This window comes from Bacteroidota bacterium (assembly GCA_016722375.1).
Lineage (GTDB): Bacteria > Bacteroidota > Bacteroidia > Chitinophagales > LD1 > Bog-950.
On record JADKJG010000001.1, the window covers coordinates 1 to 57,671 of the forward strand.

The window sequence follows — 57,671 nt, forward strand, 5'->3', positions numbered from 1 at the left end:
TACTGGTATCAGAAGCGACAATCGAGGAGTTTTGAAAACGAGGGTTATTATTCAAGCCTGGTTTAAGCAATTTATCTAAAGTCGCATCTCCGGCATGCAGGTTGTCATAAAGCTTTCCTCCGGGTTCTTTTTCACCGAGGTACGATTTCCAATCATACATAACCGCACCAGAGGCAGTAGAAAGCGCACTGACATAGTTGCTGACGCGGCTCCAATAAGCATCTACCGTTATGGACAACTTTTTAAAGAGCAAACCTTTATAACCCAACTCTAGTGTGGAAGTGTAGGAGTTATTGATTTTCCGCAGGTCTTGAAAGTTGGCGACATTAAGTTTACTGCCTTCAAAGTCGCGAGTGGTAGCAAAGTTGGCATAGTCTATAGCAACCATCGTTGCGCTGTCAATCGTCCCACCTTTATTAGAAATCCCTCCAAAGGCAGAGTTCATGACTGCCACAGTGAGCGCAGAATCCATTGAACTTTTACCCGCAGTAAATCCCATTTTAAGCAAATCGAACATCTTGTTAAAGTTCTCGGAGTTCTTCGAGCGGTCGCCATAAGTAATCCACTCACCAGCCGCCGACTGGTATGGTGCTGTAATAAATTGGATATTCTTATTCTCATCATATTGATAATTCCATCCGTAAGGATTACCAATGCCACGTATGTTGATACCATTCGGAATACGACCGTTGGCTAAATCAAGAAACTGGTTGAGGGTATTGGGCGAATCAAATGCCCGGTTATAGGTCAGGCGGATGTTATGATTCTCTTTCACCTTGAACACAACCGCCGCACGGGGACTGGCCGCCACGTTTTTGATAATGCTGTTATAGTCCACTCGCAACGCACCCACCAGTTTGAACCAAGTCAATATTTGGTAGTCGGCCTGAACATATCCTCCTATTTGATTCAATTTGGCTATGGGTTCAAAGCGACCGTCAATTGTTCCCTCGGTATTGGGACGAGTCATCAAGGCATCTATTCCATAAATCAAATTCAGTTTGTTAAAGAAATAGTTTGAATACTGCGCCTGCACCACGTGCAGCTTCGATTTGTCAACCAAATATTGTACCGGATAAGGAGTAGGCGGCGAAGTAGAATTATAGGTGTTGCGGGTAGCATCTGATAGTTGTGGAATAAGATAGGTCTTTCCTGCATTGCTGCTATTGATAAAATACTGGATAAACAGATTCTTCCACTTGAACCGAGCCTGGAAATACCAATACGTCCAACCTCCTTTATCTCCGCCTGCTTGCCCTGCACCCAAACCGGTCAACTCTACATTATGTGAGTTGGCTACTCCACCGCTTAGAATGATGGTAATATCTTTAATCGGGCGAATGTCCACACGGGCATCGGCTGTCCATTTACGGATAAAGAAATCCTTGTGAAACCGGCGAATATCAAACTTCGCAGAATCAAGAATGGCAACGCCCGCCGAATCGTGTGTAAACTTCTGAAGCGTATCCCATTGAAACAACTGTCCGTCGCGAACACTTCCGAAAACCAGACTGTCTCCTTCATTCGGTTCGCGCGGGTCATAGTTTGGATAATCCTGCCCCTGGAAATAGGTGCCCGATATTTTATATCCCAAACGGTCTTTGAAGAACTTAGCGGAGTGTCGCCCCTCAAAGTTGATGACGTTGCCCGATATCTTTCTGTTATTGTTATACTGCCGATACGATTTATCTAATACGGTCAGGCCGGTGGTCATCGCCACAGTAGTCATGTAATTTTTCTCCTGATCGAGCGGCGACTTGGTGATGATATGGATTACTCCGCTGGTGGCGTTGGGTCCATAAAGCGCTGAGGCCGGCCCGCGCACCACCTCAATCTTCTCTATATCCAACGAACTGGTAGGGATCAACTGGTAAGCGTTTACACGAATGGAAGGTACCGAACCGATGCGGTTATCTACCACATTCAGCAAAGCGCCCGAAAAGATATTATTGAATCCGCGCACCACCACATTGCTCGAAACCAAACCGGTGCGCATCACATCCACCCCCGGAGTAGTTTTTAGCTGGTCAATAGGTGTAGTAACGATGTTCCGTTCTAGTTGCGATTGCCCCACGACGGAAATCGAAGCCGGAGCATCCAGCAATTTCTCGCTTCGTTTCGATACCGACACCACCACTTGGTTCAACGAAATGCTCGAAGAAGTCATCTGAACATCATAAACCGTTCGTCCTGCTTCTATCCTTATTTCCCGCTCATCATATCCTATATAACTGATTAAAATAGCCTCCGCATCTGATGGAACTTCCAGCGAGTATTTCCCGTCCTCATCGGTGACCGTGCCAATAGTAGTGCCCTTTACCAACACCGTAGCGCCAATCAAGGCCTGACGGTTTTCGTCACGGACTTTGCCTGTGATGTTTTTGGTTTGTTGGGCGAAAAGAAAAGAAGAAATGGTTACAAAAACCGAAAGGAGGAGTAGTTTAGTTTTCATAGGTTATGTGTTTTAGTGAGCGAAAAATAAGAGTTTTTTGGTTCTATCGTTAATTGAGGGATAAGAGGTTTAATTTGGCAGGATGCTAGATGCCAAAAAGATCTTTGAGCAGATGCTCAAATTACCTGAACCATGGAAGGTATCGGGGGTGACCCTTGACGAAGCAAATAAGCGAGTGGAAGTTTCTGTAGAATATGAAGCTAAAGAAGCCCCATGTCCCCAGACTGGGGAGATTTGTAAAATCCATGACCGGATAAAAAGATGTTGGCGCCATCTGGACACGATGGACTATGAAACCTGGATTTGCAGTCGGCTTCCCCGGGTGAAGAACAGCTTGGGTGAACTCCATTTAATAGCTGTTGATTGGTCTGAGACTGGTCTTAGCCATACCCGCCTGTTCGAGAATAGGTGCATCGTTACCTTGCAAAAAACACACTGCCAAAAATCCGCCTCTGACCTAGTACGGACGAAAAATGTGGGCAGAGCCCGAGGATTAAAGCGACGCAATGTCAACGACATAAAAGCGATCAGCATAGATGAAAAAAGCTATCGCAAAGGGCAACAGTATGTCAGCGTTTTGACGAGTGCTAAACAAGGGGAAGTCTTAGATATTTACCCGGGCGCAATGAAGTGGCGGCTACGGCTCTGCTTCAAAAGGTGTTTAACCCGGAACAACTCGGCGCTATTGAATTAATGTGCTGCGACCTAGCTGAACCCTATATCCAGTCGCTAAAAAAAATTGCCCGAAGGCTGTGCTGGTTCATGACAAGTTCCATATCGTCAAGCTGCTTACCAATGCCATTGATGAAACACGAGTTGAGTAACCCAGCCTATATTAAAGCGAAGCGCTGAAAAACAAGGTCAGGTTCGGAGGATTAATGGGACGCTCCCGCAAAGCATGGAAGATGAGAAACTTTTGAACCGAATCCAAACCGAGCAGGAAGCCATCATCTTCTTCGAGCGCGTATCAAAACGTCACCACTCCAACACAGAAAAGAGCCAAGAATCAAGCGCTATTTATCCAACACATTACAATCAACCTCCAACGCCAGAGCAGAGCACAATAGCCAGCAGTCGCCCCCAACTAAAATCTAAGAGCAGCAACTTTTTTTAATGGGAAATTAAACCTCTTATCACTCAATTAACGATAGAACCAGTTTTTTTAACATTATTATATGATTTGACTACCCACAAAGGATAATTAATCAACCGTTACCGCTTCTTTTTATAGATATAAGGAGTGAAGTGCATTGAAACTTCAAACCCGGAATGCTGAATTGTTAATGCTGAGTATCGTTTCACGCAAAGAGCGCGAAGGCCATCGCAAAGGGCGCAAAGATGTTAGCCATATTTCTTTTGAGCCCTCTGCGTGCTATTTTCTTTGCTTCCTGTGCGTGAAGCTGTATTCCATTCAACATTCAACACTCAACATTCCAAACTCAGCACTACCCCAAAATCCACACATTATCCACCATCAATTTCGGGGCCTTGTTTTTTTGAATGGCAAACGGTAGCTTTCAATTTTTATCCACAAAAACAAACAAAACATGAAACACAAAAAAAACTGAGGAAGACTCAATTACACACGCTGCACATGCTGGCGATGGATTACACCTACTCCGACATCATCGGCGAAACGGGCATCACCCGAAAGGCCGTGGACGGAAGAATCGCTAGGCTGAAAAAATATTTTGGTGTCGAAACTTGTTGGGGATTAGTGGCCGAAGCAGAGCGGCGAGGCTTCATTGATTTAAGGACGCTGAAAAAGATGACCAGGGAAGCAAAGTAACAGGGCGGAAAATACAAGGTGCTTTATTCAACATTCAGCAATCAAACTTCAGCACTACCCCACCAAACGTAGTGCATACCCCACAAAACTGCGATGATATATTCCTGATTTTTGCTTTTATGAATTTGGAACAAGCTACCACATCCGAAAACTCAAGCAAGGCACCGTACAGGCTGAGAGGTGCCTTCCCAACGTTGGTAACCCATGAAAAAATGTTGGGACATAGCTTCCTGCCGTTGGGAAGCCTTATAAAAACTCTGGCAGCTACCTTCCTACCGTTGGGAAAGGGGTTTTTAGTGTTCGGAACCACCTTCCCACCGTTGGGAAACGCATGGAAAATGTTGCGCTACTTATTCCCACCGTTGGGAAACAGGCCCCCAGCCTTCGGAACCATATTCCCAACGGTAGGAAAGACTAAAAAAGTATTCGGAACTATGTTCCCAACGTTGGGAATGGACCACCAAGAGTTGGGATATACCTTCCCAACGCTGGGAGGCAGGTTTGCAGGATTTGAAACGATAGTCCCGACTTTGATAATGGCCCCTATGCCTTTTTTTTATCACCTCCCGCGTTCAGCAGGTCGCTTCACATGTTTATCATTATTAACCAAATAAAATCAAACCCTTATGATTCAACCAGATCATCTTTTCGGAAATTTCTTTGATGACAAAAACATCACCGACCGGCGCGCCCGCCGCTTTGCAATCGATGCCCTCGCGCACTTGACCGCTGCTAACGGATCGAACCAATACGACAGCATTATTGCAGATCTCACTGCCAAAATCGGTGCCATAGATGGTTCGCTCGACCAAATGCTCATTGACATTGCGCAGCAAAAAGGAGCTACATATAGTGTAGATCAAATTATGGAGGCCTTTTTGGAAGAAGTTAGTTATAAAAGGGCATAGTGCGCGACGTGTATCGCACCAACGAAGGGGCCTATCTTGAATTTTATCCGCAGGAACTAAAGGATTATAATGCCGCCAACAAAACCACTGTCAAGGGCCTGATGGTGCGCTATGCAGCCGCAGCCACCGCCCATGCGGCAGATTTCGACCCTTCGTTTGTCACCTTGTTTCAGAATTTTCCAACCGCTTTTGTCGGTGCACAAGACAATCAGAGTACCGAGATGGAAGATGTAGGCACCGGTCGGGCCATCATTAGTTCACAGCGACAAGCACTGAATATTTCTCTCTACCAAGCCGTGCATTTTGTGGCTTATTATGTGTTGGGCAATATTGAAGCTATGCTCGGGCTGTTCCGTTTCAACTTGCTCTTTGCTTACGGCCACAGTGCGCCTCACGAAAGATATCACGGCGACCTGTTGCCCAACACAACCGTTGTGGTGATTCATGATACCTTCCCGGAAGGCACCAAAATCAAGGTGCGCAATTTCGGTACTACCGATTTAATGATAGGTACGAAAACTGATGACGACCCAACCGGTCTGGTTTGGAAAACATTGAAACCAGGCAAAACAAAAACCTATACGAAAGATACCTTGTTCTCACATCCCGACGACACCTACCTCATGGTGCATAACCCCGACCTGAACGACCATCTGCCTTATCAAATTGAAAGATGGGTGGAGGATTGAGGCGAGTTGGCGGTTGACGGCTCGCAGATGACAGTAAATTCAATAGGCCTCGCGGAAGCGGGGCTTTTTTGTTAGTGCTGAGTTTGGAGTGTTGAGTGCTGAATAGAATACAAACCTTCCAAGTCTTTAAGACTTGGAAGGTTTGTAAAGAAAAGCCTGGCGGAAGCAGGGCTTTTTCTCGATAAGGACTACTGAATGTTATCGAATAAACAACATCTCGCGATACTTAGGCAAAGGCCAGATGTTATCGTCCACCTTGGTTTCGAGTGCATCAGCGTGTTTGCGTATTTCATCGAGATATGGCTTCACGGTATCGCAGAATGCTTTGGAGGACTCGGCTGCCGAACCGGCATGATGCGCTTTGTCAGAAGCATCATTCATTTTCTCCACCGCCGATTTAATCACATTTACATGTGCCGCAATTTCTTCCAGCATTTCCTTCTGTGCTTTGATAGATGATGCCGGCACGCCCACTTCCTTCAATCCACGAATATTGGTAACCAGATGGTTCATATATTCCATCGCAGATGGAATGATTTGATTCATAGCGATATCGGCCAGTATAGAGGCTTCGGTTTGAATCTTCAGCACATAGTTATGATGCAGCACCGACACGCGGGCATCCAACTCGCGGGCAGAGAAGATACCGGTATCTACCAGTACTGATTTGGCACTTTTAGTGAGATAGAAATCAAGTGCATAAGGGGTGGTTTTGACGTTGGATAGTCCGCGCTTCTTGGCTTCCTTTTCCCATGCTTCGCTGTAACCATCGCCTTCAAACTGAATGCGTTTAGAGTCGGTAATATATTTGCGAATCACACGCATAATGGCTCCTTCTTTGGTTTCGCCCTCTTTGATCAGCTTATCTACTTCTGATTTAAAATCAAGCAGTTGCTTCCCTACAATAGCGTTCATGATGGTCATAGGCAGGGCGCAGTTGGCGGAAGAACCCACGGCACGGAACTCAAACTTATTTCCAGTGAAGGCAAAAGGGGATGTGCGGTTCCGGTCGGTGTTGTCGAGCATCACATCCGGTATCTTGTTGTGAATATCTAATTTGAGATTAGCGTTGACCAGTTCATCATATTTTCCTTTGGCCACGCGCTTCTCTACTTCTTCCAACACATCATTCATATAAGAACCGGTAAATACGGAGATGATAGCCGGAGGTGCTTCGTTGGCGCCGAGGCGATGGTCGTTGTTGGCCGAGGCGATAGAGGCGCGAAGCAAGTCGCTGTATTCATTCACGGCCTTCATCACATTCACAAAGAAGGTGAGAAACAACAAATTGCTTTTAGGAGTAGAGCCGGGAGAAAGGAGGTTCTTTCCGGTGTCGGTACTCATGCTCCAGTTGTTGTGTTTGCCGCTACCGTTCACGCCGGCAAAAGGCTTTTCATGATTCAACACCCGCAGTTTATGACGGCGAGCTACACGGTCCATGATGTCCATAAGCAGTGAGTTGTGATCCACAGCTACATTTACTTCTTCAAACATCGGGGCACATTCAAACTGTCCTGGTGCCACTTCGTTGTGGCGGGTGCGAACCGGTATGCCGAGTTTATGACACTCGGTTTCAAAGTCGAGCATGTAAGCGTAAGTTCTTTCAGGAATAGAACCAAAGTAGTGGTCTTCAAACTGCTGTCCTTTCTGCGGCGGCGCGCCGACTAAGGTCCTTCCGGAAAACATCAGGTCAGGGCGCTGATAATAGAAGGCTTCATCAATCAGGAAGTATTCTTGTTCCCAACCCAAGGTCACCATAACCTTGGTTACTTCTTTATCAAAAAGATTGATCACCGGCATAGCCGCCTGTTCTAAGAAATGAGAAGCCTTGAGCAGCGGTGCTTTATAGTCCAGTGATTCGCCGGTGTAGGAAATAAATATAGTTGGAATACAAAGTGTTTTGCCCTGGCCGATTTCCATGATGAAAGCCGGAGAACCCGGGTCCCAGGCGGTGTAGCCGCGCGCTTCAAAAGTGGCGCGAATACCTCCGCTTGGAAATGAAGAAGCATCCGGTTCCTGTTGAACCAAAGCGTCGCCGCTGAAAACCTCCACGGCTTGGTCACCCTTGAGCGTAAAGAACATGTCGTGCTTCTCGGCCGTTAGACCGGTGAGCGGTTGAAACCAGTGTGTGTAGGACGTAGCGCCGCGCTTCATCGCCCAGTTTTTCATTCCTGCAGCTACACCGTCAGCCATCTCGCGACTGATTTTGGAGCCGGCCTTAATGGCATTCTTAACGGCCATATATGCTTCGTCTGAAAGATACTCGCGCATGGCAGCATCGTTAAACACACGAGAGGCAAAATATTCAGAGACTTTGTTTCCGGCAATTCCTGGAGAAACAACTTCTCGGTTAATAACGGTTTGGATGGCTTCCTGGCGGGCTTTATTCATATACGTTGGTTGGTTTAAATTAAGCCGCAAAGGTAATTTCAGCTTGCACAACAAGAAATAAAAACAAAGAATTTATGCACTTATTTATCTAAACATGTGGAGAAACATTCGGTTAGTGCAGATATTTTAAGTGAATTGAGCAGTTATTTGAAGTAACATGACTAGTTTCAACTATAACAGTACATATTTACATTTCAATCATTTATTTGAAAAAATGGAGAATATCTTCTCCCACTTCAACTTCTCTTCATCCATAAGGAGCATGATAAACAACAACATAAAGACCAAAGAAACCACCCGATAATGTACAATAGCCCCCATGATAGGAACGGTAGCACCAATAATCGCGTAATTTATCAGGGAAAAGGAAAGGCAGAAAAGGGCTAACCATCGTCTGTCTCCTACTGGAAGACGGATAAAGCGCAATAGATACAAAGCAATCAAAACCAATATTCCTGTTTCTAAAGCAAATCCTTTTTGAATCAGGTTTCCTTCCCAAACAAAAGGGCGAAAGATGGCACCAAAGGTTGCCTTAGGCAAAAGCGCAAAGAGGGAAGTGCAATCTATAGGCTGCATCTCTAAATCAATGGCACTTCCGGCGCTTTCATCAATAGCCAGTGTCACAAACTCATTCCGCTTTTCAATTACTTTATTGCATAGTTCTGTCCCATAGAAACAAACAGAAAACAGGCCGATGAGCACAAACACCACCATCCTTCTTTCTGTTTCAAAACGGCTCTTGATACTTGATAGATTTATGGGAAGCAGAAAACTACACCAAAGCAAAGTGGCCGCTAAGTAGATTTTTGTTAAGGCTATCACCACGAAGGCAAGCACAGACATGATGATATAAACATCGTTCCGGGTGCTATTCCATTTAAGCAAAGAACGAAGATAGATGCCGATAGCAAAAAACAAGATGGTTTCTTTCAGCAATCCCGAACTCCAGAAAACCACCGACGGAACTAAAAATAAGGGAAGATAGAGCAACGCAGGTAGCGATGAAAAATATGGTCGGAAAGATTTGAAGAGCAGAACACAGCCCGTGAAACTAAAGAAGCTGAAGAACAGCGTATTGATGTAGATATTATAGGCCGAGAAAAAGTTCAAGAGAGAAATCAATCGAATAATCAGAAAATTGCTGGTGACTATGTCGTGAACGGGGTGAGTGAAATGCTCTGTATGCACTAGATATTGGAACACCTTCGGTTCATACATTCCGTAACCAGTCATCACCTTGAGCCAAGCAAGAGGATTGATGAAAAGGATGTTTGAAATGATCACGCTGTCATCAAAGTAGCGATAGATGTCCTGTTTAAAACGGTCGGTGTAATAATGGGTATAAACCAGCACCAAAAGAATCCCGGCAACAACCTTGAACAGAAAGAAAAAGGATAGGTGCTTTCTTGAAATACCTTCTATCAAAAAGAACCTGCCGCGCAGAATAAATACGAAAAGCAGGGCCGCATAGATTAGGAAGAGTGCGATATGTAAAAAACCTAAAGGGCTCATCTGTTCAATGCCAATATTATCCAAAACTATTTGAAACCTTCTTTATTTGCTCACAAATCCTTCCGATTCTTGGAGCGCCCTATCCTACATACTGTCATCACGCGAATTGCTTCAACGGTATTTAATTTCTTGATTGCCCTACTCATTGCCCGACACGCGGGGCCTTCGGTTAAGGGAGAGGTTACTTTGCTAATCACCACGATCTGGTTTTTTATTTTTTTCAGCAATATCCTGGGAGGTCAGGTCTTGGTTTATCTCATTCCGAGAAACAAAATGCAGCTACTCATTATCCCTGCTTACATCTGGTCCGTTCTGGTGGCTGGTGCCGGATATGTTTTTCTACAATTCACTCCTTTGGTTCCCGCAGGCTACGTTTCCATGGTAGTAGTGCTGAGTTTTCTTTCGTCCTTGCTCAGCATTCACTACACGGTTCTACTTGCTCGCAAACAGATCAGCCAGGCTAATTTGCTGCAAATCATTCCTCTGATTATACAACTTATTGGTGTGCTGGCCTGCTTTTATTTCTTGAATATTCATGATGCTGGCGCATACGTTTATGCCTCATTGGCAGGTTATTCACTTACCTTACTGTTGAGTTTCTTTATGATTAAAAAGCATATTCAGATTGCAAACATCTTTCGGGACTTGTCTTTTGCCGAGTTGAAAACCTTTTCTTATGGATTCCCATATCAGTTGACCGAGATTCTTCAACTTCTTCAGTTCCGGTATTATTTCTATCAACTGGGACTACAGCAGGGCAGCCAGTATCTCGGAGTGTTTTCCATTGGGATCTCCATATTAGAAACGGTTTGGATTATCCCACGAAGTGTTTCTACCATTCACTACGTATCCACTTCTAATTCTACCGAAATTAAGAACGAAGTAGCAAGAACCATTCAACTCATTAAGATATGTGTTGCTTTGTGTTTTGTCATTCTTCTATTAATAGCGGCTATTCCTTCTTCCGCTTACAGCTTTGTTTTTGGTCCCGGATTTATGGATGTAAAACATGCGATGCGCTTTCTTTATCCGGGAATCCTGATTTACTGTATCCCGATTGTTATTAGTAGTTTCTATTTGGGAATAGGACAATATAAAAGACTTATTGTTGCTCACCTTTGCGGTCTGGTCACGATGATTGCCTTCAGCTATCAGCTCATTCCTCCGTATGTGATGAGCGGTGCCGGATTAGCAGCCACTATTTCTTTCAGCGTTTCTTCTCTGTTGCTTTTCATCTATTTCGTTATGGATAATGATTTAGGTGTGTCGCAATTCATCATTACTCGCGCAGATATTGATACCGCTAAAAATATGGTTTTGTATCTTAAAGGGAAATTTAAACTTTAAGAGGCAGGTCAACTTGAAAATCTCTTCTAACCAGAAACTTTCTGCAATCCGCTCTTAGTAATTTTGGTGTTCTCCTGATAGGTCTCGTAATCCGTGTTTATTTCCCAAAGGTCATGTTTGGTTCCTTTAGTAATATTCTCGGCTGCGAGTAAGCCCATCAAGATAGAGTGGTCTTGGTTGTTATATTTGAATGACCCGTAGCGGCCAATCAATGTAAGGTTCTCTATCGTTTTCAAATAACCTTCTACCTCGGACAGAACTTCTGCGTATCCGCGGTTATAAACCGGATAACATTTGGGAACACGATACACATGACCTGCTGTGATGGGACTCTTCAGTAAACCAGTTTTCTGCATTTCTTCTTTTGCAAGGTCAATCAACTTGGAGTCTTCCCATTTCCAGAACTCGTCTTCATCATAGCACCAATATTCAGCGGCGATAACAGTACCTTGTTTATCTCCATAAAGTTGTGGCACCCAATTTCTAAAGTTGGTGATGCGTCCAGTAAGCAAATCAGGGCTATGAACATACAACCAATTGTCAGGAAATAAATCCTTCCCATCTACTAAAAGATAAACAATGATGGTGTTGCGAAAACGCAATTGTTTACTCAGATCTAATATACGTGGAGGCACTTCAGGAAGGCGCTGTATCAAAAGAGTCATAGGCATAGAGGAAATGATATGGTCATATTCATGAACCGTTCCATCAGTCAATTCAATAGCATAGGCGCGATTGTTTTTTGTCAGCACCCTTTGCACAGGAGTTTTTAAATGAACTTTACTACCATTTTGTTCAATCGTCTTCGCCATTCTTTGATATACCATGCCCGTACCTTCCGAAGGATAAGCGAACTGGTCCACTAAGGTTTTATGAGTATTGCCAGAACCTCCGAAAAGTGCATTTTTCACCGCTTCCCATAAGGAGAGTTTCTTTATTCTTTGCGCAGCAAAGTCAGCATCTAGTTCCTTGCAGGATATACCCCACAACTTTTCGGTATAGGTCTTAAAGAAGATCAAAAACAATCGTTTCCCAAAACGGCCCGTTACCCAGTTTTCAAAAGAACCATCCAGTTGGGTCGGTGACACCTTCTCCTTTAAATAGCTCAACATGCACAAGGTGGCTTGATAAATCCCCAACGTAAAGAGGGCATTCAATGCCTTGAGCGGATAGTAGAAGAACTTCTTTTTATAGTAGATGCGCGTGAGCCTATCCACCATTTCATAGTCAGGTCCCGTCACTTCCAGCCAGGCCTCATTCACCCGGCGGTCGCTGCTAAAAAAACGGTGCGGACCAATATCCACGGTATAATCCCACAGTTGAATACTCTTCGCCATTCCGCCCACGCTATCTGAAGCCTCATATAGGTCAACATTCTTGAGTGTTTTGGAAATCTCATAAGCGGCAGTAATCCCAGCAGGACCAGCACCAATGACAGCAATGCGTTGAGTTTCAGACATTAAAGCGGTTTACAATTAAAGGGTTATGCTTACAACAAAAGAGGGCGCAATGTTATTGAAATTCAATAAACCACGTGAAAGTAAATACTGCCATCCAGTAATTGGCTGCATGGTTCGAGTATTTTTGGTCTAGATTGGATATATCTAAAAATAACTGCATTGTCATTTTAATGTCATTTTTTTGGGTAGTCTGTCATTTTTAACTTCATTTGCAGCCCCCGAAAAGGGGAAGTATTATTTTTACAACGAAAATTATTTAAAACCAAAACAATCAAACAAAACGAAAGCTATGAAAAAGGTATTTACATTGCTATGGCTGTCCTCTCTGATGCTAAGCGGGTTTGCGCAGTTCACAGGAACCAAGCATATTATTGACCCCGATTATGTTAAGCCCTATTTGAAATCCTCTTCGGTTTCAAATAACTTTATCAAGAATTTTAAAAGTGCGGCAAGTCGCGCTAAAACAGTGGCTTTTACCATGGATTATGGTGAAGCAGATATCGTTTACGCTGCGCAGAAATCAACTACCGAGCGACTGATTACTTTTAATATGAATAGCCGCTATAAGAACGAAGACAACCTTTCGTTGCGCTATTTGGCGGTGATTTACGACAGCTTGATTGATGCAGATTATAATGCTCAAGTAAATAATTTCTATCCTCGTAAGTTGACAACGCTTACGCTTGATTCATTGGATTTCGTATTCATCCACTCGCATACGACTTCTAATAATGATACAATCCATGTTATTGTTTTCGACAGAGATTCTCTTTCTATTACAGGCACAGGAATTAATGCGGCACTTAATAACAATAATATTTGGGATACCTTGATTGTAACCAATTCTGAGATTCCAAAGAACATTAACGTACAGGGTACTCCGACCTACTCTCTACTTACTTTGTATCCTAATATCACCTTCCCAAAAGGAAAAACTTTTGGTGTAAGAATTGAGTTTGCTGGTGATACCCAAAACAAATTCCAGCCTCTTAGCTTCTTCAGAGATGATTGCGGTGGAGCATGTATCGCGGCTCCAAGCACCGCAGGATTCAATAGCTTGTACTATCTCAATTTCATACATGCTACTCAAGGAAACATTTCCGGTATCAATAACCTGTCTGCTGATTGTAACCAAAATGGAAGACTGGATCCTGAAAATTGTGAAGAGTTCTATATTCAAAACTGGTGGGTGGTACCTGCTGTGACTGCCGTAGTTGATTATGGTTCAATCATAAGCAGCGATTCATTGCGCGGATGTCCTGGACAACCTATTAATTTAGAAGCGAGTGTCTTCGGCTCAGATCCTCCTTATACTTACAACTGGAGTACGTCAAGCGGAACACTGACTGGAAATTCAAGTGAGAACACAACGCTTATTTTAGGAAATACCGCTGGGCAGGTAACTGTATCAGTAGATATTAATGGAGTGGATGGCGCTAATACTTCAACTTATGTGGTGAGCAACAATGCCATCAGCATTTTGATTTCCAATCCTAATCCGATTGTCAGAACTTGTAACGAGTCAAGCAACACAGTAGTAACTGTCACAGGTATGAACCAGACGGGCAAAACGTATCTGTGGAATAACGGAGCTACTACTCCTACCCTTTCAGTCAATGAGCAGGGCAACTATATTGTTACCGTGACCAATAGCTCTGGCTGTAATGCTACGGCAAGCATTGGAGTAAACTATGTCGGCAATATCACCAACAATGTAAGCTTCATTTCTCCTGCAAAGATTTGTCAGAATCAACCAGTTACTTTTACCAATACCTCATCCGGTATGGGAGGTTCATGGATTCCAGCTTGGGATATGTATAATAACGGCAGCAGCCTTATATTTAATTCAGATGCTGTGTTTACCTATACAAACCCGGGCAATTACACGGTGAAGTTGACTATGGATACTTTGAACGGCTGCAAATTCTCGGCTAGCAAACTGATTCAGGTACTTCCTTCGGCTAATCCCCAATGTACTAACATTGGCATTTCTGATATTACCTTTGAAAATGCCATCACCATGATGCCCAATCCAACAAACGGCAATGTAAACATCACAGTGAACGGAGTAGAAAAAAACCTTTCTATCCATGTTTACAACATCATTGGCTCTGAAGTGAAGTCGTTTAACAGCAATGATCTTCCTTCTGTTTTCACCAAGAGTTTTGATTATAGTAACCTAACAAACGGTACTTACTTAGTTAGAGTTCAAAGCGGCGACAGAACTGCCATCAAGAAATTAGTGATTAACCACTAGAATTCTTTCAGACCTTTTTCAAAAGGCCTTCCTGTTAAATCGGGAAGGTCTTTTTTTATTTTATATCCACAACGTTTCAACACTAAAACGGGCTTATCAACAGACGTATAAACAATCTCGCTGTTTAAAGGTGGAGAAATAGCAAAGCAGTATGTTCCACAGTTGTTCTACTTTTGAACCGTGAAAAACAGAGCGAAAAGAGAATGAAAATTACCTATTACGGACATTCATGTTTTGCAGTCAATACAGGAGGGAAAAACCTGCTGTTCGACCCGTTTATTCGTCCGAACGAGTTGGCAAAGCACATAGACATTAAAGATATCCCGGCAGACTATATCCTTCTTTCACACGGTCATGAAGACCATGTGGCAGATGCCTTAGCAATAGGGCAAAGAACAGGTGCCGTTTTGGTTTCTAACTACGAGATTGCTATCTGGTTCCACAAGCAGGGGATCAAAAAATACCACCCCATGAATCACGGTGGAAAGTGGAATTTTGATTTCGGAACCGTCCGATATACCCAAGCTGTTCACTCCAGTTCATTGCCCGATGGAAGCAATGGAGGAAACCCCGGTGGTTTCATTATCGAAACCAAAGAAGATTCTTTCTATTACTCCGGCGATACCGCCCTGTTTTCAGACATGAAGTTGATTCCTTTGACCGGAATAAATTTAAACACTGCCTTCCTTCCCATAGGAGATAACTTCACGATGGGAGTGGATGATGCGGTGATGGCCAGTGATTTTATCCAATGCAACCGTATCATTGGTCTGCATTATGATACCTTTGGCTTTATAAAAATTAATCACGAAGAAGCTATTGATAAGTTCAAGCAAAAAGGCAAAGAATTAATTCTGATGAAAATCGGAGAAACCATAAATCTATAATTCAAAATCGAAAATATGACCACCAAGAAAAAACAAGACAAACCGCACAAAGGCAAAATCATTACGCTGGCCAACCAGAAAGGCGGAGTGGGAAAGACTACTTCGGCCATTAATATTGCCGCCAGCTTGGCTATTTTGGAGTATAAAACGCTTTTGGTAGATGCCGACCCGCAGGCCAATGCTACTTCCGGCACCGGCTTCGATCCGAAGAGTATTAAGACCAGTTTGTATGAATGTTTGGTAGGAGAAGTGAAAGCTCGTGATATTATTCTGGAGACCGAAACACCCAACTTGTTTCTGCTTCCCTCCCATCTCGATCTGGTAGGCGCAGAAATTGAACTGATCAATCTCCCCAACCGCGAAAGGATTTTTAAAAAGATTTTGGACGATATTAAAAAGGATTACGACTACATCATCATTGACTGTTCTCCTTCTCTGGGCTTGATTACCGTGAACTCACTCACTGCCGCTGACTCGGTTATGATTCCCGTTCAATGCGAATATTTCGCGCTGGAAGGGTTAGGCAAGTTTCTGAACACCATCAAGATTGTTCAAAGTCGGCTGAATCCTGATTTAGAAATAGAAGGCATCATTCTGACGATGTATGACCCGCGTTTGCGCTTGGCCAATCAGGTGATGGAAGAAATCAAAAGACATTTTGAAAACATCGTTTTCGATACCATCATTCATCGCAACACCCGATTGGGCGAAGCTCCTAGCTTCGGCAAACCCGCTATCATGTATGATGCCGAAAGCAAAGGAAGCGTGAACTATATGAACTTGGTGCGCGAAATGCTGCAAAGAAATGATGCCACCTATATCCCGAACTCCCAGAAAGAATTTAATTTGGTCGTTGAAGATCCTTCACCGGGCCTTTAATGGTTGGAACACCTCCTTAATAACTACACATGAGTGAAAAAAAGAAATCCGTCTTAGGACGAGGATTGAGTGCATTGCTCGACTCCAATGATACCAGTGAGCGCGTGCGCGAAAAACAAGTCTCCGGTGATTCGGTGAGCCGTGGAGCAACGATTATTAATCTTCCGCTGGAACAAATCGAAGTAAATCCCTTTCAACCGCGAAGCACCTTTGAAGAAGAAAGCCTGAATGAACTGGCCGATTCTATCAAAGTTCACGGCGTGATTCAACCGATTACAGTGCGCAAAGCAGACAACGGGAAATATCAACTCATTGCCGGGGAAAGAAGATTGCGCGCTTCCAAAATCGCCGGGAAGAAAGATATTCCTGCCTTTGTTCGCCTCGCTACTGATCAAGAAAGCATTGAAATTGCTTTGATTGAAAATATTCAGCGCGAAGACCTGAACCCGCTTGAAATCGCCATCAATTACAAACGCCTTCAGGATGAATGTGAATTGACTCAGGAACAACTGGCCGAGCGCCTCGGAAAAAACAGAAGCACTGTTACCAATTTCATGCGTCTGCTCAAACTTCCTCCCGAAATGCAGGCCGGTCTGCGCGACGAAAAAATAACCATGGGCCATGCCAAAGCACTTTTGGCCATTGATAATGCTACCAAACTAATCACCGCCTATTACGAAACGGTCAGTAAAGGACTCAGCGTGCGGCAGGTAGAGCAACTGGTGCGCAACCTCGACACGAAATCTAGAAAGGCTATCTCTGGAGGAGGAGACGCATCGGATATCCCTTTCGCTATCCGCAAAATGCAAGATCAGCTAACCTCCTCGCTCAGCACCAAAGTCAATATCATCCGAACCAAACAGGGCAAAGGAGAAATCGCCATTAAGTTTTATAACGACGATGATCTGGCCCGGCTGGTCGAAGTCCTGACGGATAAATAAATCATGAACTTGGCGCTATCGCCTTTCCATAGCGGGTCATGGCCCCTTCGCAAAAGCAGTCTCTTTTTTCTGCTCCTGCTGTGGGGCTTTCTTCTTCGCGCCCAATCAGCTACCGATTCGACCGTTACCGGTCCCTTTCAGCAAGCGCTGATGAACCAACCGGCAAATGATTCTTTAATGAAAGATTCAACCATTATTATTTCCTTATCCGATACCGGAAAACAAACGAGCTCCTCTCCCACTACATTCCATGTAGATTCAATTCACAGGGATTCAATAAGAATAGAGGCAAATAAAAAACGGCACAGCCCGCTGAAAGCCGCTCTCTTTTCGCTCGCGGTGCCGGGGCTGGGACAGGCTTACAACAAGAAGTATTGGAAAATCCCCATCGTATATGCTGGTCTCGGCGGATTGAGTTTTGCAGTTTATCATACGGTGACCAACTTTCATGGCTATCGTCGCGCCTATCGGGCGCAGGTGGCCGACGTGCCGGACTTAACCGCCTCTTATAAAGGTGTGAACGACCGGAACACCCTCAAGTCTTATCGCGACTATTACAAACGATACGTTGACATCTCGGCCATCTGTTTGGGTGTTTGGCACCTATTGAGCGTCATAGATGCCACCGTAGATGCCCACCTCTTTGGATGGAATATGCGCGACGACCTCAGTGTTTCTTGGCAGCCCGCCCTCATTGCTCCACCCACCAACGTCTCCTCTGCCGCTACGGGTGTGAGGGTGCAGTTGCGGTTTTAGTAGAGACGCAATATTTTGCGTCTCTACGTATTATCTCTCTCCAAAGATTCTCCCTTTGCGAGGCTCTGTTGCGCTTCCACAACAGGGCTTGGGATGTTTTTGGAATAAATTTAGCCTGCTGCCATTAATCTGATTGGTGCATTGATGGGTCCGGCGCCGGTGCTGTTGACGGCATACATGCCCACCCAATAGTTGATGCCGGGTTGCAGGTTGGTAAAAATTTTGTGACGGTCTTTGCTTGAATCAATCGCCAGACGAGTAGTGCCTTCTTGAAAAGAAACGACATTTCCATTCACTACGGGTGGCACCCAATTGCCGGACATGATGATGGCTACATAATCATTGACCAATTCGGTTCTCTTCGACTTACAGTTTACTTCAATACTGGCATCGAAGGGTCCGTGTTTCACAGTCATTCCTTCAATAGCCGAAGGTAGTGCTGGAGTGGTGCGCTCACTATCTGTCGTTTGAAAACCTGCATCTGTAATAACGACTGCATTTCCATTAGCCAAAGAACCGACGGACAGCGCTTGTTGGCGCATCAGGTTGTCCAGATCTTGTTCCGCAGCGAGGTAAATGTTTTTGTTGTTATCATTTGGATTGTTTTTCCAGGCAGTATAGGTGTCGCGCGCACGGTCGCAAGCCAGTATGATGTCGGCATAAGTAATCTTGGGTGGGTTATAAAGAGGGATGGCCGCCATTTCGACCGTAGTCTCGCGCGAAAATTCTACTTTGTCATAAATGCCGAGTAGTAAAAATTTGAGGCTGATGTGTTCCATAATAAAGCTTTGGTTTTAGTGATAAATAATCTTGGTTGATTAAAAATTGAAAAGGCAAAGGTGAGAAACTCGTAGCGAAGAAAGGGGACATTAGCTACCACAAAACGGACATTTTATAATCGCCGTCTTTCCTTCCTTGTTCTGTCCGGTTCCATCTAATTGGTGTTTGTATTCCTCCAGCATTTCTTCTGGACTGAGTAGGTGATGTTTCAAAAATTCCTTTTCAAAATACCGATGGCTTTTATAGCCCACCAACAGGTGGAGATCGTCCAGACTTTCATAACTACCAGCCTTAATAAGCTGTTTGGCGAGGTGCATTCGTGCATGAATGATAAATGATTTCATACTTTCTCCTAAGTAGAGCTTAGCTTTTCGGCGCAGATTTCTTCTGGTGGTAAAAAATACTTCATCGGCCAAAAAACTGACCGAAAATTCAGGCTGGTGAAGATGGGCTGAAAAAGCTTCCAACAACTTACTTTTGAATTTTTCTTTCGCATCCATGGGGTGAACAATTTTTATTTAAACCAAATCTACTGATCTTTTTTTTTAAATATCAAAAAGTCAAAAGCAGGCTTATCTCCCCATAGAATAAGCTTAATTTATTCCATAGGGAGCTTCATTCTTTTAGAAATAAAGTTGGTGAAAACCGGATGTGTCACATTCCGGGTAGAATGTGACACATCCACAGTGGACTAAGCTATGTTATGGTCAATTGTGCTACATCCGGGGTCGAATGTGTTACATTTTAGGTCAAATGTGTTACATCGGGTGCCAAACGTGGCACATCTGAGGTCAAACGCGCTACATCCGGGGTCAAACGTGTCACATTCATGGTGAGATGTGTCACATTTGGGGTGAAACGTGGCATATCCTGAGGAAACCAAGCTTATCCGGGTTTATTTGTGCTATATTCCTTCCCGACTTACTTAACTAAATCGGCAGCATAGTTTTAGAACCGCACCACCGTTTTTGTTGACCTATAAATTGAAAAACTTCTTCACCTCGGCCACCATTTGGTTTTCGGTCAGATGGCCGGCAGATTGAATGTTGATGGTTTTGGCTGTGAAGGATTTACTTTCTTTCAAATGATTGTACAGTTGATCTTTTGCTGTGGTGGGGCCGAAGAGAAAAATATCGTCGTAGGCCATCAGGCGGTTAGCCAACATTTTGAAATAGTCGTTCATGATGTCGCGGTCGCGGTTGTGTTTCCGAATCTCATTGTTGGTGGCGCGGTGGTTGCCCAGACGGGCGCCGTCGCTGCCCTCTCCCTCGATGCGCACTTGCGATTCTTTGTCTGAAAATACGGTCTCCATCACCGGAGTTCCGTTGCTGACATCAATAAAATGGGCTTTGGTATGGTCAAGCCATAATCCAATTTGTTGTTCTGTTTTGGTTTCTTTCATGTTTAGAAGATTTTAATGTTGGAGATAATCAAATATAAGGAAGATAGTGAAATTTAAAAAACATTTGCTGTGGAAATGGGCGGCACCATCCTCTAATTTCCGTTTTCTACTTTCGCCAAAAATCATCCACATGAAATCTCGGCAAACTAACAAGAGAAATAATTTTAAAAGAATCAGCGGACTTCTTCTATTCAGTTCACTCCTATCCGTTCAATGGCTATCTGCGCAAAGCGGCTGCACGGATCCACAGGCCAGCAATTATGATGTGGCTGCCACGGTGAACGACGGCTCCTGCACTTATCCGGTCACGAATCAGGCATTGATTTTGAAATCGGTACTCCCTTCGCTCCTATCCGAATCTTCCGGCTTGGTTTTCACCGACGGACAGTTGTGGTCGAATAATGACAGTGGAAATCCCGCAGCGATTTATAGGGTAGATACTTCAAACGGAAGCATTTTGCAGACGGTGTTTATTGATAATTATCCCAATACCGATTGGGAAGATTTAACGGCAGACAGCGCCTTTATCTACATAGGAGATTTTGGAAACAATAACGCCACACGGAGAGATTTGAAAGTTTTGAAAATTGCTAAGGCATCTATTTCAACCGATAGTATCGTGCATTTGGATGCAGAGGCAATCGCCTTTTCTTATGCCGACCAAAGCAGCTTTTCGTCAAGTAACGCTGAAAACTTTGATTGCGAAGCGCTTACCTCAGTCAAAGATTCTCTTTATCTTTTTACCAAGGATTGGGGCGACTTGAAAACCAAAGTTTATAAACTGCCTAAAACACCGGGGTTATATTCCGTAGCACCTTATTCCTCCTTTTCTGTAGATGGATTGATAACGGGTGCCGATTATAATCCGTCATCCAACGAAGTTGTTCTGATAGGCTATACAGGGAATTACAGCGAATCATTTCTCTGGTTCTTGAATGATTTTACCGAAGATCTTTTCTTTTCAGGCAACAAGCGGAGAATCGTGATGAGCAATTATCATTTCTGGCAAACAGAAGGGGTTGCCTTCGCAACCAGCAATCGCTTTTTTGTTTCCTGCGAAACGATAGGCAATGTTGATGCTACCTTATATAGCTGTCGCGAAGATTGGGAGCCTGTACTTACTTCTTCTTTGCCCATTTCTTCCGAGTCAAATTTTGTCCTCGCTCCTAATCCTACAACCGGAATGGTTCATCTGCTAAACATAGAAGCTACCTCTTCTTTTGAGTTGTTTGATTATTCAGGCAGAAGATTGATGAATGGATTACTGGATAAGGGTAGCGATGGAATTGATTTGCAGAAATTAATCCCCGGTCAATACCATATCGAACTGACAGACTCTAAAGGAAGCAGAGGCGAGGCCTCGATCGTGAAGCAATAAAAAAAGGCGGCCCGGAAATCCAGACCGCCTTGAGACATAAGTTTCGTGTTCTCTATTTTGTGATGAACACCTTCCTTGTGGTTGTATTTTCGCCGTTGAATACTTTAACGATTACATAAGCTGCAGCCATGTTGTACACTTCTTTAGTGTAAACAGCCGAGCGATAGAATTCGTCGCTGCTGATGATCTGCCCCATGACATTGTACATATCAATCTGGGCATGAACCACTGTTTCCTTGGTGAAGTCCACATAGACGATGTTCTCATTGCTCCAAATGTCAATCTGGTTGGCAACGATACTATTCAATCCGGTTGCTGCTCTGGAGTTGATGGTGACCGTTTGGCTAATGCTTGAAGAGCATCCGCCTTCGTTCACCACAAGCAATTCAACCTTGTAGATTCCCTCGCTGAAATAGCTATGTGTAGCACTTGCGCCGCTGCCGGTTGCACCGTCACCGAAATCCCACTGATAAGTAGCCGCATCTTTGGTCGTGCTGTTAAAGTTGATATTCTCATTCGGAACAGCCACATTCAAATCGCTGGCAAAGGCGGCGATAACTGTCTGGGTGCCGGTTACTTGAATATTCTTCATCACTACATACCCGTTGTTATCACTCAAAGTGAGCATATAAACTCCGGCGTTCGCATTCAGGGTGATGGAACTTCCGGCATTGAGTATTCCAGTAGAAATCACGACGCTGTTTTGGTCGGCCAGAGAGTAGTTCCAGTTGGCGCTGCCCGGTTGTTCAATCTGAATCATACCGCTTCCGCTGCAAGACGCATCAGTAGTCATGACTTTAGCCGGTGGCGTAAAGTGCAATACAAAACGGTCTTGGTTATCGGCCTTAGTAGCAGTGAAAGAGTAATCTCCATTGCGCAGATTATGCCAAACACCGGTCTTCTTGTCTTCAAGGAAGATATAGGTAGTAGGATCAAAAGACTGGATTCCACTGGCACTGATAGTCATGTTGCCGTTCATTTCTGGTCTCAATCCAACCGGAACAGTGGTGGTAGTTTCCAGTGATGGCAGGCTGTTGATGCCATACCACAGGTTAGCATTCATGTGTGTATAAAGTGTAGGCAATCCCGGTCCACTACCTGGTTTATTTGCATCGTAGATATCGTCGAAGGCGACACTGGCATTTGGATTGAACTCTACTCTGGTTTCGTCCTTACCACCGTTGCCAAAAGACAACTCAAGTTTGAGTGAATTATCAGCCTGTGTGCGATAGAACTGTTTCTTGTTATCGCGGACACGTTCGTTTTGGTAGAACTTAAAGCTATGATTACCCAAAGAACCCGGGATGACCCGAACCATGAAGGCTTGGAACGGTGGAATCACCACCGTGCCCGGAACACCGGTAATCATAATCTGCTGCCAAGTACCGGCGAAAGGACCGGTGGTCTGCCATATCTGAACCTGGTTTTGGAAACCATCAGCCGTTCTATCTTTAGTTAAATCAATAGCAGAAGGATAAGGATTACCCACCAGGTTCCATCCAGATTCAATCGGCTGCGCCTGTAGGGTATTCACCGTAGCATAACCGGAGTTATTTAATCCTCCGATGCTGATGTCGCCAGTGTTGGCGGCTCCAATAAGGGTACGGACAGAGTCGCCGGTCTGATAAGAGGAGTATCCTCTACCTACCTCCATGTTGCCCTGACTCTTAATCATCCAGTTGCCGAGCATACAATTACCGTTGCCCATGTGTCCGTCGTTATAAACAAAGGTGGTTCCGTAAGGCGAATGGAAATCGCTGTGCGTTTCATCGCAGTTCGGCATAGGGCGGACGTAAACATTATCCGGCCCGCTGGCACCAATCTGACTAAGTGGAGCATTCGCTACAGGAGAACTGAGGAAGTGCTGATTGAATCCACGAGTAGGCATATAACGCTCGGCATGAATATCGCCGGTGATAGTACCGTTGAATCCGAAAGAGAAATCGTCAATATAGGTATGGTGGTTGCTTGCCAGTGATCGCAGGGTAAGCGTTCCGGCAGAGACATTAAAGTTCCCGTGTTCTAAGTGCAGTCCTCCGCGAATAGGGATGATAGCATTTGCCACAAGGGATACGCCGTCGTAATTCCTAATCTGAAGAGTATCAAACACGGTGTATCCACTAATCTTCTGTGCTCCAAAAGGACGCACCATAAACACCGTTCCATTACCAACCACTGTGGCATTGTTACTATTTCCTCCCATCCAATCACCGCATACAAACATGTTCTTACCATTGAGGGTAATAGTAGCACCTCCGGCTATGGTCAGGTCACGGACGTTAATGTCCGACTGCCCGATACCTGGAGAGAATGGAGTTCCAGATGGGATAATGACATTTACATAGCAGTTATTAGGTACAGCAGCCGGATCCCAGTTGGTTTGCGTGTGCCAACTAGTATCGGAGACACCTATCCAAGTACTGGTGCAATAAGCAACAGTAGCCGCACCAATCATGTTCACCGGACAGTTGTTTGCTACTTGGGTTGCCACTATGGTGTAGATACCTGAGTCCACTTGATTACCGTAAGTAAGCGGATTCCCTGTACCCATCTTTGGAGCACCGGAATTGATTCCATTAATCTGCAACTGATAGCTAACCCCGATTTGAGAACCACTAAGACCAATGTCAATCGGTGCACAGGCACCTCCGCTGACGTTGTAAATCGTAGGAAGCGGGTTGACTGTAATAGAAGTGGCTGCTGTAGCAGAACAAGCAGTAGTTGAATTGGTAACCGTAACAGAATATGAGGTGTTTGAAACCGGATTGTCTGTTCTAGCATTTCCAGTTCCTCCTATTGGACTTGACCAAGCATAGTCCATACCGTTTTGTGGATTGGCAGTGAAGGTTACTAAATCTCCGCTACAGGTTACCCTATCATTACTTGTATTACCAGATGATTCGGCAACGGTAATAGAGGTAACAGGCAATGGATTGACAGTAACTACTACAGGAGTGCTTAAGCTATTGCAACCCAAACCATCTGTAGTAACTACGCTATAGTTATTTGCTCCAACGGCAGGAGGTGTTACTGTCACATTAGCCGAGCTATTATCAGAACCCGAATAGCCTACCGAGCCAATAGTAGCAGGGCCGCTAAATGCTGTAGTGTAATTACCCGGACCCGAGCGAATGATAGACAATGACCAGTTTTGAAGCGTTCCAGCGTTACTTGCTGCGTCGTCAAATATCCTTAACGACCATGAACCGTCTATGGGGGCGCCGCCACCATAATTCAATGGATTTCCAGGAACTACAGAGGTATAATCTTGCGGAAGGAAGCCCCACAACAAATACGCTCCGGTTCTATCTGGCGCAGTGGACATCGTACCTTTAGGTCTATAGGTGCTACTAAAAGGGGCACTTCCAGATGAAATGATAGTAGAAGCATCCGTTCTAAATACTGTATTGGTATAATTATTCCCGGTTCCTCCGTTATCCGAAGATAGTAGAATCGCTCTGGTACCTGAAGGATCCACCAAATAAATATCTAAATCTGCGTCATTGCCATGCGTGATATTCAAAGTCACCTGAAGAATATCGGTAGGCATTAAAGTGGCACCTCTGGCAGACAATGGAATCGTTGAATAAGTGTAAGAAGTATTAATGTTATCCGGAATAGCCGTCGGAGTTGCTGATGAGCCTGAGAAAGTACGGCTGGTCGTACCTCCGGTGCTTGTGGCGGTCAATACTGCCGAGTTACCAATACAAACATCTGCCGGAGTAGGAACCGATACCGAAGGAAGCGGATTGAAATCAACCGCTACACTTCCTGTTGCCGAGCAGTTGTGAGCATCCGTGATTGTCACCTGATAGGCACCAACCGATAGCGGAGAAGAGGATGGCAACGAAGGATTCTCTACATTTGAGGTAAAGGAATTAGGCCCTGACCATGAGAAAGTATATGGACTCATTCCTCCAATTCTGTTGGCATATACTTGGAAAGCATTACCCAAACAAACCGGGGTGTTGGTGCCAGTACTTGATTCCAAAGAAACCGGAGAAAGCGTACTGCATGAAATATCATCAATAGCAAAATCATTTCCTCCCGGTTGAGTTTGTAAATCTACTATAGATATAATCGCAGAGGTGTTAGCACCTGAGTTCCAGGTTCCATAGAAACGCTGCCAGTAAGTATTGGCGTTGGCCTGCGTATTATTTGCCGGGCCATCACCTAGATTGGCGATAATACCTACAGAGGATCCATTTACATTGAACTGAAGCTGTGCATAATTACCCGAAGTATTTACGCTCATGGCCCAAGCAGAGAAATAATAAACTGTATTAGGAACTATAGGAACAGTCTGTTGCCATACAGTTGGCTGAACCGGAGTTGTAGCACCGTTAATTATCATAAAGTTACCCGAACCAGTAGTATGATCTTTGCCCCAGAAACCTGTGTGATTGTAATTGGCATTATTACCTACGGCGTAGCGACCTTCGGGTTGCAATCCATTGGCAGTTTGATTATTTACATATCCTGTCGTAAAGCTGCCGTCATTACCCAAAGAGAAGTCTCCATTGGTAGTAAGCTCAATAGCCACGGTAGTAAAGGCTTCTGCGGTACAACCATAAGAGTTGGTCGCACTCACAAAATAGGTGCCGGCCTCATCCACAGTCGAAGATTGAGTCGTAGCTCCTGTACTCCATGCGTAGGAAGAGAAAGCATTTGACGTAAGCACCACGTTACCATTGCCCGTGCAATAATTGGCATTGATAGTAACAGCCGGCAATGGATTCACCGTAATTGTTTTATTGGCGATTAGCGTACAACCGGTGGGCTGATGCGTTACGGTTACCGTATATGCTGTAGTAGAAACCGGAGACACGCCCTTATCATTTCCAGTTCCCCCCACCGGAGCTGCCCAAGTGTAGTTCATGCCGGAAGGACTTGCTGTTAAGGTTGCAGAAGCTCCGATACAAATAATACCGTCGTCATTAGTAGCTCCTGATGTCTCTGCTGCTGTCAACGTAGCCGAAGGCAACGGCACAGTAATAGTAGTGTTCGCCGTAGCAGAACATGATGTGCTTGTATTGGTCACTGTCACACTATATCCGGTAGTTGATGAAGGGTTTACTAACTTAGAATTACCTGATGCACTGATGGGACTTGCCCATGAATAACTCATTCCTGAGGTTGGATTTGCGGTAAGGGTAACATTCGCTCCGGTACAAATAGTACCATCATTGGGTGTACCCCCAGAGGTTTCTGCCACGCTTATAGAAGCAACAGGAAGAGCATTGACAGTAACCGAAACCGGACTGCTTGTAGTGCTACAACCTAATGCATCCGTTGTAGTTGCTGTATAGCTGTTAGTACCTACCGGTGGAGTTACAGTAGCCGAAGCTGTTGTATTTCCAGTTCCTGAATAAGAAACGGAACCAACAGTAGCAGGACCATTGAATACTGTGGTATAATCGCCCGGGCGGATGATAGATAGCGACCAGTTTATCAAAGTCCCTCCATCATCATCATCATCATTATCATCAAATATTCTTAAGGACCAATCGCCGTCAATTGAAGCTCCGCCATTCCACACCATGGTATTTGTGGGAATTACTGAAGAAGAATACCCATTTCTATCTGTTGACGTATTACTGCTAAGTGTTCCTTCCGGCCTATATGTTCCGGTGAATGGTGCGGTGTTATTACCGGTAGTTCCAATCACATTGGTGGCATCCGTCCTAAATATTGTATTGGTATAATCGTGTGATCCTCCTCCGTTATCCGAAGTCAGCAAGATGGCCCTGGTTCCTGAAGGATCCACCAAGAAGGCATCTATTTCGTCGTCTTCATCGTGGTCAACATTAAGCGTTACCTGTATAATATCTGTGGCATTCAATTTAGCACCACTACTTCCCGATAGCGTAATAGTCTTATACGCATACGCTGATGAACTCTTGTCACGAATAAAATAATTAAGTGTTCCAGATGAACCGGAATAAGTTTGACCCAAGGTACCACCAGAATTGGTTGCGGTCAATAAAGTGCTTTCTCCTTCACAAATAGTCACGGATGATGGAGTTACAACAACCGATGGCGCTGGATTTACCACTACGGTAGCCGTTACTGGACTGCCTGTACAAAAAGATGGAGCAGGACCTGTTGGTGTAATAGTAAAGGTTACGGTAACCGGAGAGGTAGTAGTATTAGATAAAGTCGCACCGGTTATCGAATTACCAGAGCCGCTCGAACCAATACCCGTTACAGTACCTACATTATCTCTGGTCCAAGTAAACGTAGTACCGGAAATTGAATTGCTTGTTCCCAAAGTCATGGTAGCAAAGGCCTCTCCGGAACATAATGTTTGACTGCTGTTGCTAACGGTAGCTACGGGCAGCGGATCAACATTTATAGTTCTCGTTCCGCTTACAGCCGGACATGCACCGGGAGTATTAGTAGTTAGTTCTAGCACCACAGTACCGGTAAAATTATTTGCCGGCGTATAGGTTCTTGTATTTGGCGTAGAAGATTGGCTGGTGCTACTCAATGAACCACCACCAGACAAAATTGTCCATGCGCCGGTCGTTGCACTGCCCCCTATTCCTGCTCCTGATAAGGTAATAGCAGAAGGACTTGAAGATTGACATACATAATCTGGCCCGGCAGGAGTAACCGTAGCCTTCGGATTTACATTGATGGTCCTGTTGCCGCTTGCTACAGGAGGACATCCCGGTGCATTACTGATTAAAGAAAGGGTAACCGTTCCGCTATAGTTAGCAGCCGGAGTATAGGTAACAGAAGCCGGATTGGCTAATTGAGACGTACTACTCAAAGCACCGCCGCCAGAAATAATAGACCAAGCACCAGTAGTGGCACTGCCCCCTACGCTTGCTCCAGTTAAAGGAACCGCAGATGGGGTAGCAGATTGACACACGTCAATTGCCGCGCCGAGTAACGGTTGGCAATGCGCTCACATTAACAGTGCGCGTATCATTTACAGCAGAACATCCGCTTGGAGTGTTCGTTGTTAAACGCAAAGTCACTGTTCCGCTATAATTAGCTGCAGGTGTATAAGTTACAGTCGCAGGATTTGCCGTCTGAATGGTACTACTTAGCGAACCTCCTCCTGAAACAATAGACCAAGCACCCGTTGTGGCACCCCCACCTACACTTGAGCCAGTTAATGTAATAGCAGAAGGACTTGCAGACTGACAAACATTATCAGGCCCTCCCGTTGTAACCGTGGCAGCTTGGTTTACAGTTACAGAAACTGAGCTGCTGGTATTACTGCAACCCAGAGCATCTGTGGTAGTGGCTGTATAGTTGTTAGTTCCTACCGCTGGGGTTACATTGGCTGTTGCCGTTGTGTTTCCAGTTCCTGAATAAGACGTTGAGCCTATGGTAGTGGGACCGTTGAAAACTGTTGTGTATCCACTTCCTGATGAAATTGAGATAGACCAATTATTCAAAGTTATTGTCCGGTCGTGACCACTACTGGAAGTTGTAGAAAGTGTTAATGTCCATGTACCACCTATTGATGAACAAGCAGGGGCAACACTTATACCTGCAAACGTAGCCTTGTAAGTACCGGTCGGTATTGTTGAACTGCTTGATCCGGGAAATGTATTACCACTCGTCGTGGTAAATACATAATCGCCACTACTAATAAAATCATTACCATTATTGGACCCTCCTGGCCTGTCAAATATAGTAGTAGTACCGCAAGGACTTGTCAGTGTCGCTTTTACATCCCCTGCCCAAGTATGAGTGGCATTCATCGTAAGGGTAATATCCGACAAACTACTTAAAATACCATTCGGAAGTGTAATTGAGGAGTTTATAGTCTGAGGGTCGTTGCCATTACCGCTATAGGTTGTATTATTTGAACCAGAAACCGGACCCGCAGTACCTCCTGAATTAGTAGCAGTTAATAATGAACTTGAACCTTCACAAATGGTTGTCGGCGACCTGATTAAACTAACAGACGGCAGCGGATTTACAGAAACTGTAACTAACGTACTCATTTCAGCATAACAACCCGAAGTATTATTGGTTGCCAATACATTATATGTAGTGGTGCTACTCAAAACGCCCGTGGAGAAATTAATAGTTCCACCGGTCCCCAATACAGGGCTTCCTACATTCACGTTTCCTGCGTCGTTCCGCAATTGATACGTAAATCCAGACACCGAACTGCTCAATTGAATTTGTGTCAGCTCACCAACACATAGACTTGGCTTCACGGCACTTACGGTTTTATCCGCAGGTTCGGCATTCACTGTTACATCTACGTTGAACGTTGATCCTGGACATGAATTTGCCAATGGCGTTACCGTATATCTTTCTATTCCTCCGGCTGTACTTGTTAAAGTCTGGGCAATAGTAGTACCGCAGGATGAGTTACAATTGGAACCACCTGATACTGAACCGCTTTGTGTTGCGCGTGTTCATGTAAACGTACTGCCGCTTATTGTAGAACTTAATGCCACACTGGTAGCAATACCGCTGCATACCGTTTGAGGACTTGCTGAACCTACCGGGGTAGGATTCACTAGCACCGTTGTCGTTATCGGACTACCAACACATAATGAAGGTGAAGGACCGGTTGGTGTAATGGTAAAGGTTACGGTAATAGGTGCATTAGTATTGTTGGTTAATGTTCCAGAAATATTCCCTGTACCACTTGCAGCAATTCCTGTTACATCTACGGTATTATCTCTTGTCCAGGCAAAGGTCGTTCCACTTATTGAATTGCTCGTGCCCATAGTCATGGTCGTAATAGCATCTCCGGAACATTTGGTCTGACTGCTATTGGTCGCTGTTGCAATAGGAGTATTACTAACCGTTACCGTTGCCGTACTCGTCATTTGGCGATTACAAGAAGTTGTGGTGTTGGTGGCTAATACATTTAAAGTTATCGTGCTACTCAGGTTTCCGGTTGAAAGCGTGATCGCTCCCCCTGTCCCCGCTACCGGACTTCCCACAGATGCACCTCCCGAATTATTTCGTAACTGATAGCTCACGCCCACCTCCGAACCGGACAAAGTCATATCTGTCGAAGTCCCCGAGCATATTGTGGCTGCACCGGATAAAGTATATAAGGTAGGAAGCGGGTTGACTGTAATAGTTCTGGTGTCTGTCTCCACGCCACAAACTCCGCTAGGATCATTTGTCGCTAATGTTAAAACCACGGTCCCAAAATAATTTGCCTGCGGTGTAAATGTTCTTGTATAAGGAGTAGAAGAAGATGAAGTACTGCTTAGAGTTCCTATGCCAGATGTGATGGTCCATGCGCCACTGCTGGCACTACCACCAATGCTGGCACCGGAAAGTGTGATGGCAGAGGGACTAGAAGATTGACAAACTTCATTCGGACCACCAGCAATGGCTATCGCTGCTTGACTTACAGTAATAGTTACTGTATTATTCATTTGCATGCTGCACTGAGTAGTAGTATTTGTTGCCAATACATTGAACGTGGTGCTATTAGTCAATGCTAGAGTTGGAAGTAGTATAGACGAACCTGTTCCCGCTACAGGGCTTCCTACATTCACGTTTCCTGAATTATTTCTTAGTTGGTATGAAACCCCCGTCTGTGAACCAGAAAGGGTAATATTAGTTCCAGAACTGGAAGAGCAGATAGACGTAATACCTGCAGAAGTGTTATAAATAGTAGGAGAAGGATTCACCGAAACCACCGCAGTATTATTGGTACTAATACTATTACTACAAGTGCCGGATGAATTTCCTGATGATAGAGACGTTACTGTAATAGTAGAAGACCCGGTTAAAGAACGCGTTGTGAAACTTCCCGAACTGCCACTAAAGGTCATAGTGGCAGTATTCCCACTGGAAGAAGGATTAGCAGAAGTGTTATAAGTTACCACATAATCACCATCAGGCAAAGAAGTAGAGTTTAAGGTAACTGTAGAACTACCACTTCCGCAAAGCGCAGTACCTGAAGCGGCTGAAGTTAAAGAGTAGTTAGGACAGGTCCAAGTAATCACTACTTGTCCGTTTCCGCCATCACCCGAAGTGGAAGAACCTTCTCCCCTGCCACCACCACCTGCACCTGGAGTGCCACCATCTGTAGCGCCAGGACTACCATCAGCCGCTGCTCCCACACCCCCAGTTGCAGTACCTGTACCACCAGCTGTGGCCGTGGAAGTAGAAGAACCACCATTTGATCCGTTACTGCCATTGGCAGTAGTCAAGGCAGATCCGCCACCGCCGCCGCCGGCTTCATTATTACTGCCGCCAGAGCTACTGCGGCCACTTCCTCCATCTCCTCCTTTATAAGATGCTTGAATAATTCCTACTACCGGAGAAGCGGCTCCTCCGGTTCCTCCCGAAGTACTGTTACTAAGAGATAAACCACCGTTGGCGGTTATTGTGTTAGCACCGAAAGTTGCGCTGGAAAGAGTTCCAGAAGTGCCTGGTGAACCTCCAGCACCCACCGTAATCGCAACAGTGTTGCCTCCGGTTAAACCTGAAATAGTTCCTTTAGTATATGCGCCACCGCCGCCGCCACCTGCTGCTTTGCTAGTATTAGACCCTCCACCGCCAGCGCCCCAAGCCGCTATGGTCACATTGGTTACACCGGCAGGAACCGTAAAGGTACCCGATGAGTTAAAAGTTTGCGTTTGCGCCTGAACATCCCCAGTAAACATACAGAGGGTGAGGGCAAACAAAATGGCCACTGCCGAAAATCCAGTCCAAAGACGCAATGTGGTTTCTTTTTTGAGGGGTAGAGTAGTTTGTTTCATAAAATTTACGGTTTGTTATTTATATACCTTCTGCTTTATTACGAGGTTTGCTTGCCTTTTGTTTCATACAAACGAATCTTCATTTCAACATTCTTCATTTTTAGTCATTCCAAAACCATTATTACCCAATTCCGGTGCATAAAATCTCGGAAATCGCTTAAATCCTAAAAAAAACAGAGTCCAACTTGTGCGCAACACGAATGACGTGTTGCTATGTCCAATTCTTAATCAGGAGCAAAATACACTCAGAAGCAAAAAAAGTCAAGGGGGGTAGGCAAATAATTTGTGTGTTATAACTTAGATATTTAGATACAGTCAATGGTAACAGGCAAACACAGGGTAGCAGCGAACAAGGACCTATCGCTCGCTAACAGGCGCCTGTTTTTGGCTAACAGGTACCGAATAGCAGCTAACAGGGACCTGTCTTTGGCTATTAGGGACCGAATAGCTACAATCAAGCACCTGTCATTGGCTAACAGGCACCGAGTAGTTGCGAACAGGTACCTATCTCTTGTTAACAGGGACCGAGTAGCTACGAACAGGCACCTGTCTTTAGCTAACAGGCACCGAGTAGCGGCTAACAGGGACCTATCTCTTGCTAACAGGGACCGAATAGCAGCTAATAGGTCCCTGTCTCTCGCTAATCGGGACCGAATAGTTGGAGATGGGTACCGAATAGCAATAAGCCTGTCAAAAACGGAAAGAGAAGAGGCCAATTTAGCAGATAACTGGGTGAAACGGCAAACCTAATAGCTATTTATAGCTGCTCCTTTGCCACATATACCTTCAGACAACGATATAAAGCAGAAAGGGTATGCCGTTTGGCATACCCTTTCTGTTTGTTTGTGATTGGAATCTGACTTAGAACTTCAATATCTTAAACTCCGTTCTTCTGTTCTCTTGGTGTTGATCTTCGGTGCATAGGATGATTTGGGTGCCTTCGCAAGCACATTTGTTTACCAAGCGGTTTTCTCCAGCCCGCAGCTATCAATCTCCGAGCACTAACTCCTTACTGACGATGTAGTTGACCGCCGCCTCGGCTTCTTTGCTCGATAGTTGTTGGTTGTATTTGGCCGTAGCACGACAGTCGGTGTGGAGCTCAACTCGATTTCTAAGGTCGGGTTGTCTTTCAGTACTTTCACCAGCTTGTCTAGTTCTTTGGCTTATGTCCGGACGAATGAACCATTTGTCCAAATCATAGTAGATGTTCTCGATCTTGATCGCTACGCCTTTCTTTACTTTCTCCAGTTCCAGCGTGGTGTATAAAGTGGCCGGTGCTTTCTTGCCTACCGTGGATTGGGTGGCCGTTACCGTCAGGTATTTGGTATCCGGTTCGCCGGTTTCTTTGCTCGCCTCTAATCGGTAGTTGGTGTTGGGTTCTAGGGTGAAGTTGCACTTGCCATCTTTGTTCGCCGAGCATACTTCTTCTTTGTTCGTCGTCAGGTTGGTCATCTTGATCTTCGAGTTTTCCAGTGGTTCTCTGGTCTTCTTGTCCAGCACCGTCACTTCCATGTTGATGCCGCCTTCTCCAATCATCGGTATTTTGATCAGTTCCGGTTTCTCTTTCACGTCTTCTACTACTTCTGCAGGCAGGTAGCCTTGTTTGGTAGCGCTGAATACGTATTTCTTGCCGGGGATAGCCGGGAAGGTGAATTCGCCTTCTTTGCCCGACTGTGCCTTGCCTTTTATGTTGTCTTCTTCTATCATGATCACGCTGGCTTCGCTAATCGGTTCGCCCGTACTCACGTCATAGACCATACCGTTGACCACGATGCCCTTCTTGGTGAAGCTGTAGATGTCGTCGTCGCCTTGTCCGCCGGGGCGGTTGGAGCTGAGGTAGCCTTGTTTGTTATCTCTGTTGATGATGTAGTTGAAGTCGTCTGCATTGGTGTTGACCGGATAGCCCAGGTTCTGCGGCTCTGTCCAGCTCATGGTCTTGCCGCCTGTCTTGATCATGCTCGCCGAGTAGATGTCTAATCCGCCCAGTCCCGTATGGCCGGTGGAGGCAAAGTATAGGGTTCCATCTTCAGACACAAAGGGAAACATTTCATCGCCGCTCGTGTTGATCTTAGGTCCTAAATTGAGCGGGGTAGTCCATGGGCCACCGATTTCTCTGGTGCTGATATAGATGTCCACGCCGCCATAGCCGCCCGGCTTGTCGCTGGCAAAGTAAAGGGTCTTGGCATCTTTGCTTAGGCTAGGATGACCTACCGAGTATTCTTTGTCGTTAAAGCTCACTGCTTCTACTGTCTCCGCACCCCAACTGTCTTTGTCTTTCAGCCAGGAGATACGGTAGAGTTTCAGTTTCACGGTTTTGTCGGCAGAGAAGAAGGCTCTTTTGCCATTGTAGTTGCTGCGGTCGAAGAATAGTTCGCCCATCTTTTCATTATAGCTCGAACTGCCTTCATGGAATTTTTTGTTCGGCAGTTTGCCACGCATCAGTTGGGCTGGGCCCAGTTCAGATGAATTGGAATCTGTTTTGAAGGCTTGGTAGATTTGCAGGAAGCTCCCTTTGGTCCAGTCGTCTTTGAATTTTACATACGCATCTTCATATCTGTTGGAGCAGAAGAAGATACCCGTGTCTTTGAAGAAGGCTACTCCGAAGTCGGAGTATTTGCTGTTTTGTTTCAGGTTCTTGAGTTCGTACAGTCCATTGTCTTTGCTCAGCTCTTCTATCTTGTCTATTCCGTCCATCCGTTCTTTCACGCTCAGGTCGTTGGGCGCTAATTCTGAATAGGCTTTGTATTGTTCTTTCGCTTCTGCATATTTCTGATTGGCTCTCAGTGCTTCGGCATAGTAGAGTTTGCTCGTCAGGTCTGCTGTTTCCATCTGGGATAAACGCGCATAGTAGGGCTCCGCTCCTGCCCAGTCATTGATTAGCCGGTGGCTATCTGCTATTCTTTGCAACACATATACATTGCTGCTGTCTTTCTTCAACGCCCGTTTGTAGAACTCAATCGCATTGCGGTAGTCAAATTGTTTGTAGTAAATATCCCCCATCTTCACCGATGGCTTTTCTGCTACTACAGCACCGCTCATCAGCAGGATGGTGAGTAAGAGGGTCAGGAGTTTTTTCATGGTCTTTATTTTTTCGGGTTGTCTTATTTCAATGGTCCGTTGCCGGTTCTGGTTTCTTCTCTCTTTTCTAATTACTATCTACTAAATACTTCTGTCTGTTTTCTAAAAGTATTTCACATATCTCGGTGTTACAAATCTCTTTTTGTTGTACCAGAAGTCGTAGCCCAACATCAACTCATGCGTGCCGCTCGTGTATTTTCTCAGGCTTGATATTTCTACATCATAGGCATAGCCCACCTGCAATTGAGGGGTGATCTTTACCTGCATGAATGCTACCGCTGATTGTCCTACATATTTCACATCGCCCCCTGTTCTGTATCCTGCTCCAATCCATAGTCTGTCCACAAACAGTAAGGCCAGATTGATGTCGAACTGTGGGATGTTCTTTGGCAGTCCTTTCTGCCATTTGACCAGAATCGTAGGACGGAATTTGACAATCGCCGGGTCTTTGCCAAATACATAGCCCGCCGTGAAGTTGTAATAGTTATAGGTTCTCGCGATGGATTCGTTCGTATAGCTCAACACCCCTGTCTTGTCTCTTAATCTTGTCGGCAACAGGTGAGGAACCGAAACTCCTACAAAGTATTTCTTTCCATACCAGTAGATGCCAAATCCAAAATTCGGAACAAACAAGTTCTCGTTGATCTGGAAAGCCGGGTCATTGGGGTTGTTGGGCAACTCTGCTTTGCTGTTTTGCTGGTAGAAGTAGCTCAACGAAGCCTGAAGACCAAAGCACAGTCTGGATTGTTTGATCCGTAAACGGTAGGCGAATGAAGGGGTTACACTGAAACTGTTTGAAAAGCCCAGACGGTCATTGGAAATCACCATGCCCATTGCATATTGGTCTCTTCTGAACGGGGTGTGAACGCTGATGTTCGCCGTCTTCGGCGCTCCATCAAAGCCCGCCCACTGGTGGCGGTAAATACCCATCACACTCACCACTTCCTTAGCTTTCCCGCATACGCCGGATTGATGAATAGTCCGTTGAACATATACATGCTGTATGCTGCATCCTGCTGCGCCTGTATGCCCGTCAGCATGCCCACACTTGCCAGTATTGTTATCAGTATCTTTTTCATAGTCTTTGGTTTTTTCTGGTTTTCTTTTGTGAAAGCATCGCACCGTTACCAGTGCGATGCTTTTCTGTCTTTTATCTGTGTATTACTACGTATTTGGATTCGCGCTTGCCCGTTCCGTCGTTGTACTCGTAAATTAAATAGTACGTGCCATCAGGTAAAAGAGTACCCTGTTTGTTGTGGCCGTCCCAATCATTCCGGTAAGGCCCTTGACTGCTCCATACTTCGAGACCCCATCTGTTGAATACGCGAAGTTCTGCCTTCGGATAATCATCGTTGCACGGTATCTTGAATACATCATTCACCTCGTCCCCGTTCGGCGAAAATGCGTTCGGAATGAAGCAACGTACCGTATCAAGTACAGAAATAATGACTGTTGTAGTCGTACATCCATGAATGTTGCAAACCGTCAAACAAAAGGTGTCGTTACCGACAAAACTAGAATCTGGTGTATAAGTGAAACAAGTCTCCAAATTATCTACCGTTCCGTGAAGTGGCTCGCAAATATCCGTAATGCTCCAAGGCTTAACACTATTAATCAGACCTTCAAGGCATATAGTAAGAGGTGTATTGACGTAGGTAGTATCAATAATTGTATCAAGAATAGGAATAGGACAATCCTGAATGTAGATAATTACCGATCCTTGATCACAAAAAGCAGGGACTCCATCGTCGCAGGTAGTATATTTGAATCGTACCGTACCTGTCAAATCGTTAGCAGAGAAAGTAATAATATCCTCTGTTACGTTGATAATTTCTCCCAAGGCACTTGGAACCGCATTAGTAATATCCGTAACTATAAGTCTATTTCCGGCAGATACGGTATCGTTCTTGGCAACAGAGATGTTAATGACATCGTTTTTACAGATGTATTGAGTGTCATTCATCGCGCCGACATAGCGACAAATAGCAACGATCACTGTAGCTGTATCACATAGTATCGGATTGCCATTATCACAAACTACATAACAGAAAGTATCTGGAGTCTGAGTAGATGCGCCCTCGCCCTGTACATACGTAATCGTGTTATCTTCATTAATAGTTGCCGTTCCGAATTTAGGAGGACAAGGTATCGCTTCAACCTTCAACTGATCGCCATCCACATCTTTATCATTATCCAACACCCGGATAATGTTCTTAGCAAGACAAACTGTGTCTATGTCATCAACCGCTACCGGTGGATCATTAATAGGGCAAACATCTATGTAAATATTTGCCGTATCGCAGGCGTTGTTACAACTCTTGGTACATACACGATACGTCACTGTATCCTGACCATTAAAGTCCTTATTCGGAGAATAGTTGACCGAGGAGCCAGATACAGTAGTTGGAACCATGACCAGGGATTAAGGATAGAAATGGTAGCAACCGAACTTTCAAAGTTTGAATCGTTAGTTAAGACGCTAATAGAAATCGGCCGCTCTTCGCAGGTACTGGCCGAATCATCCTGAGCAGTTGGCGCTTTGATAACATGTACAAAGACTGTATCTCTTGCTTCACAAAGCGAAGAACTGTTTACCGCAACAACATCCACATAGAAATCATTGTCAGGCGCTGTAAACGTAGCCGGATTTAATCCCGAGGCAAAAGGGAAGGAAGCGAAATCCTTATACCATTGAATATTGGTAACATCAAGGCTATAGATTGCAGAAATTGTAACTAATTGTCCAGCGCAGACCGAATCGGCAGTGGCACTAATAGTCAATGTTGGTGTAGCCTTTACAGGAATTGTTATCTGAGCACTGCTCACACACCCGCCCTGACTGGTAAACGTATATGTAATTACGTTATTGCCAACAACAGCGTTCGCCGGAGTAAACAACCCGGTTGAGCTTACACCTGTACCACTAAAGGTTCCTCCCACTGGAGTTCCCGTCAAAGTTACATCGCTCTCTGATTTACAATATCCACCCGGTTTATCGCCTCCGGCTATAGCGGCGACTGGAATCAAATCAATCATAATACAAATCGTAGTGTCATCGGCACAACCTGTTGCCGGATCTGTATAGGAGTATTTAATACAAGCCGTATTTCCAGCACCTACACAGGCAGGTTGGAAAATATTTCCTGTTACACATGGACCGGAGAAAGTCCCACCCAAAGGGGAACCAGTTAAAGTGACATTTGGTGCGTTGGCACAGTAATTAGTGTTTAGTCCAGAAATACTGGCTACCGGAGAGGTATTAATTTTAACCTGAACCGTATCGCTCGACTGACAACCTCTAGAGTCCGTGCCAATCAACAAATAAGTGGTTGTAACCGTAGGACAAACATTAGGATTTGGAATTCCTTGAATTGGATCTGTTCCGCCTGACCACTGATAAGAATAAGGAGGTGAACCACCAGAAAGTGAAATTGTAGCGCCCAAGGTCACACATGATAACGACCCGGAACAGACTGCTGGAAGATTACTAGGCTTGGCATTGGCAAATAGTGTATTAGGTAGAGTTGCTGCATTCAAACAATCAGTAGCCTTACATCCAAACGCATCGGCAACCGTAACACATAATTGAGTGTTTTGGCCCAAACTATCCAAGATAGGATTAGCAACTGTGAAATCGTTCAATGCCACATTAAATGATGGGAACCATAAATAGGTATATGGACCAACTGTTCCGGTGGCCGTAGGATTACCTCCTAAAACTGCGCTATCCGGAGCACAAGCATATATAGTAACATCAGGGCCAGCATTAGCAATAGGCAATAATCTCGCTGCAATACAAATAACATCTGAAGAAATACAACCCAAAGAGTCCGTTACAAAAATGGTATAACAACTATTGGTTGTAACATTCTGCACTATCGGGTTAGCAATAGAAGTACTATTTAATCCCGATGGAGGGCTCCATGAATAGGTATAATTACCAGTACCGCCATTGGCAACTGTGCTACCTCCCAAGGTAACAGATGAGCCTGTACATACTGCCGTATCAATACCTGCATCTACCACCATTTGGGGGAAACATTTATGGTTACTGAGTCAAAAGAACGGCATCCTAAATTATCTGTGACCTCCAATTGATAAGTAGTTGTAGCTAAAGGCAATGCACATGGATTGGCAATATTTGCATTGTTTAAACCGAGCGATGTAGACCACTGATATGTGTATGGAGACTGACCACCAGCAGCCGTTGGATTTCCTCCAATCTGAACACAGGTGGCGCCATTGCCACAAATAGATTTATCAATTCCAGCATCAGCAACCAAACTGGTTGGCAATACAGTAATAACTACCTGATCTGTTGAAGAGCATCCGGCTACATTGTCAATAACTTGAAGGGTAAACGTTGTGGTTGATTTAAGATTAGTTACAACAGGATGGGCTATGGATGTGCTATTTAAAACCGTGTCGCTTCCTACTACCTGAGGAGACCAAAGGTAAGTATAACTACCAGAGCCTCCAGTTGCAGTCGGCGAACCGCCTAATATAGCCGAGGAGCCGATACAATCGGTAATGGACTGATCTTGTCCTGCATTGACAACTGGATTTGGATTTACAACGACACTAATTGTTGAACTCGCATTACAACCTAAAGAATCAGTTACCACAACGGTATATGCAGTAGTTCCTGTTGGACAAACTATCGGATTAGCACCCGTAGTTGGCGTTTGAAAAGAACTAGGTGGCGACCAGTTATAAGTCAAAGTACCCGTTCCTCCCAAACCAGTTGGAGAAGCACCAATCGTCACACAAGATCCAGAACAAATAGCAGTATCCATTCCTGAATTTGCAGTCGGAGTCGGGCTGACATTAATGCGAACTGTATCCGTAGCCGAACAACCTTTACTATCAGTCACCACCAATGTATAGGTAGTTGATACGCCTGGTGTGGCAATAGGGTTTGGACTTGATGAATTGCTCAAAGCAGTGTTCGGAAGCCACGTAAATGTGTACGGTGGTATCCCACCAATAACGACTGGACTTCCGCCAAGCTGTACTCCAACAGAAGAACCAAGACAATAAGAAGCACCGTTGCCGGCAAAGGCAGACAATGAACTTCCTGTAACTGCAATAAATACTTGGTCAGTTGCAGAACAACCTATTGCATCTGTGACGGTCAATGTAATAATCACATCGCTACCCAAATTTTTCACATAAGGATTAGCAGAGCCCGACATTGTGACAGGTGCTGACCAAGAATATGTATAGCCCGGAGTTCCCCCAGAAGCGGTTGGAGAAGCCCCTAACCGCACACTATCAGCAGAGCAAGAAACCATTGACTTATCTAATCCTGCATCCGCTATCGGATTAGGACTAGGGGTAACGGTAATGTCATCTGATGAAGCACAACCTTTGCTATCGGTCACCACCAACTGATAGGTAGTCACCACCGTAGGAGATGCCCCTGGATTGGATACACTCGACGAGCTTAGGCCAAGGCTTGGATCCCAACTGTAGGTGTATGGAACTGTGCCAGACGAAGCACTTGGGCTGCCGCCAATTATCACGGTCTTGCCGCTACATACATTCGTATCTACACCCGCATTCGCCACCGGCTTCGGATTAATCGTCACAAATACTGCATCCGTAGCCGTACAGCCCTTTGCTGTCTGTTACCGTAACTGTGTAGTTCTCACTGCTCTGATTACATGCTACCGGATTTGATGTGCTGTTGCTGCTTAATGAACCTCCTGTCCAGCTATATGTGTATGGTGGAATTCCGCCAACTACTGTCGGAAAGGATCCTAACTGAACGCAGTTGCCAGAACATACTTCTTTGTCTTCTCCCGCATCTACCGATAAAGTAGTGGTGACCACATTCACCGTTACAAAATCAACCGATGAACATCCGCTGGCATCTGTTACTGTCAATCCATAAACCGTCGTTGTTGCTAAGCCTTTAACTATTGGGTTAGCTATATTGGTAGCGCTCAATGCCGTACCAGGTGACCAACTGTATGAGTAGGCACCCGTTCCGCCTGTCGCCGCCGGATTGTCACCAATCGTAATGCTGTCCCCAGAACATAAGCTCAACGATTTGTCTGCGCCTGCTTGTGCCACCGGGTTAGGACGAACCGCATCTAAAATGTCATCTGTTGCTGTGCAACCTAAACCATCTGTTATCGTCAGCGTATAGCTCGTCGAGTTGGAAGGGTTGCCGTAGGTCGTTCAACAAATGCATTGCTTAATCCAATGCTCGGTGACCAAGTATAGCTATAAGCTCCTGTACCTCCTGATGCTACATTCGCTCCTCCCAGTGCTATTCCTGTCCCGCACAAACTGGAGGTATCTGTTCCTGCATCTGCTACCGGTGACGGGAATACGTAAAGGGTTACGGAATCAATCGTCTGACATCCTTTCGCATCGGTAACCGTCAGATGGTAGGTCGTTGTTTGTGATGGATATGCTAAAGGGTTCGCCGGATCGGAAAGATCCAGAGTGCTGTCCGGTGACCAAGTGTATGAATATGGTAAGAATCCACCCATTGCTGTTGGAATACCACCCAATCTTACACTCGCTCCCGCAAAACGACATATCGTATCGGTTACTCCTGCTTCAGCAGTCAGGGAACTTGGCACAACCAGTAGGTTCACCGCATCTGTCGCAGTACATAAGTTGATATCCGTCACCATTACCGTATAGGTAGCAGATGCCAATAAAGCACAGGCTTCCGGATTGGATATATCGGTTGCACTCAAATTGGTCGAGGGATTCCATGAGTAAGTGTATGGACCCACACCGCCTGTTGCCGTCGGAGAGCCACCGAGGATCACACAGCTTGCGCTACATGCGTTGACCTGTGCATCTGTTCCTGCATTACTACTGGGTTCGGACGGACAATAACGGTCACATTCGAATTACTCGTGCAGCCATTAAGATCTGTTCCTAATAATATGTAAGTAGCGGTTCCCGCAGGGCTTACTAAAGGATTAGCGACCGGCAATGTACCACCCACACTCCACGAGTAGGTATAAGGCCCGGTGCCGCCACTTGCTGAAGGACTGCCTCCAATGTTTACATTCTGTCCCGCACAGATAGCGGTATCTACTCCTGCGCTTGCCTGTGGGTTGGCGTGAACAGTTATCGTAGCCGAAGCGCTGGCTATACAGCCAGAGGCATCGGTCACTGTCACCGTATATATATAAGACCCTGCTGTATTCGGATTCACTGTTACTACTTGTGTATTGGTCGCTGTGATGTTCGATCCGCTCCAGCTATAGCCGGAGGCCGTTGATCCTCCTGATATGTTGGCCGTCAGGTTGACACTACTGCCGCTGTTCGCACACCAAGAAGTATTGCCGCTAGCACTTATGCTTGCCAAAGGCGGACTATTGGTCACTGTCACTAACACCGCATCACTGGCAGAACATAAATTTCCATCAGTAACTACTACGGTATAGGTTTCTGTAGCCGTGATCCCTGTACAATTGGATTGGATATGCTTGTAGAGGATATTCCTCCCGTTGGAGACCATACATAAATATAGGATCCACCACTTCCAACAGATGCTGTCGGACTGCCGCCTATCTGGATTCCTCCAGGACTACAGAAAGGTAGTGTTACATCAATACCTGCATTTGCTATCGGGTTATTGTTTACGTTGACGGTCGTACTAGCTGTAGCTGTACAGCCATTTGAGTCGGTCACTAATACTGCATAAGCAGTCATAGCCGTTGGACTGACCATCGGATTAGCTACCGATGACGCTCCGTTGTTCCATGAATAAGTATAAGGGATGGTGCCGCCACTTGCCGTTGGAGAACCGCCCAGAACAGTACTCTGTCCAGAGCAAATTGCCGTATCTATATGTGTATTTGCAAGTGGAGTATTATGTACCCGAATCGTTTGAGTGGCTGAAGCCGTACAATTAGACGCATCGGTAATGGTTACTGAATAGTTATAAGAACCCGCAGTTCCAGGATTCACCGTTGCTACTTGTGCGTTCGTCGGTGTAATGCTCGAACCGCTCCAGTTATATCCAAAAGGCCCATTGCCTCCTGATACGCTTGCTGTTAGATTGACACTGCTACCGCTGTTCGCACACCAAGAAGTATTGCCACTGGCACTGATACTTGCCAACGGTGGACTGTTTGATAATGTTACTGATACCACATCACTGGCAGAACATGAATTTCCGTCAATCACTAATACCGTATAGTTGTCTGAAGCAGTTAGTCCCTGTACCACAGGATTGGATATGCCGGTGGATGACAAGCCTCCCGATGGAGACCATGTATAGGTATAGGATCCGCCACTTCCTCCGGAAGCCGTTGGGCTGCCTCCTAACTGAATTCCTGTAGGACTACAAGCCGGAAGTACCACATCCAAACCGGCATTGACCACTGGTTTTGAATTTACATTAACTGAAGTGCTGGCAGTGGATGTACATCCATTTGAGTCAGTCACTAACACTACATAAGCAGTTGTTCCCGAAGGATTTACTACCGGATTAGCTATCGGTGAGGCCCCATTGTTCCAAGAATAAGTGAATGGAGAGCTGCCGCCAGATGCCGTCGGTGAACCGCCTAGGGTTACACTCTCTCCCGCACATATCGTATGAGTCGGATTGCCCGCATCTGCTACAACTTCGGGGAATACACGTACAGGTATCGAATTGCCTGCCTGACAGCCTGTCGCATCAGTTAAGACAGCAGAATACAAATACGTTCCAGATAAAGTTGGATTAACCGTGGTAAAAACCAGTATCCACTTAAGAATTGTCCTATCCATTTTATGCTATAAGGAGTGGTACCTCCCAAAGGTATAGCCGTGAATGTAACTAAACGCCGGTACCTTCGCACCAGAAAAGTGGGGTGTTAGGAGCTATAGTAACTTGAAGCGAAGAACCCGTTACATCTACAAATACAATATCGGAAGCACTACAACCATTTGCATCGGTAACCGTTACCGTATAATTGGTCGGAGAGCCTATTCCGGCTACCGAAGGATTGGCTGTCGTGTCAGATGTTAATCCTGAAGGAGGAGACCATGCATAGCTGTAAGGGGAAGTTCCGCCCGTTGCCGTCGGAGATCCACCTAACACCGCTCCGGACACACTACACGAAGGAATCGTTTTGTCCATCCCTGCATTCGCTGTCACACCCGTGTTCACCGTTACACTCGTAGTAGCAGTTCCCGAGCATCCAAACGCATCGGTAATGGTCACATTATATGTTCCCGCTTTTGATAAGTCAGCACTCGTAATATCCGGATTCTGTAAGCCACTCGCGAATGATGGACCTGACCAGGTAAATGTATAGGTCGGTGTACCACCTCCGGGGCTAGAGTTCAAATTGATTGTTCCTCCGGCGCAGACCGGAGAGTTACTACCCGCTGTTACACTCAATGCCGGTTGTACCGTAATAAAGTTGGTAGAAGCACTTGCCGTACATCCATTGTTATCTGTCAATGCTACCTGATATATACCACTCATCAAGGTAGTGGCATTAGAAATACTTGGATTCTGAGTTAAGTTAGAAAAAGATTGAGGGCCTGACCACACATAAGTATAGCCTGGCGTACCTCCTGATGGAGTCGAGGTCAGCAGGATGGTAGTTCCGGCACAATACGAAGCACTCGAACTTCCTGCCGTAACCGATGGCAGTGGATTGACCACTACATTCACCGATAAAGAAGCAGCCGAAGTACATCCTGCCGGACTGCTCTGAGTCACGGTATAGTTACCCGCCATCGAAGCATTGACATTGTTTCTGTTGATTGGATTGCCACTCTGTGTAAAGGCATTAGGACCGCCCCAGTTGAACGTGTTTCCTACATCTCCGTCAGCACTTAGTGTCAGCGTTTGACCGGCACACAGTGGGTTAGGATTTGCCGCTACATTGGTTGGAGCCGTTGGAGTAGCATTTACTACTAAAGAAGCAGAGTTAGCGGATGGTGAAGTACAGCCCGTAACCGTTTGGGTCACACTATATATTCCCGCCATCGCTAAGGTTACATTATTTCTGGTTACCGGATTACCATTCAAGGTAGCTCCATCCGGAGTGGTCCAAGTGAACGTCGCACCGCCTTGACCTATAGCAGATAGCGTAATATCATTTCCTGTACAGATAGGATTCGGAGAGACCGTTACTCCGGTTGGTGCCAGTGGGGTAGGGGTTACTACTAAGTTCAAAGCCGCCGAAGGGGCTGAGTTACAACCCAATACAGTTTGGATCACGGTATAGTTACCGCCCATAGCTAGTGTTACACTGTTTCTTGTTAAAGGATTGCCCGTCGGATTAAGTCCATCCGGTGTCGTCCACGTAAATGTAGCGCCACCTTGTCCGCTTGCCGTCAGGGTAACATCATTACCTGTACAGATTGGATTAGGTAATGCATCTAAACTGGTTGGAGGAGCTGGGGTAGTATTGACTACCAACGATGCAGAGTTTGCCGATGGTGACGTACAACCCGTAACTGTTTGGGTCACACTATATACGCCTGCCATCGCTAAGGTTACATTGTTTCTTCCTACCACTTTGCCATTCAATATCGGTCCATCAGGTGTCGTCCAAGTGAATGAGGCACCACCTTGACCCGTAGCAGATAAGGTAATGCTGTCTCCGGTACATACCGGAGTCGGAGAGACCGTTACTCCAGTTGGAGCTAATGGATTGGCATTCACCACTAAGGATGCCGAATTAGCGGATGGGGAGGTACAGCCCGTAACCGTTTGGGTGACACTATATACGCCCGCCATCGCTAAGGTTACGTTGTTTCTGGTTACCGGATTGCCACTCAAAGTAGGTCCATCCGGTGTTGTCCACGTAAAGGCGGCACCACCAATACCTGTGGCAGATAGCGTAATATCAGCGCCCACACATACCGGACTCGGAGATACCGTTACTCCGGTTGGTGCAGATGGAGTGGAAGTTACTACTAAGTTAAGGGCTGCTGATGAGGCCGAAGGACAGCCCAACACAGTTTGGGTCACAGTATAGTTACCGCCCATAGCCAGTGTTACATTGTTTCTTGTTAAAGGATTGTTCGTAGGATTGAGTCCATCCGGTGTTGTCCAAGTGAAGGCAGCGCCTACTTGCCCGCTTGCCGTTATCGTTACAGAATTACCCGTACATATAGGATTGGAGGATGCATTCAAACTAGTTGGTGCAGCCGGGGTAGCATTCACTACTAATGAAGCAGAGTTCGCCGATGGCGATGAACATCCATTCACTGTCTGAGTTACACTATAAACACCCGCCATCGCTAAGGTTACATTGTTTCTGTTTACCGGACTGCCATTCAATATCGGTCCATCAGGGGTTGTCCATGTGAACGTGGCACCAACCTGACCTGTAGCAGATAAGGTAATACTGTTTCCACTACATACCGGACTCGGAGATACTGTTACTCCGGTTGGAGCATTCGGCGTGGCGATAATTGTGATATTTATGGTTGCCACCGTGGCCGTACATCCGGCTAAAGTGATTTCTGTCAATGAATATAACCCACCCATACCTACGGTTATGTTATTTCGGTTTACTACCGCCGTATTATTGGCCGTAAATCCTCCCGGACCCGTCCAGTTAAAGGTAGAGCCCACCTGTCCGTTCGCTGTCAACTGCATGTTTTGACCAGCGCATAAAGTATCGTTGGGCAGTACGGAAATAGTAGGTTTTGGTGGAGACGGTGGATCAACTAAAACAAAAGGTCCCTTAATTGTGTCGCCACATCCAGGGTTGGTCGCATGAAACACCCATATACTGTCATAAGACCCTGCAATAAGATTTGGTATCACTAAATTCCCCACACCATTAGTGGTAACAGACAAAGGACCCACCGGAGTAACTCCGCGTCTATACTTTACCTGATAAGGAGTATTCGGTAATAAAGTGGTGTTCGACAGGGTAATAGAACCATCGCTTCCCGAACAAGTGGAAGGGTTTTGGAAGGCTACACTCGCATTGTTCAGATTAACGCAGTGATAGCGGATCACTAAATAATCTTCCACCTCACCATTTATGTAGTTCACATTATTGGGTGGGTTCGCCACATTCATCAAAGGGTCTGTGCTGATTCTTATTCTTAAATAGGAAGTATCAATAGATCCTGATGTCCAGTTGAATCCATTCCAAGATAAGGTAGCAGAAATAGCACCGTTGGCTACTCTTACCGTATCCACCTCGCCCGCATCAAAAACTCCATTCCGGTTGAGATCAAGCCATGCAGCTACAATTGCTGTAGAGCCCGTAGTATTGGTAATCGGTATCGTCACAGAATACGAAGTGCCTGTATCTTGAATTAATATCTGTGATCCCGGAATACCATCTTCATCATCTAAATCTGATTGATCATCTACATTTGCCCTCGTTCCGGGTGAAACCGGATAAAAGTCTTCTGCATCTTCCAAAGCACCGATCCTAAGGTTACCAACAATGTTATGTCTGCCGGTGCCATAAGACGTAGGTGCATCTCCCTGGTCATAAGTAAAGATCGCCCCAATACGCCATTTGAAAACCAAGTGGATATCATCGCCGTTAGTCGAATTATTTATATCGAAAACCTGGTTCGGACCACTTAAAGGTCCAATAACCGCCGGCTGAAGTGAGGTGCTATGTACCGTTGTTCCCAATACAATCAAGGTATCGCCTTCTACCACGAAGTGGTTACTGCCCGCAGGAGTACCCGTTTCTCCTAAATAATCATTGTCAGAGCCTCCTACATAAGTACAGAATAAGCCATTAGACAAATTCGTTTCCAGCGCTATCCAGAAAATATCCCAAGTTCCACCATTATAGGTAGAGTCATAGAATGAATTACCTGCCAAATCCAGATTCTTCACAGGAAATCCGTTTGGATTTCCTGCTGTTTTAGGCTGTGATCCTGTTTCTCCAAACACCATTACTGCTGATTCCTGACCATATAATCTGATGGTATTTCCACGGTCGTTACCTGTACCGCTGAAATAGGTCGCCTTCCAGGGATTGCCGGCTCCGGTTCTACCTGTTCTTGGCAGTTTTCCAATAATTCCATCATCATTACCGGTTCCGCTATTTTTAGTAGAACGAAATCTCGAAAGCGAATCAGAACCTAAAGGGAAATTATCGCTCCGCGTATAACCGGTAACATATATAGTATCGTTGGCGCCTATAGTCAATCCGTTAAACTGGTCGGTACTAGAACTGCCTCCTATACGACTCAACATCGAAAAGCTGCCTCCGGCTGCCGGAATCACTCCCACCACCGCATCCTGAGAAGCCGAACCCGAAGGATAAGCTCCCGCCGGATTGATTAAACCGGGAAATGAAGCCACGGTACTCGAAGTATATCCGACAAAAGCAATAGCTCCGTCCGAGAAAACATTCAAATCATTCAAATTATCATCAGCGTTTCCTCCGACAAATGTTCCCATCGCCAGCGTATTCAGGTTCGTGAACCTCGCTATGTACATATCCATACCCGCATCATAGGATCCATCCGGTGCATTGACTACGTAACTAGGAGAACCTGTGAAATTACCATTAAACCTTCCTCCCACCACATAATCTGTATTAGAAGTCGCTCGGATTGTAACCATCCGATCACCGTTGTTATTTTGATCCATGATGCTACCTGCTACAGTACCATCGCCACCCATATAGGATGAATAAAGTAACGTGTTGAGATTGGAATTAAATACAGCTACGAAACCATCCTGCTGAGATCCGGTTCCGGTTCCACCTCTTGTATTGTCAAAAGCCGGAGTGGCAGGAGATGCAGTTGTTGTAATAGCACCACGAGTAGCACCGCAAACAAACAGGCGGCTGTTATCCGGTGACAAACTCAAACCGTAAATAGCGTCCGGGTTTACACTTCCAAAATAAGTAAGTCTTAACATTTTTGTGCCGTCAGTACTTAACTCATATACAATACCATCCCGATTGCTACCATTACCACCGGTCCCTGCATCATTATATGTAGAGTCATATCCGAAAATCGCAGCGCCAATGTATGAACGGGTAAATTGCACATTCGCAGCACCACCACAATAAACATTGCCCGCTGCATCCACATCAACTGCAAACAAATACTCATCAAAGTTATCGGTGCCTCCATCCACCCAGGTTCCCCATTTTAAACTCGGGTCAATAATTAAAGGATAGCGCTCGTCAATAGGCCCTTCTGCTTTAAAGATGGCAGCGTCGCCATCTAAAGCAAAGGACATCTGAACCGGAACTTTCTTTCCATTAATCAACTGGTATGATTCAGGTATGTCAAACTTCACTTCATTAAAACGAATCTTGACCGATAGATTTCCCTTTTCGTCAATTCTCAGTTTGTCTTGTCCTTTAAATCTCATTTTAATATCGCGGAAGTTAGCACCCGGTTTTACTACCCAGTCAAATTCCATCAGTTTATTATCCTGGCTATACATCCGAAGATCTATCCCATTATATATCTCTTTCAAATCTACTTCGCCATAAGCCGAAACATCCGACGCATGATGTGAAGCATCGGGGCCAATAAAATAATTGTACTTGGTTAAAAACTCATTCCGCTTTTCAACCGTATAGTTTGGATTGTGGCCATCCATGAAAATTCCCCAGCCATGAACCTGATAGGTATAGTTTTCGTCCTCCTCTTCTTCTTCCTCTTCTCCTTCGTGTTCATTCTTTAAATAAGAGAAGAAATAGAGGTGATCTTTCTTGACCACCATTTCTCCTACGTTCGTATGCCCCTGCATCAAAACGTTCGGCTCCCACTGTCCTTTGTTTTCTTCAAAGGAAATTGTGTTCAAACTTTTCTTCAAAACATCCAGATAGCCCTGATTGGCAGCCGAAGTAGTTTGAGTAGTCGCCTGAACTCTATTTGATTGCGCATGGACATTAACCGTTCCAAAAATCACGCAGAGGTTAAACAGGAAAAATGTCAGAATTGAACTTGGTTGTAAATTTGCTGTCTTCATGTTTATAGATTTGAAGTTTTGTGTGATGTTCTTTATTTTAAGTTTCATGAGGCGATAATTTATATTAATGCATTACAAATGACAAATGCCATTTTTCATCTTAGACTATATTCAAAAAAATATTGGAGCAAATCAAACCTCGGTTCAAAAGGATTTGATTGCAAAAAAAAGGATGTCGGTTTGCCGTGTATTGAATCGAGTATAAATGTTGCATGTATCAGTACATTAAGTGAATACTATTTTAAATACCGCGCAAAACTAGAACATTAAACGAAATGCCTTAACCCAAACGGCTAATTTTATTCACACATTACTAACGTAGCTTTATGAGAAAAAATTGGATGATATGACTGTGAGAAAAAAAACGAACCACCGGTTCTTATCTTCAAACACTCACCATTTACTAACATCCTTGTTTTGTCTCTATATATAGATCAACTTATACGATACCAAATTATTAGCGTTTGCGCTCCTCATATCCGGTTCCGAAAAAAATCAGTATCTTGCCATATATAATGTCTCCCTGTTTATAATCTAAAAATACCTTTGCATATGAAAACTTATCCGGCTATCATCATCTTGATTGCGCTTTCCCTATTCAGTTCAGCGCAAACAGATCGTTATTCGGGGTCTTATGTATGTATGAATGGGATGACTCATTTTTTTGCCTCCACTCCTATCGAAGATATTGACGCAACATCAAAAGTAACCTTGTGTGTTATAAATACAGAAACGAAAAAAGTATATGCCAAAGTGCGAATGACCTCTTTCGATTTCCGCAGAAAACTGATGCAGGAACACTTCAACGAAGATTATGTGGAAAGCGAAAAGTATCCCTACGCCATTTTAGATGCTGACATTGTTTCAGAAATAGATTTTACAAAAGATGGAACTTACGACATCACATTGAAAGGCACCTTTGAAGTGCACGGGGTGAAACAAGATCGGGAGATTAAAGGCAAGCTAACTATTAAGGATGGGCAGCCCAAAAGCGCCACTGCGGAGTTTGACGTAAAACTGGTAGATCACAAAATCAAAATTCCCAAAGCGGTGATTGCAAAGATTGCCGAAGTGTTTAAAGTGAATGTTGATTTCACTTTTGAAAAATATACGGCTAAGTAAAACAAACGCGGTTAAACCGAAGCCATACCTTTCTTTGCTATTCCGTTGTCTTTCGACGGAACAACTTCGCAGGGATATTCAAACAAACATTTCTGTTTAACTATATCGGCAACCGAGTCAGGCACCATATCTTCCCAACCGGATTCTCCCGATTTAATCATCTGAATAACCTTAGGAGAAAATATGTGCAATACTCTTTCATCATATCCTTGCAGGTCGGTAAGGAATCCAGCCGATTTGAGATAATCAAATAAAGCACGGAGCGAATCAGAAACCTTCATATTTTTCGTAGTCACAATCTCTGCGCCCGGTTCGGATTGATATGGATACACCAACATCTGCGCATTGTGTGAAAAAATTTCTCCAAAATAATGTAGCAGTTCCCTCGAAGCATGCCGATAATATTTTTCATTGAACAGTTCCAGAATATTCAAGATACCGAGAATGATCCCTATACTCTGTGGTTTGCACCGGTTCAAATAATTCACCAACACATTGTGCTTGTGACAATTAGAAACCATGACATAATAACCCAAACTACAAAGTATCTCTGCCCGGTCTAAAAAATCTTGCGTATCAAACTCGCCATCACCGGCCAGATTGTTGAGCGTAATTTCTGAAAGCACAATCAGATTATCCGTATTTCCATGAATAGTTTTGAAATGCTCTACACCACATTTCATCATGTCCTCACTCACTTTGGTAACCGGTCGGAAACGACCGCGAAGACAAAGCAAATTTTTACGGTAAAGAATATCTTTGGGCTGATACACTTCTCCGCCTGCACCAAAAATTGTTCCGTCCGTAAACTTTCTTTTCACCAGTTCCAGTGCCAACAGGCGATTATCCATCTTTCCAAAATCAGGACCCTTCACCTTTATCATATCTATCTCCACTTGGTCGGTAGTCAGATTATCTAATAGAGATTCAATAAACTCTCCTAACTGATCGTGATACCAATAGCAAGCAAAAAGCAAGTTCGTTCCGATACCGCCAATCACCCGTTGCTGATAAATATTGTCAGAACCTTTCAGGCGTATATGTATCACCACTTCATTGGGTTCGGCATGTGGAGAAAGTTGAAACTTCACTCCCATCCATCCGTTAGGGTCATTGGTTTTATGAAAATTTAAAGTTGTACAGGTATTGGCGAAAGCAAAAAATCGCTTCTTATTATATGGTTCATCGGTCAAACGCTCTTTCAACAAATCATACTCATGATCGAGCATCTTGTGCAACCGCGATTCGCTGACATATCTTCCGGCACCTTCTTTACCATAAATAGCATCAGAAAAAGTCATATCATAAGCACTCATGGCCTTCGCCACTGTGCCCGATGCCCCTCCTACCTGAAAGAAATTGCGCACCACCTCCTGACCGGCACCTATCTCGGCAAAAGTGCCATAGATACTTTGGTCTAAGTTGATACGTAAAGCTTTACGTTTTATGGATAAAATCTCGCGTTCCATGAAGCTAAATTACTTGATTATACGTTTACAACGTAAAAAGGTTAACATATATTGTGTACAGAAAAATCGAACTTGATGGAAGATTAAGACCAATGAGCCGCCGGTCAAAAGGCTGTTGCTGCTTCCAACCGGAACACCGGGCCTTGAACTTTTGCGGGCGCAAATATGATGAAACCAACCGATAGTCTGACCGCTATTTTTAGAATATAAATAGGTGCAGCAAGTCCGCAACCGGATACCGTTCTTCCATAATTCAATTCAGATCCTGATTGTTTTATGAGCCCACCATACGCTCCTTGCCCACTGCTTGGTTGAATGACTATTTGGTTTGATTAGGATAGCTGCTGTTGTGATCAGTATAGCCACATATATGATTAGTATAGCCTGGAAACTTATTGGTTAAGCAGGGATTATGATTGGTTAAAGCCTGTGGTGTACCTCAATAGCAGATGTGATTGCGAAACAGGGTTTTGGGATTACCATCTCGCTCCAGATAGACCACCGGTTCCTTGATTTCAGAAATATGTTGGATGGAAGTATGAAGACAAATGTATCCGCTAATATAATCTGCTAAAGCTGAAAACTCCTTTTTTTGCCGGTTTCCATTTTATCAGTATTTTAGAACCTCTAAACACAAAACGATAACATGAATACTTCAAAATTCTTTACGCTGCGCAAAGATTATGTGGACGTAGCATTAATGTGCATGGTCATGACCGAGGCCATGCAGACGCAAAAAGACACGCAGAAAACTGCCCTGCTCACCGGTGATTCTCAGGCTGCGTTCAAACACTTATTGCAAACATTGATTGGCATGATAGATAAAAACGGCCAAGCAAAACACCGCGATTTAGTGCTGGATAGAACTATGAGTTTTGCACTGATGCACGGTATTGTGCAATCATTTTACCGAATGAAAGGACACCTACTCTTGCCAAAAGAAGAGCGCAAACCCATCAGCGATGAGCAGGAGGCGGAAATAGAAAATATGTACGACGAGATGAAAGACCCCGCCGCCGATTTGCTCTGGGAACTGACCGAAGCACTGAACTATCTCGACTATGGTTTGCAAACGCTCGATGAAGTGTTTGACCGAAAACCCGCTGTGCGGCCGCTGAAAGTAGATAATAAGGAAATTATTTTTGAGGTAACGTTGAAAGAAGCGGACTTGCGCCTTTTTAGCTGGGTTTACGGTAACCTTGAAGTTTTAAAAAACTATAAAGAGGACTATGATTTTGCTCAACGGTTTTGCTCTTGCCGATTCATGCACCTAAGCGATTATGAGGCGGTAAAAAAGAAACTGAATCAGAAAATCGAAGGAGAAATAATTCAGCTTACCCTTCGCGATGTGATTGTGCTTTACTATACCCTTTCGCTTGGAAGCAAACTATTTGTCAGCGATGCCGATGCCATTTTTGATGAGCTTATTAAAGATTCTGACCGCAATGATCCACAGGGCGATTTGCGAATTGTCCGTAACCACTTTCTTAAACTGAGCGACGGAATTTTAAGCACACTTAAAAAAGAATTCAAGCACAACAAAACCTTTATGTTGGAGATTGATAGGGTGAAGAATTGGTAAATTCAGAGTACTTTGGTTATGGCCCCTCCATTGCGTTGCGCTGACACTTGAAAGAACGGGACGAGTTGCTAAAATAAAATACGAACAGCAAGGAGTTCATCCTTGGCTCCGCTTTAGACTATGATGAGTTGCGGTCATTTAGAATTTAGTTTGTGTGATTAGTATAGGTAATGCTATGATTAGTATAGCGGCTGTTGTGATTGGCATTGCCGCTGATATGATTAAGAACGCGGAGGATATGATTAAGAATGCCGCTTGTATGATTAGAACTGCCGCTGCTATGATTATAAACGCGGAGGATATAATTAGAACACCGGCTTATATCATTAGAACAGCCGCTACTATGATTAGAAACGCGGAGGATATAATCAGAATAGCGGCTTGTATGATTAGAACAGCCGCTGATTTAGTTAGAAGCGCGGAGGATATAATTAGAACCGCGGCTTGTATGGTTAGAACAGCCGTTTGTATAATTAGAACTGCCGCTATTCTGATTAGAAAAACAGTTTTTTTAATTGGAAAAAAGTTTTTTCCAATTATAATCCCTGCTATTCCAATTCAAACGGTGTTAAAATGCACTGAAACATGGCTTTTCGATCGGAATGCTTCTTTCCAGAAATTATGTTGCACAAAAAAAACAGCCATCCCCCTTGTTTTTAGGGACTTTTCGGGTGTATCTTGCTATCAAATTTGATGTTATGAGACATACTGAACTCGCAAAAGACCTCGGTCAAGCGCTGAGGCAGGCAAGAGAGCTCCAACATTTGAGCCAGCTACGCCTGGCTCTTGATGCACATGTACAGCAGTGCAGCATCTGCCACCTCGAAAAAGGCAAGCTCAACGTTACCATAGACACGCTGCTTGATATCTGCCAAGCGCTGCATTTGAAGGTGATGTTGGTGAGGGAGTGAGAGGGCTGTTACTCCCTCAGTTGCTTAATGCCGTGGCTCGCGTCTCGCGAGTGTCGGTTTCAACTGCCTCCGGCATTAAAAAAACGCAAGATACGGAGGGTAGCTCACAGTCGCGGGACGCGAGCGAGAGCGGGGGAAATCAGAACGAAATTCCCTCCATATGTACGATTTCCCATTTCACCCAGTCTCGATGACTGTAACGCTCGAATTGTTTATCGTGGTTATATTCCAATAGTATCGTTATGTCACTTTCCATTTCTTGATATCGCCCTCGTTTTTTCGATTGTAGCCCATACCAAACATGATAGTTGATGGAAGCGGTTCCGGCAGATTCATTCATAGATACCTTTTTATATTCTCCACGGATAAAGCGTCGGCGGGGGATGAAGGGGTAATCGTCGCTTACTATCTCTATGTGCGGCGCCTGATCAAGGTTGTTCCCCATTCTAAATTCTTTTGAAAAAATCGAAAAATCCATTGCAAAAACTGATTGTCCAAAAGACATTTCTATTAAGCGGTGTAAAATGATTTTGGGTTCGAGAGCTTCTACGGGGTGAAATTGCTCGTATGTTATCTTGGTAAATACCGGGGGAAATTTAATGTTGATGATTTTCTGCTTAAACACTTCTTGGGTCAGGAAGCGATACATTTCGTCAATTGGCACCGGAAGCCTCGAAAAAATTTCGATGCTGTGTCTTTGCATCAGGCCCGTGAGGCGCTCGTAAGCCCTTCGGGTTTCTTTTGCGCTCATGTCATGCAGATGGTTATAAGCCGGTTCTCCGATCAGTTGGTAAATAGTGGTTTGACCGGCAGTTGGTAATTTTCGGTAATAGCGGATTAGGTGTTTAAGATGTTGATTCAATAAACGATGCATCCGAAAAGGCGACTCACCGACTTCTATTCCGAATTCCGCCATCAATTGCAACCGGAGCTGACCGTTTTGTACGATGTATTGCTCGTCTGTTTTAGGGCCCCTTTTCTTTTTCCGCTCCATAGGATTTGACAAAGTCGTACCACTAAAATAATAATTTCAGATAAAATGAGCGAGGTACCGAAAGGTATGCTCAACATCTCCATAGACACGCTGCTTGATATCTGCGAGGTGCTGCATTTGAAGGGGAAGCTGGTGAAGGAGTGAGATGGCTGGTTTGCTAAGCGGGCGCTGGCGCAACTCTGCCCTCGATCGCGACACGCCACACCTGTACAGATAATGAAAGAACCGTTGCTACACGTGCATTTTAGCTCCGTAGGAGCTATGCGTTTGGTAGTAAATAGACAGCATCTTATTTAAGTTCCAGAGGAACGTCCGATAGAAAACAGTCGGTCGCCCCGATGGGCAATGCCATTAAGTTAAGCCGTAATTGTGTTCGAAACATGATAATCTGTGGCTAAAGCCAAGCCAGTTTTACACCAAATGCTCCGCCATAAATGGCGGTTTATAACACCACGCTTCAGCGTGGTGAGCATCCGGCTCATGCTAAATGGCTTTAGCCATGATAATAGCTACGAGGAAGTCAGATTCAAACACTTATTAGGATGAACCTTGAAAACCGCATCGCGGTCGAAATCCTTAACTTAATGGCATTGCCCGATGGGGCTTAGCTTATTATGACGAGATACTTCTACCAAAGGCTTTGACCCTACGGGTCAATAGACCAATGCCACACTGCATTTTAAAGTCTTCTGTACAGGTGGGGCATCACAAGTATTCGGAAGACTTTATAAAGGATTAGTTTACAGTGGTTTATGTTCACCTCACCTTTTCAAATTATGCAAAAAATTTCACGCAAAGGGCTTAGAGATGCAGAGTATTGAATCTTTTCACTGTATTTTCTCTGTGTTCCCAGCTAGTCTGCGTCCTCTGCGTGAAATAAAGTATGCCTTTTAAGGTAAATTTCTCCAGAGAACGCAGGTAGAAGATGGTATTAATATGCTTAAACAAAGCCATTACACCATCTTCCGAACACCTGTGGGGTGGCGTCGCGCGAGTGTGAGCTACATCAACGCCGTCCCTCCGCTTCATAGGAGCACGAGGGGGCTTATACCTGATCAACGCAATCCCTGAAACGT

General features: G+C 44.8%; 39 protein-coding genes. 16 read left to right on the forward strand and 23 right to left on the reverse strand.

Annotated features, from left to right (window positions below; all coding sequences use genetic code 11):
- The coding region (locus tag IPP77_00005; GenBank protein ID MBL0308121.1) for a TonB-dependent receptor at window positions 1–2,452 on the reverse strand (2,452 nt) is incomplete at its 3' end.
- A gap of 82 nt (window positions 2,453–2,534) precedes the next feature.
- Here IPP77_00005 and IPP77_00010 point away from each other — a divergent pair.
- From IPP77_00010 to IPP77_00035, 6 genes are all read left to right on the forward strand, one after another.
- Window positions 2,535–3,146 (forward strand): transposase, encoded by a 612-nt coding sequence (locus tag IPP77_00010; protein ID MBL0308122.1) that lies wholly within the window; start codon window positions 2,535–2,537, stop codon window positions 3,144–3,146.
- A gap of 58 nt (window positions 3,147–3,204) precedes the next feature.
- On the forward strand, window positions 3,205–3,276 hold the full coding sequence (locus IPP77_00015; GenBank protein ID MBL0308123.1) for a transposase: 72 nt from the start codon (window positions 3,205–3,207) through the stop codon (window positions 3,274–3,276).
- Between the two features lie 566 nt (window positions 3,277–3,842).
- Complete coding sequence (locus IPP77_00020; protein MBL0308124.1) at window positions 3,843–4,241, forward strand: hypothetical protein; 399 nt, start codon at window positions 3,843–3,845, stop codon at window positions 4,239–4,241.
- Between the two features lie 119 nt (window positions 4,242–4,360).
- Window positions 4,361–4,855: a hypothetical protein gene (locus IPP77_00025; GenBank protein MBL0308125.1), complete on the forward strand. Its 495-nt coding sequence runs from the start codon at window positions 4,361–4,363 to the stop codon at window positions 4,853–4,855.
- A gap of 12 nt (window positions 4,856–4,867) precedes the next feature.
- Window positions 4,868–5,149: a hypothetical protein gene (locus IPP77_00030; GenBank protein MBL0308126.1), complete on the forward strand. Its 282-nt coding sequence runs from the start codon at window positions 4,868–4,870 to the stop codon at window positions 5,147–5,149.
- Window positions 5,149–5,838, forward strand: a complete 690-nt coding sequence (locus IPP77_00035) for a hypothetical protein (GenBank protein ID MBL0308127.1) — start codon at window positions 5,149–5,151, stop codon at window positions 5,836–5,838. The genes IPP77_00030 and IPP77_00035 overlap by 1 nt, the downstream gene beginning before the upstream one ends.
- Before the next feature lie 198 nt (window positions 5,839–6,036).
- Here IPP77_00035 and IPP77_00040 read toward each other — a convergent pair whose 3' ends face one another.
- Both IPP77_00040 and IPP77_00045 read right to left on the reverse strand, forming a co-directional pair.
- Window positions 6,037–8,229, reverse strand: coding sequence for a glutamine synthetase III (locus IPP77_00040; GenBank protein ID MBL0308128.1), 2,193 nt, complete (start codon window positions 8,227–8,229; stop codon window positions 6,037–6,039).
- Window positions 8,230–8,427: 198 nt separating this feature from the next.
- The gene (locus IPP77_00045; GenBank protein MBL0308129.1) at window positions 8,428–9,741 is read right to left on the reverse strand and encodes a hypothetical protein; all 1,314 of its coding nucleotides are present in this window, start codon (window positions 9,739–9,741) and stop codon (window positions 8,428–8,430) included.
- A gap of 69 nt (window positions 9,742–9,810) precedes the next feature.
- Here IPP77_00045 and IPP77_00050 point away from each other — a divergent pair, with 69 nt between their 5' ends.
- Window positions 9,811–11,088, forward strand: coding sequence for a polysaccharide biosynthesis C-terminal domain-containing protein (locus IPP77_00050; protein MBL0308130.1), 1,278 nt, complete (start codon window positions 9,811–9,813; stop codon window positions 11,086–11,088).
- A gap of 26 nt (window positions 11,089–11,114) precedes the next feature.
- On the opposite strand, the gene IPP77_00055 is transcribed toward IPP77_00050, so the two are convergent.
- A complete protein-coding gene (locus IPP77_00055) occupies window positions 11,115–12,548 on the reverse strand; it encodes an FAD-dependent oxidoreductase (protein ID MBL0308131.1) in 1,434 nt (477 codons plus the stop codon).
- Window positions 12,549–12,837: 289 nt separating this feature from the next.
- Here IPP77_00055 and IPP77_00060 point away from each other — a divergent pair, with 289 nt between their 5' ends.
- The 5 genes from IPP77_00060 to IPP77_00080 all read left to right on the forward strand — a co-directional run bounded on the left by IPP77_00060 (window position 12,838) and on the right by IPP77_00080 (window position 18,268).
- On the forward strand, window positions 12,838–14,805 hold the full coding sequence (locus IPP77_00060; GenBank protein ID MBL0308132.1) for a T9SS type A sorting domain-containing protein: 1,968 nt from the start codon (window positions 12,838–12,840) through the stop codon (window positions 14,803–14,805).
- 203 nt (window positions 14,806–15,008) lie between these two features.
- A complete protein-coding gene (locus IPP77_00065) occupies window positions 15,009–15,692 on the forward strand; it encodes a metal-dependent hydrolase (protein ID MBL0308133.1) in 684 nt (227 codons plus the stop codon).
- Window positions 15,693–15,707: 15 nt separating this feature from the next.
- Window positions 15,708–16,571 (forward strand): ParA family protein, encoded by an 864-nt coding sequence (locus IPP77_00070; protein ID MBL0308134.1) that lies wholly within the window; start codon window positions 15,708–15,710, stop codon window positions 16,569–16,571.
- 29 nt (window positions 16,572–16,600) lie between these two features.
- Window positions 16,601–17,512 (forward strand): ParB/RepB/Spo0J family partition protein, encoded by a 912-nt coding sequence (locus tag IPP77_00075; GenBank protein MBL0308135.1) that lies wholly within the window; start codon window positions 16,601–16,603, stop codon window positions 17,510–17,512.
- A 3-nt stretch (window positions 17,513–17,515) separates the two neighbouring features.
- Window positions 17,516–18,268, forward strand: a complete 753-nt coding sequence (locus IPP77_00080) for a hypothetical protein (GenBank protein MBL0308136.1) — start codon at window positions 17,516–17,518, stop codon at window positions 18,266–18,268.
- A 110-nt stretch (window positions 18,269–18,378) separates the two neighbouring features.
- On the opposite strand, the gene IPP77_00085 is transcribed toward IPP77_00080, so the two are convergent.
- The 3 genes from IPP77_00085 to IPP77_00095 form a co-directional block, all read right to left on the reverse strand.
- Entirely contained in the window at window positions 18,379–19,047 is a 669-nt protein-coding gene (locus IPP77_00085; protein MBL0308137.1) for a hypothetical protein, read from the reverse strand.
- Window positions 19,048–19,137: 90 nt separating this feature from the next.
- Window positions 19,138–19,548 carry a helix-turn-helix transcriptional regulator gene (locus tag IPP77_00090; protein ID MBL0308138.1) on the reverse strand — a complete coding sequence of 137 codons (411 nt, stop codon included), beginning with the start codon at window positions 19,546–19,548 and terminating at the stop codon, window positions 19,138–19,140.
- Between the two features lie 476 nt (window positions 19,549–20,024).
- Window positions 20,025–20,450, reverse strand: coding sequence for a hypothetical protein (locus IPP77_00095; protein ID MBL0308139.1), 426 nt, complete (start codon window positions 20,448–20,450; stop codon window positions 20,025–20,027).
- Window positions 20,451–20,580: 130 nt separating this feature from the next.
- On the opposite strand from IPP77_00095, the gene IPP77_00100 reads away from it, so the two are divergent.
- A complete protein-coding gene (locus IPP77_00100; protein MBL0308140.1) occupies window positions 20,581–21,828 on the forward strand; it encodes a T9SS type A sorting domain-containing protein in 1,248 nt (415 codons plus the stop codon).
- Between the two features lie 52 nt (window positions 21,829–21,880).
- On the opposite strand, the gene IPP77_00105 is transcribed toward IPP77_00100, so the two are convergent.
- The 14 genes from IPP77_00105 to IPP77_00170 all read right to left on the reverse strand — a co-directional run bounded on the left by IPP77_00105 (window position 21,881) and on the right by IPP77_00170 (window position 50,565).
- Window positions 21,881–28,705, reverse strand: coding sequence for a proprotein convertase P-domain-containing protein (locus IPP77_00105; protein MBL0308141.1), 6,825 nt, complete (start codon window positions 28,703–28,705; stop codon window positions 21,881–21,883).
- 1 nt (window position 28,706) lies between these two features.
- Window positions 28,707–30,095: a proprotein convertase P-domain-containing protein gene (locus IPP77_00110; protein MBL0308142.1), complete on the reverse strand. Its 1,389-nt coding sequence runs from the start codon at window positions 30,093–30,095 to the stop codon at window positions 28,707–28,709.
- A 123-nt stretch (window positions 30,096–30,218) separates the two neighbouring features.
- Window positions 30,219–32,537: a hypothetical protein gene (locus IPP77_00115; protein MBL0308143.1), complete on the reverse strand. Its 2,319-nt coding sequence runs from the start codon at window positions 32,535–32,537 to the stop codon at window positions 30,219–30,221.
- Window positions 32,538–33,524: 987 nt separating this feature from the next.
- Window positions 33,525–35,615, reverse strand: coding sequence for a carboxypeptidase regulatory-like domain-containing protein (locus IPP77_00120; protein ID MBL0308144.1), 2,091 nt, complete (start codon window positions 35,613–35,615; stop codon window positions 33,525–33,527).
- Between the two features lie 102 nt (window positions 35,616–35,717).
- On the reverse strand, window positions 35,718–36,557 hold the full coding sequence (locus IPP77_00125; GenBank protein MBL0308145.1) for a type IX secretion system membrane protein PorP/SprF: 840 nt from the start codon (window positions 36,555–36,557) through the stop codon (window positions 35,718–35,720).
- Window positions 36,551–36,694 (reverse strand): type IX secretion system membrane protein PorP/SprF, encoded by a 144-nt coding sequence (locus IPP77_00130; protein MBL0308146.1) that lies wholly within the window; start codon window positions 36,692–36,694, stop codon window positions 36,551–36,553. Before IPP77_00130 ends, IPP77_00125 begins: the two co-directional genes overlap by 7 nt.
- Before the next feature lie 71 nt (window positions 36,695–36,765).
- Entirely contained in the window at window positions 36,766–38,028 is a 1,263-nt protein-coding gene (locus tag IPP77_00135; protein ID MBL0308147.1) for a gliding motility-associated C-terminal domain-containing protein, read from the reverse strand.
- Entirely contained in the window at window positions 37,953–39,644 is a 1,692-nt protein-coding gene (locus IPP77_00140) for a hypothetical protein (GenBank protein ID MBL0308148.1), read from the reverse strand. Before IPP77_00140 ends, IPP77_00135 begins: the two co-directional genes overlap by 76 nt.
- The gene (locus tag IPP77_00145; protein MBL0308149.1) at window positions 39,635–41,206 is read right to left on the reverse strand and encodes a hypothetical protein; all 1,572 of its coding nucleotides are present in this window, start codon (window positions 41,204–41,206) and stop codon (window positions 39,635–39,637) included. The genes IPP77_00140 and IPP77_00145 overlap by 10 nt, the downstream gene beginning before the upstream one ends.
- Complete coding sequence (locus tag IPP77_00150; protein ID MBL0308150.1) at window positions 41,196–41,693, reverse strand: hypothetical protein; 498 nt, start codon at window positions 41,691–41,693, stop codon at window positions 41,196–41,198. Before IPP77_00150 ends, IPP77_00145 begins: the two co-directional genes overlap by 11 nt.
- 65 nt (window positions 41,694–41,758) lie before the next feature.
- Window positions 41,759–42,370, reverse strand: coding sequence for a hypothetical protein (locus IPP77_00155; protein MBL0308151.1), 612 nt, complete (start codon window positions 42,368–42,370; stop codon window positions 41,759–41,761).
- 32 nt (window positions 42,371–42,402) lie between these two features.
- A complete protein-coding gene (locus tag IPP77_00160; GenBank protein MBL0308152.1) occupies window positions 42,403–43,107 on the reverse strand; it encodes a PKD domain-containing protein in 705 nt (234 codons plus the stop codon).
- On the reverse strand, window positions 43,023–44,363 hold the full coding sequence (locus tag IPP77_00165) for a hypothetical protein (GenBank protein ID MBL0308153.1): 1,341 nt from the start codon (window positions 44,361–44,363) through the stop codon (window positions 43,023–43,025). Before IPP77_00165 ends, IPP77_00160 begins: the two co-directional genes overlap by 85 nt.
- Before the next feature lie 49 nt (window positions 44,364–44,412).
- On the reverse strand, window positions 44,413–50,565 hold the full coding sequence (locus IPP77_00170; GenBank protein MBL0308154.1) for a hypothetical protein: 6,153 nt from the start codon (window positions 50,563–50,565) through the stop codon (window positions 44,413–44,415).
- A gap of 504 nt (window positions 50,566–51,069) precedes the next feature.
- On the opposite strand from IPP77_00170, the gene IPP77_00175 reads away from it, so the two are divergent.
- Complete coding sequence (locus IPP77_00175) at window positions 51,070–51,639, forward strand: YceI family protein (protein ID MBL0308155.1); 570 nt, start codon at window positions 51,070–51,072, stop codon at window positions 51,637–51,639.
- A gap of 11 nt (window positions 51,640–51,650) precedes the next feature.
- Here IPP77_00175 and IPP77_00180 read toward each other — a convergent pair whose 3' ends face one another.
- Window positions 51,651–53,108 (reverse strand): TonB-dependent receptor, encoded by a 1,458-nt coding sequence (locus tag IPP77_00180; protein ID MBL0308156.1) that lies wholly within the window; start codon window positions 53,106–53,108, stop codon window positions 51,651–51,653.
- A 646-nt stretch (window positions 53,109–53,754) separates the two neighbouring features.
- On the opposite strand from IPP77_00180, the gene IPP77_00185 reads away from it, so the two are divergent.
- Window positions 53,755–54,690, forward strand: coding sequence for a hypothetical protein (locus IPP77_00185; GenBank protein MBL0308157.1), 936 nt, complete (start codon window positions 53,755–53,757; stop codon window positions 54,688–54,690).
- A gap of 698 nt (window positions 54,691–55,388) precedes the next feature.
- Window positions 55,389–55,601: a helix-turn-helix domain-containing protein gene (locus IPP77_00190; GenBank protein MBL0308158.1), complete on the forward strand. Its 213-nt coding sequence runs from the start codon at window positions 55,389–55,391 to the stop codon at window positions 55,599–55,601.
- Window positions 55,602–55,740: 139 nt separating this feature from the next.
- Here IPP77_00190 and IPP77_00195 read toward each other — a convergent pair whose 3' ends face one another.
- Window positions 55,741–56,595: a hypothetical protein gene (locus tag IPP77_00195; GenBank protein ID MBL0308159.1), complete on the reverse strand. Its 855-nt coding sequence runs from the start codon at window positions 56,593–56,595 to the stop codon at window positions 55,741–55,743.
- Between the last annotated feature and the right edge of the window lie 1,076 nt (window positions 56,596–57,671).

Bases quoted from the DNA above. Each gene is read 5' to 3' on its own strand.
- IPP77_00010 (MBL0308122.1), top strand. From the start codon at position 2,535: ATGCTAGATGCCAAAAAGATCTTTGAGCAGATGCTCAAATTACCTGAA.
- IPP77_00025 (MBL0308125.1), top strand. From the start codon at position 4,361: ATGAATTTGGAACAAGCTACCACATCCGAAAACTCAAGCAAGGCACCG.
- IPP77_00030 (MBL0308126.1), top strand. From the start codon at position 4,868: ATGATTCAACCAGATCATCTTTTCGGAAATTTCTTTGATGACAAAAAC.
- IPP77_00040 (MBL0308128.1), bottom strand. From the start codon at position 8,229: ATGAATAAAGCCCGCCAGGAAGCCATCCAAACCGTTATTAACCGAGAA.
- IPP77_00045 (MBL0308129.1), bottom strand. From the start codon at position 9,741: ATGAGCCCTTTAGGTTTTTTACATATCGCACTCTTCCTAATCTATGCG.
- IPP77_00055 (MBL0308131.1), bottom strand. From the start codon at position 12,548: ATGTCTGAAACTCAACGCATTGCTGTCATTGGTGCTGGTCCTGCTGGG.
- IPP77_00060 (MBL0308132.1), top strand. From the start codon at position 12,838: ATGAAAAAGGTATTTACATTGCTATGGCTGTCCTCTCTGATGCTAAGC.
- IPP77_00065 (MBL0308133.1), top strand. From the start codon at position 15,009: ATGAAAATTACCTATTACGGACATTCATGTTTTGCAGTCAATACAGGA.
- IPP77_00070 (MBL0308134.1), top strand. From the start codon at position 15,708: ATGACCACCAAGAAAAAACAAGACAAACCGCACAAAGGCAAAATCATT.
- IPP77_00075 (MBL0308135.1), top strand. From the start codon at position 16,601: ATGAGTGAAAAAAAGAAATCCGTCTTAGGACGAGGATTGAGTGCATTG.
- IPP77_00080 (MBL0308136.1), top strand. From the start codon at position 17,516: ATGAACTTGGCGCTATCGCCTTTCCATAGCGGGTCATGGCCCCTTCGC.
- IPP77_00085 (MBL0308137.1), bottom strand. From the start codon at position 19,047: ATGGAACACATCAGCCTCAAATTTTTACTACTCGGCATTTATGACAAA.
- IPP77_00090 (MBL0308138.1), bottom strand. From the start codon at position 19,548: ATGGATGCGAAAGAAAAATTCAAAAGTAAGTTGTTGGAAGCTTTTTCA.
- IPP77_00095 (MBL0308139.1), bottom strand. From the start codon at position 20,450: ATGAAAGAAACCAAAACAGAACAACAAATTGGATTATGGCTTGACCAT.
- IPP77_00100 (MBL0308140.1), top strand. From the start codon at position 20,581: ATGAAATCTCGGCAAACTAACAAGAGAAATAATTTTAAAAGAATCAGC.
- IPP77_00115 (MBL0308143.1), bottom strand. From the start codon at position 32,537: ATGAAACAAACTACTCTACCCCTCAAAAAAGAAACCACATTGCGTCTT.
- IPP77_00120 (MBL0308144.1), bottom strand. From the start codon at position 35,615: ATGAAAAAACTCCTGACCCTCTTACTCACCATCCTGCTGATGAGCGGT.
- IPP77_00130 (MBL0308146.1), bottom strand. From the start codon at position 36,694: ATGAAAAAGATACTGATAACAATACTGGCAAGTGTGGGCATGCTGACG.
- IPP77_00135 (MBL0308147.1), bottom strand. From the start codon at position 38,028: ATGGTTCCAACTACTGTATCTGGCTCCTCGGTCAACTATTCTCCGAAT.
- IPP77_00140 (MBL0308148.1), bottom strand. From the start codon at position 39,644: ATGGTGGTAGATGCAGGTATTGATACGGCAGTATGTACAGGCTCATCT.
- IPP77_00160 (MBL0308152.1), bottom strand. From the start codon at position 43,107: ATGGTCTCCAACGGGAGGAATATCCTCTACAAGCATATCCAATCCAAT.
- IPP77_00165 (MBL0308153.1), bottom strand. From the start codon at position 44,363: ATGGATAGGACAATTCTTAAGTGGATACTGGTTTTTACCACGGTTAAT.
- IPP77_00170 (MBL0308154.1), bottom strand. From the start codon at position 50,565: ATGAAACTTAAAATAAAGAACATCACACAAAACTTCAAATCTATAAAC.
- IPP77_00175 (MBL0308155.1), top strand. From the start codon at position 51,070: ATGAAAACTTATCCGGCTATCATCATCTTGATTGCGCTTTCCCTATTC.
- IPP77_00180 (MBL0308156.1), bottom strand. From the start codon at position 53,108: ATGGAACGCGAGATTTTATCCATAAAACGTAAAGCTTTACGTATCAAC.
- IPP77_00185 (MBL0308157.1), top strand. From the start codon at position 53,755: ATGAATACTTCAAAATTCTTTACGCTGCGCAAAGATTATGTGGACGTA.
- IPP77_00190 (MBL0308158.1), top strand. From the start codon at position 55,389: ATGAGACATACTGAACTCGCAAAAGACCTCGGTCAAGCGCTGAGGCAG.
- IPP77_00195 (MBL0308159.1), bottom strand. From the start codon at position 56,595: ATGGAGCGGAAAAAGAAAAGGGGCCCTAAAACAGACGAGCAATACATC.